This is a genomic window from Pseudomonas sp. Pseusp21 (assembly GCF_059492145.1).
The window spans coordinates 1940405-1995848 of record NZ_CP168520.1 but is presented as its reverse complement, the minus strand read 5'-3'; the positions used below and the strand labels follow the sequence as shown (position 1 = coordinate 1995848).

At 60.7% G+C, this 55444-nt stretch carries 59 protein-coding genes (1 of these 59 only partly in view); 51 read left to right on the top strand and 8 right to left on the bottom strand.

Annotation, left to right across the window (positions count from 1 at the left end):
• From murB to ACEN93_RS08910, 5 genes are all read left to right on the top strand, one after another.
• Positions 1-220, top strand: the end of a protein-coding gene (gene murB, locus ACEN93_RS08930) for a UDP-N-acetylmuramate dehydrogenase (RefSeq protein ID WP_495611318.1). It extends 800 nt beyond the left edge of the window; 220 of the gene's 1020 nt are visible here — the last part of the coding sequence; its start codon lies off the left edge, out of view; the stop codon is at positions 218-220.
• 247 nt (positions 221-467) lie between these two features.
• Positions 468-938, top strand: a complete 471-nt coding sequence (locus tag ACEN93_RS08925) for a (2Fe-2S)-binding protein (protein WP_039770687.1) — start codon at positions 468-470, stop codon at positions 936-938.
• Entirely contained in the window at positions 935-3256 is a 2322-nt protein-coding gene (locus ACEN93_RS08920; RefSeq protein ID WP_007950775.1) for a xanthine dehydrogenase family protein molybdopterin-binding subunit, read from the top strand. Before ACEN93_RS08925 ends, ACEN93_RS08920 begins: the two co-directional genes overlap by 4 nt.
• Positions 3256-4236: an XdhC family protein gene (locus ACEN93_RS08915; RefSeq protein WP_495611317.1), complete on the top strand. Its 981-nt coding sequence runs from the start codon at positions 3256-3258 to the stop codon at positions 4234-4236. The genes ACEN93_RS08920 and ACEN93_RS08915 overlap by 1 nt, the downstream gene beginning before the upstream one ends.
• On the top strand, positions 4233-4829 hold the full coding sequence (locus ACEN93_RS08910; protein ID WP_495611316.1) for a nucleotidyltransferase family protein: 597 nt from the start codon (positions 4233-4235) through the stop codon (positions 4827-4829). The genes ACEN93_RS08915 and ACEN93_RS08910 overlap by 4 nt, the downstream gene beginning before the upstream one ends.
• Positions 4830-4896: 67 nt before the next feature.
• Here ACEN93_RS08910 and rne read toward each other — a convergent pair whose 3' ends face one another.
• A complete protein-coding gene (gene rne / locus ACEN93_RS08905) occupies positions 4897-8127 on the bottom strand; it encodes a ribonuclease E (protein WP_495611315.1) in 3231 nt (1076 codons plus the stop codon).
• Between the two features lie 699 nt (positions 8128-8826).
• Between rne and rluC the strand changes: the two genes are divergently transcribed.
• Genes rluC through sppA form a run of 3 tightly spaced genes read left to right on the top strand, consistent with a single transcriptional unit; the run spans position 8827 to position 11452 of the window.
• Positions 8827-9789, top strand: a complete 963-nt coding sequence (gene rluC / locus ACEN93_RS08900) for a 23S rRNA pseudouridine(955/2504/2580) synthase RluC (protein WP_039770677.1) — start codon at positions 8827-8829, stop codon at positions 9787-9789.
• Positions 9776-10438, top strand: a complete 663-nt coding sequence (locus tag ACEN93_RS08895; RefSeq protein WP_085607333.1) for an HAD-IA family hydrolase — start codon at positions 9776-9778, stop codon at positions 10436-10438. Before rluC ends, ACEN93_RS08895 begins: the two co-directional genes overlap by 14 nt.
• 24 nt (positions 10439-10462) lie before the next feature.
• A complete protein-coding gene (sppA, locus tag ACEN93_RS08890; RefSeq protein WP_039770673.1) occupies positions 10463-11452 on the top strand; it encodes a signal peptide peptidase SppA in 990 nt (329 codons plus the stop codon).
• Between the two features lie 47 nt (positions 11453-11499).
• Here the strand turns inward: sppA and ACEN93_RS08885 are convergent, their stop codons facing one another.
• On the bottom strand, positions 11500-12078 hold the full coding sequence (locus ACEN93_RS08885; protein WP_074688108.1) for a Maf family protein: 579 nt from the start codon (positions 12076-12078) through the stop codon (positions 11500-11502).
• A 106-nt stretch (positions 12079-12184) separates the two neighbouring features.
• Between ACEN93_RS08885 and ACEN93_RS08880 the strand changes: the two genes are divergently transcribed.
• From ACEN93_RS08880 to ACEN93_RS08750, 27 genes are all read left to right on the top strand, one after another.
• Positions 12185-12712 (top strand): YceD family protein, encoded by a 528-nt coding sequence (locus ACEN93_RS08880; protein WP_003204262.1) that lies wholly within the window; start codon positions 12185-12187, stop codon positions 12710-12712.
• A 13-nt stretch (positions 12713-12725) separates the two neighbouring features.
• On the top strand, positions 12726-12908 hold the full coding sequence (gene rpmF, locus ACEN93_RS08875) for a 50S ribosomal protein L32 (RefSeq protein ID WP_003179396.1): 183 nt from the start codon (positions 12726-12728) through the stop codon (positions 12906-12908).
• A gap of 4 nt (positions 12909-12912) precedes the next feature.
• Complete coding sequence (gene plsX, locus ACEN93_RS08870) at positions 12913-13923, top strand: phosphate acyltransferase PlsX (RefSeq protein ID WP_074688106.1); 1011 nt, start codon at positions 12913-12915, stop codon at positions 13921-13923.
• Positions 13924-14048: 125 nt separating this feature from the next.
• A complete protein-coding gene (gene fabD, locus ACEN93_RS08865) occupies positions 14049-14987 on the top strand; it encodes an ACP S-malonyltransferase (protein WP_495611314.1) in 939 nt (312 codons plus the stop codon).
• Positions 14988-15003: 16 nt separating this feature from the next.
• A complete protein-coding gene (fabG, locus tag ACEN93_RS08860) occupies positions 15004-15747 on the top strand; it encodes a 3-oxoacyl-ACP reductase FabG (RefSeq protein ID WP_007950790.1) in 744 nt (247 codons plus the stop codon).
• Between the two features lie 196 nt (positions 15748-15943).
• A complete protein-coding gene (gene acpP, locus ACEN93_RS08855) occupies positions 15944-16180 on the top strand; it encodes an acyl carrier protein (RefSeq protein ID WP_003175607.1) in 237 nt (78 codons plus the stop codon).
• Positions 16181-16288: 108 nt separating this feature from the next.
• Positions 16289-17533, top strand: a complete 1245-nt coding sequence (fabF, locus tag ACEN93_RS08850) for a beta-ketoacyl-ACP synthase II (protein WP_007908259.1) — start codon at positions 16289-16291, stop codon at positions 17531-17533.
• Complete coding sequence (gene pabC / locus ACEN93_RS08845) at positions 17533-18348, top strand: aminodeoxychorismate lyase (RefSeq protein ID WP_495611313.1); 816 nt, start codon at positions 17533-17535, stop codon at positions 18346-18348. Before fabF ends, pabC begins: the two co-directional genes overlap by 1 nt.
• Positions 18349-18351: 3 nt before the next feature.
• Entirely contained in the window at positions 18352-19533 is a 1182-nt protein-coding gene (mltG, locus tag ACEN93_RS08840) for an endolytic transglycosylase MltG (protein WP_074688101.1), read from the top strand.
• 19 nt (positions 19534-19552) lie between these two features.
• Complete coding sequence (tmk, locus tag ACEN93_RS08835; protein WP_007950797.1) at positions 19553-20185, top strand: dTMP kinase; 633 nt, start codon at positions 19553-19555, stop codon at positions 20183-20185.
• Positions 20178-21161 (top strand): DNA polymerase III subunit delta', encoded by a 984-nt coding sequence (locus ACEN93_RS08830; RefSeq protein ID WP_039770660.1) that lies wholly within the window; start codon positions 20178-20180, stop codon positions 21159-21161. Before tmk ends, ACEN93_RS08830 begins: the two co-directional genes overlap by 8 nt.
• A gap of 42 nt (positions 21162-21203) precedes the next feature.
• Positions 21204-21560 carry a PilZ domain-containing protein gene (locus ACEN93_RS08825; RefSeq protein WP_039770657.1) on the top strand — a complete coding sequence of 119 codons (357 nt, stop codon included), beginning with the start codon at positions 21204-21206 and terminating at the stop codon, positions 21558-21560.
• A 15-nt stretch (positions 21561-21575) separates the two neighbouring features.
• Positions 21576-22361: a TatD family hydrolase gene (locus ACEN93_RS08820; protein WP_039770654.1), complete on the top strand. Its 786-nt coding sequence runs from the start codon at positions 21576-21578 to the stop codon at positions 22359-22361.
• Between the two features lie 341 nt (positions 22362-22702).
• The gene (locus tag ACEN93_RS08815) at positions 22703-23341 is read left to right on the top strand and encodes a TetR/AcrR family transcriptional regulator (protein ID WP_007950805.1); all 639 of its coding nucleotides are present in this window, start codon (positions 22703-22705) and stop codon (positions 23339-23341) included.
• A gap of 138 nt (positions 23342-23479) precedes the next feature.
• The gene (locus ACEN93_RS08810) at positions 23480-24448 is read left to right on the top strand and encodes a GTP 3',8-cyclase MoaA (protein ID WP_039770652.1); all 969 of its coding nucleotides are present in this window, start codon (positions 23480-23482) and stop codon (positions 24446-24448) included.
• Positions 24449-24569: 121 nt separating this feature from the next.
• A complete protein-coding gene (locus ACEN93_RS08805) occupies positions 24570-25175 on the top strand; it encodes a DUF4823 domain-containing protein (RefSeq protein WP_007950810.1) in 606 nt (201 codons plus the stop codon).
• 15 nt (positions 25176-25190) lie between these two features.
• Complete coding sequence (locus ACEN93_RS08800; protein WP_039770650.1) at positions 25191-25751, top strand: DUF1285 domain-containing protein; 561 nt, start codon at positions 25191-25193, stop codon at positions 25749-25751.
• A 102-nt stretch (positions 25752-25853) separates the two neighbouring features.
• Positions 25854-26570, top strand: coding sequence for a FadR/GntR family transcriptional regulator (locus ACEN93_RS08795; protein ID WP_007950814.1), 717 nt, complete (start codon positions 25854-25856; stop codon positions 26568-26570).
• Positions 26571-26595: 25 nt separating this feature from the next.
• Positions 26596-27471: an SMP-30/gluconolactonase/LRE family protein gene (locus ACEN93_RS08790; protein ID WP_039770647.1), complete on the top strand. Its 876-nt coding sequence runs from the start codon at positions 26596-26598 to the stop codon at positions 27469-27471.
• Positions 27472-27741: 270 nt separating this feature from the next.
• Positions 27742-28560 (top strand): SDR family oxidoreductase, encoded by an 819-nt coding sequence (locus ACEN93_RS08785; protein WP_085668027.1) that lies wholly within the window; start codon positions 27742-27744, stop codon positions 28558-28560.
• Between the two features lie 143 nt (positions 28561-28703).
• Complete coding sequence (locus tag ACEN93_RS08780; protein ID WP_074688098.1) at positions 28704-29708, top strand: substrate-binding domain-containing protein; 1005 nt, start codon at positions 28704-28706, stop codon at positions 29706-29708.
• A gap of 56 nt (positions 29709-29764) precedes the next feature.
• Complete coding sequence (araG, locus tag ACEN93_RS08775) at positions 29765-31309, top strand: L-arabinose ABC transporter ATP-binding protein AraG (RefSeq protein ID WP_108562965.1); 1545 nt, start codon at positions 29765-29767, stop codon at positions 31307-31309.
• 12 nt (positions 31310-31321) lie between these two features.
• Positions 31322-32290: an L-arabinose ABC transporter permease AraH gene (gene araH, locus ACEN93_RS08770; RefSeq protein WP_011335422.1), complete on the top strand. Its 969-nt coding sequence runs from the start codon at positions 31322-31324 to the stop codon at positions 32288-32290.
• Between the two features lie 283 nt (positions 32291-32573).
• Positions 32574-33287, top strand: a complete 714-nt coding sequence (locus tag ACEN93_RS08765) for a GntR family transcriptional regulator (protein WP_074688095.1) — start codon at positions 32574-32576, stop codon at positions 33285-33287.
• Complete coding sequence (locus tag ACEN93_RS08760) at positions 33284-34282, top strand: ADP-ribosylglycohydrolase family protein (RefSeq protein ID WP_074688093.1); 999 nt, start codon at positions 33284-33286, stop codon at positions 34280-34282. Before ACEN93_RS08765 ends, ACEN93_RS08760 begins: the two co-directional genes overlap by 4 nt.
• Positions 34283-34415: 133 nt before the next feature.
• Positions 34416-35882 carry a purine-cytosine permease family protein gene (locus tag ACEN93_RS08755; protein ID WP_074688091.1) on the top strand — a complete coding sequence of 489 codons (1467 nt, stop codon included), beginning with the start codon at positions 34416-34418 and terminating at the stop codon, positions 35880-35882.
• A complete protein-coding gene (locus tag ACEN93_RS08750) occupies positions 35875-36804 on the top strand; it encodes a PfkB family carbohydrate kinase (RefSeq protein ID WP_495611312.1) in 930 nt (309 codons plus the stop codon). Before ACEN93_RS08755 ends, ACEN93_RS08750 begins: the two co-directional genes overlap by 8 nt.
• A 60-nt stretch (positions 36805-36864) precedes the next feature.
• On the opposite strand, the gene ACEN93_RS08745 is transcribed toward ACEN93_RS08750, so the two are convergent.
• From ACEN93_RS08745 to ACEN93_RS08730, 4 genes are all read right to left on the bottom strand, one after another.
• The gene (locus ACEN93_RS08745) at positions 36865-37245 is read right to left on the bottom strand and encodes a Rho termination factor N-terminal domain-containing protein (RefSeq protein ID WP_495611311.1); all 381 of its coding nucleotides are present in this window, start codon (positions 37243-37245) and stop codon (positions 36865-36867) included.
• A gap of 87 nt (positions 37246-37332) precedes the next feature.
• On the bottom strand, positions 37333-37587 hold the full coding sequence (locus ACEN93_RS08740; protein ID WP_011335416.1) for a hypothetical protein: 255 nt from the start codon (positions 37585-37587) through the stop codon (positions 37333-37335).
• Positions 37588-37639: 52 nt separating this feature from the next.
• Positions 37640-37984, bottom strand: a complete 345-nt coding sequence (locus tag ACEN93_RS08735; RefSeq protein ID WP_039770633.1) for a hypothetical protein — start codon at positions 37982-37984, stop codon at positions 37640-37642.
• Between the two features lie 82 nt (positions 37985-38066).
• Positions 38067-38729, bottom strand: a complete 663-nt coding sequence (locus tag ACEN93_RS08730) for an HD domain-containing protein (RefSeq protein ID WP_495611310.1) — start codon at positions 38727-38729, stop codon at positions 38067-38069.
• Positions 38730-38846: 117 nt separating this feature from the next.
• On the opposite strand from ACEN93_RS08730, the gene ACEN93_RS08725 reads away from it, so the two are divergent.
• From ACEN93_RS08725 to ACEN93_RS08680, 10 genes are all read left to right on the top strand, one after another.
• Positions 38847-39326: a GNAT family N-acetyltransferase gene (locus ACEN93_RS08725; protein WP_041475599.1), complete on the top strand. Its 480-nt coding sequence runs from the start codon at positions 38847-38849 to the stop codon at positions 39324-39326.
• A gap of 159 nt (positions 39327-39485) precedes the next feature.
• Positions 39486-40148, top strand: coding sequence for a hypothetical protein (locus ACEN93_RS08720; protein WP_074688085.1), 663 nt, complete (start codon positions 39486-39488; stop codon positions 40146-40148).
• Positions 40145-40639: a PAAR domain-containing protein gene (locus tag ACEN93_RS08715; protein ID WP_074688083.1), complete on the top strand. Its 495-nt coding sequence runs from the start codon at positions 40145-40147 to the stop codon at positions 40637-40639. The genes ACEN93_RS08720 and ACEN93_RS08715 overlap by 4 nt, the downstream gene beginning before the upstream one ends.
• Positions 40640-40645: 6 nt before the next feature.
• The gene (locus ACEN93_RS08710) at positions 40646-41386 is read left to right on the top strand and encodes an alpha/beta hydrolase family protein (protein ID WP_074688081.1); all 741 of its coding nucleotides are present in this window, start codon (positions 40646-40648) and stop codon (positions 41384-41386) included.
• Positions 41379-41873 (top strand): hypothetical protein, encoded by a 495-nt coding sequence (locus ACEN93_RS08705; RefSeq protein WP_074688079.1) that lies wholly within the window; start codon positions 41379-41381, stop codon positions 41871-41873. The genes ACEN93_RS08710 and ACEN93_RS08705 overlap by 8 nt, the downstream gene beginning before the upstream one ends.
• A gap of 148 nt (positions 41874-42021) precedes the next feature.
• Positions 42022-43011 carry a 2-dehydro-3-deoxygalactonokinase gene (locus ACEN93_RS08700; RefSeq protein ID WP_495611309.1) on the top strand — a complete coding sequence of 330 codons (990 nt, stop codon included), beginning with the start codon at positions 42022-42024 and terminating at the stop codon, positions 43009-43011.
• A 19-nt stretch (positions 43012-43030) separates the two neighbouring features.
• A complete protein-coding gene (locus tag ACEN93_RS08695) occupies positions 43031-43651 on the top strand; it encodes a 2-dehydro-3-deoxy-6-phosphogalactonate aldolase (protein ID WP_039770628.1) in 621 nt (206 codons plus the stop codon).
• A 48-nt stretch (positions 43652-43699) separates the two neighbouring features.
• Positions 43700-44848 carry a galactonate dehydratase gene (gene dgoD, locus ACEN93_RS08690; RefSeq protein WP_007950849.1) on the top strand — a complete coding sequence of 383 codons (1149 nt, stop codon included), beginning with the start codon at positions 43700-43702 and terminating at the stop codon, positions 44846-44848.
• A gap of 175 nt (positions 44849-45023) precedes the next feature.
• On the top strand, positions 45024-46334 hold the full coding sequence (locus ACEN93_RS08685; protein WP_495611308.1) for an MFS transporter: 1311 nt from the start codon (positions 45024-45026) through the stop codon (positions 46332-46334).
• A 60-nt stretch (positions 46335-46394) separates the two neighbouring features.
• Positions 46395-47198 carry an IclR family transcriptional regulator gene (locus ACEN93_RS08680; protein ID WP_039770626.1) on the top strand — a complete coding sequence of 268 codons (804 nt, stop codon included), beginning with the start codon at positions 46395-46397 and terminating at the stop codon, positions 47196-47198.
• A gap of 4 nt (positions 47199-47202) precedes the next feature.
• On the opposite strand, the gene ACEN93_RS08675 is transcribed toward ACEN93_RS08680, so the two are convergent.
• Positions 47203-48255 (bottom strand): NAD(P)-dependent alcohol dehydrogenase, encoded by a 1053-nt coding sequence (locus tag ACEN93_RS08675; protein WP_039770621.1) that lies wholly within the window; start codon positions 48253-48255, stop codon positions 47203-47205.
• A 191-nt stretch (positions 48256-48446) separates the two neighbouring features.
• Between ACEN93_RS08675 and ACEN93_RS08670 the strand changes: the two genes are divergently transcribed.
• Positions 48447-49337 (top strand): AraC family transcriptional regulator, encoded by an 891-nt coding sequence (locus ACEN93_RS08670; protein WP_011335404.1) that lies wholly within the window; start codon positions 48447-48449, stop codon positions 49335-49337.
• A 66-nt stretch (positions 49338-49403) separates the two neighbouring features.
• Here the strand turns inward: ACEN93_RS08670 and ACEN93_RS08665 are convergent, their stop codons facing one another.
• Positions 49404-51068, bottom strand: a complete 1665-nt coding sequence (locus ACEN93_RS08665) for an electron transfer flavoprotein-ubiquinone oxidoreductase (RefSeq protein ID WP_039770620.1) — start codon at positions 51066-51068, stop codon at positions 49404-49406.
• 524 nt (positions 51069-51592) lie between these two features.
• Between ACEN93_RS08665 and ACEN93_RS08660 the strand changes: the two genes are divergently transcribed.
• From ACEN93_RS08660 to ACEN93_RS08640, 5 genes are all read left to right on the top strand, one after another.
• Complete coding sequence (locus tag ACEN93_RS08660) at positions 51593-52342, top strand: electron transfer flavoprotein subunit beta/FixA family protein (RefSeq protein ID WP_007950859.1); 750 nt, start codon at positions 51593-51595, stop codon at positions 52340-52342.
• Positions 52343-52344: 2 nt separating this feature from the next.
• Positions 52345-53274 carry an electron transfer flavoprotein subunit alpha/FixB family protein gene (locus ACEN93_RS08655; protein WP_007950863.1) on the top strand — a complete coding sequence of 310 codons (930 nt, stop codon included), beginning with the start codon at positions 52345-52347 and terminating at the stop codon, positions 53272-53274.
• Between the two features lie 81 nt (positions 53275-53355).
• A complete protein-coding gene (locus ACEN93_RS08650) occupies positions 53356-54192 on the top strand; it encodes a substrate-binding periplasmic protein (RefSeq protein ID WP_074688068.1) in 837 nt (278 codons plus the stop codon).
• A gap of 9 nt (positions 54193-54201) precedes the next feature.
• The gene (locus tag ACEN93_RS08645) at positions 54202-54558 is read left to right on the top strand and encodes a DUF4398 domain-containing protein (protein ID WP_170844868.1); all 357 of its coding nucleotides are present in this window, start codon (positions 54202-54204) and stop codon (positions 54556-54558) included.
• Entirely contained in the window at positions 54555-55367 is an 813-nt protein-coding gene (locus tag ACEN93_RS08640) for an OmpA family protein (protein ID WP_039770613.1), read from the top strand. The genes ACEN93_RS08645 and ACEN93_RS08640 overlap by 4 nt, the downstream gene beginning before the upstream one ends.
• Positions 55368-55444 lie beyond the last annotated feature (77 nt).

Genomic DNA, 55444 nt, shown 5'->3' with positions numbered 1-55444 from the left:
GGACGGGCAGATGAAACTGGCGGCCGGCTGGTTGATCGAGCGTGCCGGCTGGAAAGGTTTCCGTGAGGCCGATGCCGGCGTGCATAAATTGCAGGCGCTGGTGCTGGTCAACTACGGCACGGCGACCGGGCTGCAATTACTCGATCTGGCCCAGCGCATCCAGAAAGACATTTCAGAACGTTTCAATGTCGAGCTGGAAATGGAGCCCAACAGGTATTGAGGCTACGCTTTCAAGGCTGAACCCAAAGCCCTGCACTTATTTAAAAAGTGCAGGGCTTTTTTGTTAATCGCGGGTTAACGTAGCCAGCTAACGATACCAACCATTTGCTCCACCAAAGGCCCGGTGCAGACATTCCCGTCGGCACAAGAGAGCCTGATTAGCCTGAGCCGATCTGCGCGAACCACTACCGTCCCTGCGGTGGCAGATGGCTCGACCCCATAACCTCCAAGAATATGCGGGCGTGCCCATGATTACCCTGAAACTCAATGGTCAAGATCATCCACTCGATGTCACCGAGGACATGCCGCTGTTGTGGGCGATCCGCGACGTCGCCGGTTACAACGGCACCAAGTTCGGCTGCGGCATGGGCCTGTGCGGTGCATGCACCATTCATATCGACGGCGCGCCGGCGCGCAGTTGCATCACCCCGATCGGTTCGGTGGTCGGGCAGAACGTGACCACCATCGACAACCTGCATGCCGACCCGGTCGGTCAGATCGTCCAGCAAGCCTGGCTCGACACCGCTGTGGCCCAATGCGGTTACTGCCAGGGCGGCCAGATCATGTCCGCCACCGCGTTGCTCAAGACCAACCCGAACCCGAGCGACGAGCAGATCGAAGAAGCGATGGTCGGCAACATCTGCCGCTGCGGTACCTATAACCGGATCAAGACCGCGATCCGTCAGGCATCCACTCACCTGAAGGAGGCCAAGGCATGAGCCGTCTACCGAACGATTTCGCCCTGAGCAACCTGAGTCGCCGGGGCTTCCTCAAGGGCGTCGGCGCCACGGGTGCGCTGGTGCTGGCGGCGAGCTGGGGCTGGCAGGATGCGCTGGCCGAAGACAAGCCCAAGCAGTTCGGCGCCGATGGCATGCCCAACGGCTGGATCGACGATCCGAAGGTCTACGTCAGCATTGCCGCCGACGGCACGGTGACCGTGGTCTGTAACCGTTCGGAAATGGGCCAGGGCGTGCGCACCAGCCTGACCATGGTGGTCGCCGATGAACTGGAAGCCGACTGGGCGCACGTCAAGGTTCAGCAGGCGCCGGGTGATGAGGTGCGCTTCGGCAACCAGGACACCGACGGCTCGCGCAGCATGCGGCACTGGTACGAACCGATGCGCCGTTGCGGCGCCGCCGCCCGTACCATGCTGGAACAAGCCGCCGCTGCGCAGTGGAAGGTGCCGGTCGGCGAATGCCGCGCGCAACTGCATAAAGTCATTCACACACCGTCCGGGCGTGAGCTGGGTTACGGTGAGCTGGCCGCTGCGGCCAGTGCGCTGACGGTGCCGGCCCGTGACAGTCTGCGGCTCAAGCAACCGTCGGAATTCCGCTACATCGGCAAGGAAGGCACCAAAGCCATCGACGGTGCCGACATCGTCAATGGCCGCGCGGTGTACGGGGCCGACGTGCATTTCGACGGCATGCTGTTCGCGGTCATTGCGCGTCCGGCGGTGTACGGCGGCAAGGTCAAGTCGGTGGACGACAGCGCCGCGCTGAAAGTGCCGGGCGTGCTGAAAGTCATCCAGATCGAACCCCGGCCATTGCCTTCGGAATTCCAGCCGTTGGGTGGCGTGGCCGTGGTGGCCAGCAACACCTGGGCGGCATTGAAGGGCCGTGAAGCGCTGAAAATCGAGTGGGACGACGGCCCGAACGCCACTTATGACTCGGTCGCCTATCGCAAGGAGATCGAAGCCGCTTCGCTGAAGCCGGGCAAAGTGGTGCGCAATACCGGCGACATCGACAAAGCCATCGGCAGCGCCGCCAGCACGCTCGAAGCCTCTTATTACTTGCCGCATCTGGCCCAGGCACCGATGGAGCCGATGGTCGCCATCGCCCGTTACAAGGATGGCACTTGCGAAGCCTGGGCACCGAGCCAGGCGCCGCAGGTCACCCGCGAGCGGATCGCTGAACGCCTGGGGCTGCCGTTCGATAACGTCACTTTCAATGTCACGCTGCTGGGCGGTGGATTCGGGCGCAAGTCCAAACCGGACTTCGTCGTTGAGGCTGCTGTGCTCGCCAAGGAATTCCCCGGCAAAGCGGTGCGTGTGCAGTGGACCCGGGAAGACGACATCCACAATTCGTATTTCCACACCGTGTCCGCCGAATACCTCAAGGCCGGTGTGGGCAAGGACGGTTTGCCGTCCGCCTGGTTGCACCGCACGGTGGCGCCGAGCATCACCGCGCTGTTCGCACCGGGCATGAACCACGAAGCCGCCTTCGAGCTGGGCATGGGTTTCACCAACATGGCCTACGCGATTCCCAACGTGCGCCTGGAAAACCCTGAGGCCACGGTGCACACGCGGGTGGGCTGGTATCGCTCGGTGTCGAACATTCCCCATGGCTTCGCAATCCAGAGCTTCGTCGACGAACTGGCGCACAAAGCCAAGGAAGATCCGCTCAAGTACCAGATCAAGTTGCTCGGCCCGGATCGGCAGATCGACCCGCGTACGCTCAGTGAAGAGTGGAATTACGGCGAATCCCCCGAGCGTTATCCGATCGACACCGGGCGCATGCGCACCGTGCTCGAAACGGCAGCCAAGGCGGCGGGGTGGGGGCGTCAATTGCCCAAGGGTCGTGGCCTCGGATTGGCGGTGCATTACAGCTTCGTCACCTATGTGGCGGCGGTGATCGAAGTCGAGGTCAAGGATGACGGCACATTGATCGTGCACAAGGCCGATATCGCCGTGGATTGCGGCCCGCAGATCAACCCCGAGCGCATCCGTTCGCAGTTCGAAGGCGCCTGCGTGATGGGCCTGGGCAACGCCGTGTGGGGCGAAATCAGCTTCAAGGACGGCAAGGTGCAGCAGGACAACTTCCATATGTATGAAGTCGCGCGCATGTCGTTGGCGCCGAAGGAAGTCGCGGTGCATCTGGTAACGCCGCCGGGCGAGGTGCCGCTGGGTGGCGTCGGCGAACCGGGCGTGCCGCCGATTGCGCCGGCGCTGTGCAATGCGATCTTCGCCGCCACCGGCCAGCGCATTCGTAACCTGCCGGTGCGTTACCAGTTGCAGGGCTGGCAGAAGGCGCAAGCGTAATGGACAGCGCCGATCTGAATGTCCTGCGCAGCGTGCTCGAATGGCGCCGCGCCGGACAGCGGGTAATGTTGTTCAGCGTCGTGCAGACCTGGGGCACCGCGCCCCGGGCGCCCGGCGCAATGCTTGCGCTGCGCGAAGATGGCGTGGTGATCGGTTCGGTGTCCGGCGGTTGCGTCGAGGATGATCTGATCGCCCGGCTGCACGACGGACGGATTCCCGCCAACGGGCCGCCGGTGCAGTTGATCACCTACGGCGTGACGCAGGAAGAAGCGGCGCGCTTCGGCCTGCCTTGCGGCGGCACCCTGCGCCTGACCGAGGAGCGGGTCGGCGATCCGGCGTGGGTCGCCGAGTTGCTGGATCGCTGCGAGGCCCACGAAATCGTCGCGCGCGAGCTGAACATCGGCACTGGCGAGGTGGTGCTGCGACCGGCCGGCAAGACTGACACCTTGAGCTTCGACGGCCAGACCCTGCGCGCCATCTATGGCCCGCGCTGGCGCCTGCTGTTGATCGGCGCCGGGCAGTTGTCGCGGTATGTGGCCGAGATGGCGCGGCTGCTGGATTTCGAAGTGTTGATCTGTGATCCACGTACCGAGTTCGTCTATGGCTGGGAAGAGCAGCATGGACGTTTTGTCCCCGGCATGCCGGACGAAGCAGTGCTGAATATCCAGACCGATGAACGCACGGCGATTGTCGCGCTGACTCACGACCCACGGCTGGATGACATGGCGTTACTCACGGCGCTCGACTCCAAGGCGTTCTACGTCGGCGCACTCGGCTCACGGGTCAACAGCCGCAAGCGTCGGGAAAACCTGGCTGAGCTAGGCTTGTCGGAAGCGGCCATCGCCCGTTTGCACGGGCCGATCGGTTTGCATATCGGCAGCCATTCCCCGGCGGAAATCGCCCTGTCGCTGTTGGCGGAAATTGTCGCGATCAAGAATGGTGTCGAGCTCAAGCAGAAGAAGACAGTGGAGAGCGTATGAGCCGATCCATCGGAGTGATTGTGCTGGCGGCGGGCGAGGGCAGCCGCTTTCGCGAAGTGGCGGGTGCCGACAAGGACAAGCTGCTGGCTGATTGCACCGGGCGCGATGGCGCGCTGCGTTCGGTGATCGAGCAGGTGTTGGTGAACCTGCCGGCGAGTCTCGACCAGCGGGTGCTGGTGACGACCGAGGCGCGGCCGCAGGCGATGCGCATGGCGCAGGCTTACGGGTGTGACATTGTCTCGATCGAGTCCACGGGAATGGGCGACAGCATCGCGGCGGGTGTGGCGGCTTGCCCGGAAGCCGATGGCTGGCTGATTGTGCTGGGCGACATGCCGTTCATCCTGCCGTCGAGTATTGAGCGGGTCGTGGCGGCGATGGCCGAGGATGCGGTCAGCGTACCGACGTTGAACGGTGATTATGGGCATCCGGTCGGGTTTGGCCGCTCGTTCGCCGCAGGGCTGATGGCTTTGTCCGGTGACCGGGGCGCCAGACCGCTGTTTGCCCAAGGACGGGTGATTGAAGTCGCGGTGGATGACCCGGGTGTGGTGTGGGATATCGATGTACCGGATGCGCTGGTGTTCCCGCCATCCTGATAAAACCTTGAGATATAAAAAAGCCCCGCCTGGATCACCAGGCGGGGCTTTTTAGTGGCTTTTGGAATCAGACGAGGGGTTTAGGCTCGTGTTCTTTTTCCTGGGCCTCTTCGTGTTGCTCGACCGCTTCCTGAACGGAGCGTGGTGCTTCGGCAATCACGGCTTCAACGGCAACTTCCTCAGCGACCGGGGCAGGAGCCGCCTCGACCACGTCGGCAGCTGGAGCAGCAGCGGCGGCAGCGGCAGCCAGCTCGGCTTCCTTCTGCAGACGCTCTTCTTCACGCTTGCGACGACGCACTTCACGCGGGTCGTTCGGCGCGCGGCCGCTTGGGGTCAGGGCGCTGACCGGAGCAGCTTCAACCACTGGCGCTGGTGCTTCGGCTACTACTGGCGCTTCAACCACAGGGGCTTCAACGACCGGTGCCGGTTCAGCAACAACTACTGGCTCGGCAGCCTTGGCTTCTTCAACAACAGGCGCTTCAACCACTGGCGCTGGTGTTTCAGTGACAGCCGGCTCGGCGACCCAGTTGAACGCGGTCTGTTCTTCGCGAACTTCACGCACGGTTTCGGTCACGGTTTCAGCGACGGTTTCGACAACCGACTGTTCAGCGACGGCTGGCGCTTCAAAGGACACAGCTGGTTCGGCAGCGACTTCAACCTGAGGCTGAGCTTCGCGAGCCGGAGCTACTTCGACTTCCGGAGCAGCAGGTGCTACGACCGGAGTGGTGGCTTCAACAACCGGCGCTTCTACTGGAGCAGTTTCCAGTGTTGCAGCGGTAGCGCGTTCAGCTTGCTCGTGGGCCTGAGCTTCAGCTGGAGCGCTGATCACGGTGCTGGCAACAGCAGCGGTCACAGCCAGGCCAGCGGCCAGATCGGCAGTGCTTGGCGCTTGAGCGTTTTCGCCGGACTCTGACTCTTCCGAACCTTCGATCACGTTGCCGTTGGCATCACGCTGACGCTCGCGACGGTTGCTGCGACGACGCTGACCACGGGAGCGGCGGCGTGGACGATCGCCTTCGGCGTTCTCCGAACCGTCTTCCGGCAGTTGCTCTTCGTTGGTGGTGATCTCTTCTTCAGCGACGGCAGCAGCGGCCTGTTCGGCACGCGGTTGACGCTCTTCACGCGGAGGACGTGGCGCACGCTCTTCACGTGGCTGACGGGCCGGACGCTCTTCAGCGGTGGCGGCGGCAGCAACGGCCGGAGCGGCATCCAGCGGCTCGCGCAGTTCACGTACGCGTTCTTCACGCTCGCCACGCGGCTTGCGATCTTCGCGCGGAGCACGTGGTGCACGTTCTTCACGAGGGGCGCGTGGTGCGCGTTCTTCGCGGGCTACCGGTGCTTCGTCACGGGATTCGCGTGGCTCGCGGACTTCACGTGGTTCGCGCGGCTGACGCTCTTCACGCGGCTCACGTGGTGCGCGCTCTTCACGCGGTGCACGCTCTTCGCGCGGCTTGCGTTCTTCATCGCGGCGACCGTTACGGTTGCGGCTCTGCTGACGACCGTTGCGACGCTCTTCGTTGCGGGCCGGACGCTCGGTGGCTGGTTTTTCAACCACGACCGGAGCAACCGGCTCTTCCTTGGTGGCGAACAGGCTGACCAGCGACTTCACCAGGCCTTTGAACAGGCTTGGCTCTGGCGCAGCAACCGGAGCAGGTGCCGGGGCCGGAGCGGCGACTTCGGTCGGAACCGGAGCGTTGGCGCGGGCCGGAGCGGTCTTGACCGCGGCTTCCTGGCGAACCAGGGTGCGGGTCGCGGCGGCTGGCTGGACGTCTTCGACATCGGCGGCAGCGGCAGCGATTTCGTAGCTGGACTGGTTGGTTGCGGCTTCCGGGCTGTCGTCACGCAGGCGCTGAACTTCGAAGTGCGGGGTTTCGAGGTGATCGTTCGGCAGGATGACGATGCGGGCGCGAGTGCGCAGTTCGATCTTGGTGATCGAGTTGCGTTTTTCATTGAGAAGGAACGCGGCCACCGGGATTGGCACTTGAGCGCGAACTTCGGCGGTGCGGTCTTTCAGGGCTTCTTCTTCGATCAGACGCAGGATCGCCAGGGACAGCGATTCGACGTCACGGATGATGCCGGTGCCGCTGCAGCGCGGGCAGACGATGCCGCTGCTTTCGCCCAGCGAAGGACGCAGGCGCTGACGGGACATTTCCAGCAGGCCGAAGCGCGAGATGCGGCCGATCTGCACGCGGGCGCGGTCGGCTTCCAGGCATTCGCGGACTTTCTCTTCCACGGCGCGCTGGTTCTTGGCAGGGGTCATGTCGATGAAGTCGATGACGATCAGGCCGCCGATGTCGCGCAGGCGCAACTGACGGGCGATTTCTTCGGCGGCTTCAAGGTTGGTCTGCAGGGCGGTTTCTTCGATGTCGCTGCCTTTGGTGGCGCGCGCCGAGTTGATGTCGATGGACACCAGGGCTTCGGTCGGATCGATGACGATGGAGCCGCCGGATGGCAGTTCGACGACGCGCTGGAAAGCGGTCTCGATCTGGCTTTCGATCTGGAAACGGTTGAACAGCGGAACGCTGTCTTCGTACAGCTTGATCTTGCTGGCGTACTGCGGCATCACCTGGCGGATGAAGGTCAGGGCTTCGTCCTGGGCTTCAACGCTGTCGATCAGCACTTCGCCGATGTCCTGGCGCAGGTAGTCGCGGATGGCGCGGATGATCACGTTGCTTTCCTGGTAGATCAGGAACGGCGCGGAACGATCCAGCGAGGCTTCTTTGATGGCGGTCCAGAGTTGCAGCAGGTAATCGAGGTCCCACTGCATTTCTTCGCTGCTGCGGCCAAGGCCGGCAGTGCGCACGATCAGCCCCATGTCGGCCGGAGCGACCAGACCGTTCAGCGCTTCACGCAGTTCGTTGCGCTCTTCGCCTTCAATGCGACGGGAGATGCCGCCGGCACGCGGGTTGTTCGGCATCAGTACGAGGTAACGACCGGCCAGGCTGATGAAGGTGGTCAGGGCTGCGCCCTTGTTGCCACGTTCTTCTTTTTCGACCTGAACGATGACTTCCTGGCCTTCGCTCAGGACGTCCTTGATGTTGACGCGGCCTTCAGGGGCTTTCTTGAAGTATTCGCGGGAGATTTCTTTGAGGGGCAGGAAGCCGTGGCGCTCGGAGCCGAAATCGACAAAGGCAGCCTCAAGGCTTGGTTCGATGCGAGTGATGCGGCCTTTATAGATGTTGGCCTTCTTCTGCTCGCGTGCACCGGATTCGATGTCCAGGTCGTAGAGGCGCTGGCCATCTACCAGTGCAACACGCAACTCTTCGGGTTGAGTTGCGTTAATCAGCATTCTTTTCATGTAGTACCGTCGGTTTCCGGGCTGCCGGAAACGGCGTTCGGCACACACGACTTCTCACGGTCGGTGTCAGGTGCGTCGGGAGTGGTTGGCCATTCCCGTGTCCAGCGATGTCCGGCCAATTGGGCCGTTATCGCGACGTACGCGTCCTGCTTGCTGTGGCTACTTAAGCACTCAGTCAGGAGGAGGAATCAACCGGTGGCTGTGGACGAGATGAAGCGTCTTGATAAAACCTGTTGCTACACAGTCCAGCGGTTGTGCATCTCCACCCTACACGTATCCCTGATAATTCGGGTGCTGCCGCGCGCAGAATCCGCAGCGGGTTGGCATTTACCGTGAGCTCCGAAAGGGGAGGTCACGCATCATGGCTAATTCAGGCGGTGTTTCCGGAGTCTTCGCTCGGGGTCATCCGCGGCTGACTGCACTTTGTGAACTGGCCGTGAATATGGCTCGCGTGGCGAGTCAAAACTCTGCTTTGCGGCGTGATTCAGGCCTCATGTCACCTGCGCTTGTTACAGCTGCAAACTCCACCGTTACGTAGCAAAAGCCCCGTAGGACGGCCTCGCGTCCTGGTGAATTGCGTTGGTCAGGGCCGGTTTTTGACCGTGATTCCTCTGTCCAGGCCGCTTTTGGCGGCGTTCGCGACTATAGCAGCAATGATTAAGTGCTTCAATTCCATAAAAAATTGTTATTATCCGCGCCATGACGACTACTGCCCCTACGACTCCAGGCGTTCAACTGCTTGAGGTCTCGCCGGAATATGCCGGCCAACGAATCGACAATTTCCTCCTCGCCCGGCTCAAAGGCGTGCCCAAGACCTTGATTTACCGCATTTTGCGCAAGGGCGAAGTGCGCGTGAACAAAGGTCGGATCAAGCCCGAATACAAGCTGCAGGCCGGCGATATCGTGCGCGTGCCGCCAGTGCGCGTGCCTGAGCGTGACGAACCGGTGCCTTTGGCCCAAGGCCTGTTGCAGCGCCTGGAAGCCTCGATTGTCTACGAAGACAAAGCCCTGATCGTGATCAACAAGCCCGCCGGCATTGCGGTTCACGGTGGCAGCGGCCTGAATTACGGCGTTATCGAAGCCTTTCGTCAGTTGCGCCCCGATGCCAAGGAGCTCGAGCTGGTTCACCGTCTCGATCGCGACACTTCCGGCCTGCTGATGATCGCCAAGAAACGCAGCATGTTGCGTCACTTGCATGCCGCGTTGCGCGGTGACGGTGTCGACAAGCGCTACATGGCCCTGGTTCGCGGCAACTGGGCGACCTCGATCAAGCAAGTCCGTGCGGCGCTCGGCAAGAGCAATCTGCGCTCCGGTGAGCGCATGGTCGAAGTCGACGAGGAGGAGGGCAAGGAGTCTGTGACCGTATTCAAGGTCCTGCGTCGCTTTGGCGATTTTGCCACTTTGATCGAGGCCAAACCGATCACCGGTCGCACGCACCAAATCCGCGTCCACACGTTGCACGCCGGGCACTGCATTGCCGGCGACACCAAATACGGCGATGACGGTTTCAGTAAGGAAATCCGTGATCTGGGCGGCAAGCGCCTGTTCCTGCACGCCTACATGCTGACCGTGCCGCTGCCCGATGGCGGTGAACTCAAGTTACAGGCACCAGTCGATGAAATGTGGGCCAAGACTGTGGAGCGATTGAGTGCGCCCATCTGATTACAAGCTGCTGATTTTTGATTGGGACGGCACCCTCGCCGATTCCATTCATCGGATTGTCGAAGCGATGCACTCGGCGTCCGGGCGTTCAGGTTTCGAGTTGCGTGATGATTTTGCCGTTAAAGGCATCATCGGTCTGGGCTTGCCCGAGGCGATCCGCACCTTGTATCCGGAAATCAGCGATGCCGAGATGACCTTGTTTCGCGAGTATTACGCGGATCACTACATCGCTGCAGAAGCCGTGCCTTCGCCGTTGTTCGAAGGCGTAGTCGAGTCGATGGCGTCCTTTCGCGAGCAGGGCTATCACCTGGCTGTCGCGACCGGCAAAAATCGTCGCGGGCTGGATCGGGTGCTCAAGGCCAATGGCTGGGAAGATTATTTCGATATCACCCGCGCAGCCGATGAAACTGCAAGCAAGCCGCACCCTCTGATGCTGGAGCAGATCCTTGCGCATTGCGGTGTGCGTGCCGAGCAAGCGCTGATGGTCGGTGACTCGTCCTTTGATCTGTTGATGGCGCGCAATGCGGGGATGGATTCGGTGGCGGTCAGTTATGGCGCGCAATCGATCGAATCACTGCAACAGTTCGAGCCGCGACTGTCGATCGACCATTTTTCCGAATTGCACGCCTGGCTGGGGCAGCAGGCTTAATACGTTTTTGCTGGGGTGGATGGCATGACCGACGAATGGAAAGCACCGGCCAAGGCAACTGCCGACGACGGTGATGCGAAAAGCTGGAAGCTGCTGGAAAAGACCTTGCTTGCCGGCGTGCAGGAGCAGCGTCGTTCGCGGCGCTGGGGCATCTTCTTCAAGTTGCTGACCTTTGTTTATCTGTTTGTTGCACTGATCCTGTTCACGCCGTTGATGGACATGGAAAAAAGCGCCACCCGCAGTGGTAACTACACCGCACTGATCGACGTCACCGGCATGATTGCCGACAAGGAACCGGCCAGCGCCGACAATATCGTCGGCAGCCTGCGCGCGGCGTTTGAGGACAAGAAGGTCAAGGGCGTAATCCTGCGCATCAACAGTCCGGGCGGCAGTCCGGTGCAGTCGGGTTATGTGTATGACGAGATCAAGCGCCTGCGCGGCCTGCATCCCGACACCAAGCTGTACGCGGTGATTTCCGACCTGGGCGCTTCCGGTGCCTATTACATTGCCAGTGCGGCGGATCAGATTTATGCCGACAAGGCCAGTCTGGTGGGTTCCATTGGTGTGACGGCAGCCGGTTACGGCTTTGTCGGCACCATGGAAAAGCTCGGTGTCGAGCGCCGCACTTACACCTCCGGCGAGCACAAGGCGTTCCTTGATCCGTTCCAGCCGCAGAAGCCGGAAGAAACGGCGTTCTGGCAGAGTGTGCTGGATACCACGCACAAGCAGTTCATCAACAGCGTCAAGCAGGGGCGTGGTGATCGCCTGAAGGACAAGGAGCATCCGGAGCTGTTCTCCGGGCTGGTCTGGTCTGGCGAGCAGGCGCTGCCATTGGGGCTGATCGATGGTCTGGGCAATGCCAGCTCGGTGGCGCGTGACGTGATTGGCGAAAAGGAGTTGGTGGACTTCACCGTTCAGGAATCGCCGTTTGATCGCTTCTCGAAGAAGCTCGGTGCCAGCGTTGCCGAGAAACTGGCAATGTGGATGGGTTTTAACGGCCCGTCGTTGCGCTGATCGGTTGCTGCAAGGAAAAACCGGCCTGAGGGCCGGTTTTTTGTGGGTCAGGGAATTTGTACGCCTTCGATCAACAGCATGTCGATCAGGCGAATCAGTGGCAGGCCGATCAGGCTGGTGGCGTCCGGGCCTTCGGTGGATTGGAAGAGGCTTACACCCAAGCCTTCGGCCTTGAAGCTGCCGGCGCAGTCGTAGGGTTGTTCGGCGTGCAAATAGCGCTCGACGCGGGCCTGATCCAGTACGCGCATGTGCACCGTGAAAGGCACGCAGTCGACCTGGCAGTGGCCGGTCTGGCTGTTGAGCAGGGCCAGGCCGGTGAGGAAGGTCACGCTGGCGCCGCTGGCGGCCATCAGTTGTTCGCGGGCATTTTCGAAGGTGTGCGGCTTGCCGATGATGCGCTCGCCGAGTACCGCAACCTGATCGGAGCCGATGATCAGGTGAGCAGGGTGGCTGTCGGCCAAGGCTCGGGCTTTCTGTTCGGCGAGGCGCTTGACCAGCTCGATTGCCGACTCGTCCGGGCGATGGCTTTCATCGATATCCGGCGAGCTGCAGACGAACGGCAGGCGCAGGCGGCTGAGCAATTCCCGACGATAGGTCGAGCTTGAAGCGAGTAATAAAGGCAGCATTCGCATCTCCAGAGGCAGGCGGCAGATTCTAGCGGAGCCGCGCAAGTGACGGACAGGGCACAATTTCCTTTGACATGGGTGGGTGCATCCCTATAATGCTGCGCCTATGTTGAATGACCCGATTCCACCTCACGTTGACCCGCGCAAATTGGCTGACCGTGGCACCACCCTCCAAGGTGAACTGCTGCTGGCCGATTTGAAGAGACTCTGCGACCCGCTTTCCGACGATGTCGGTACGGTGCAGGCCAAATTCGTTTTTGAACGAGATGAACGTAAATCTGTGGTGATCCACAGCTTTATCGACACCGAAGTCAAAATGGTTTGCCAGCGTTGTCTTGAGCTGGTCACCCTGCCGATCCACAGCGAATGCAGTTACGCCGTGGTGAAGGAGGGTGCGAATACCCAGTCGTTACCGAAAGGTTATGACGTGCTGGAACTGGGCGAAGATCCATTGGATCTGCAGTCACTGATCGAGGAGGAGCTTTTGCTCGCCTTGCCCATTGTGCCTGCTCATCATCCGGAAGAATGCCAGCAGCCGGCGGGAGCAGATGAGCCCGAACCGAGCGAGGACGAGGTAACGCGGTCCAACCCGTTCAGTGTATTGGCGCAGTTAAAGCGTGACCCAAACGTTTAGGAGTTAATCAATTATGGCTGTTCAGCAGAACAAAAAATCCCGCTCTGCCCGTGACATGCGCCGTTCGCACGACGCTCTCGAGGCTAGCACCCTGTCTGTAGAAAAAACCACTGGTGAAGTTCACCTGCGTCACCACGTATCGCCAGAAGGCGTATACCGTGGCCGTAAAGTGATCGACAAGGGCGCTGACGAGTAATCACTTGTCCGCTCAAGTCATCGCGATTGACGCAATGGGCGGGGACTTCGGTCCCCGCAGCATTGTTCAGGCCAGCCTCGCTTGCCTTTCTGCTACACCCTCGCTGCACCTGACCCTCGTCGGTCAACCCTCCCTTCTTGAAGAACTGATCACCGGCCAATCGGCTGCCGATCGTGCGCGCCTGACAATTGTTCCGGCGTCCGAAGTCATCACCATGGACGAAAAACCTGCCCAGGCCCTGCGTGGCAAGCCGGACTCGTCGATGCGTGTCGCCCTTGAGTTGCTGCGTGATGGTAAGGTCCAGGCCTGTGTCAGTGCCGGCAATACCGGGGCACTGATGGCCCTGTCGCGATTCGTGCTCAAGACCCTGCCGGGGATTGATCGTCCGGCCATGGTCGCCGCGATCCCCACTCAGAAAGGCTACTGCCAGTTGCTTGATCTCGGCGCCAACGTCGATTGCAGTGCCGAGCATCTGTTGCAGTTTGCTGTAATGGGGTCCGTGGCGGCGCAGACGCTGGGCATTGCCCGTCCGCGCGTTGCGCTGTTGAATATCGGCACTGAAGACATCAAGGGTAATCAGCAGGTCAAGCTGGCTGCGACGTTATTGCAGGCTGCGCGGGGTATCAATTACATCGGTTTCATCGAAGGTGACGGCTTGTATCGCGGCGAGGCGGATGTGGTGGTGTGCGACGGTTTTGTCGGCAATATCCTGCTCAAGTCCAGCGAAGGCCTGGCGACGATGATCGCTGCGCGCATCGAGGCCTTGTTCAAAAAAAACCTCGCTTCCCGTGCTGTTGGTGCTCTGGCGCTGCCATTGATGAAGCGTCTACAGGCTGATCTGGCGCCGGCGCGACATAACGGCGCAAGCTTCCTCGGTTTGCAGGGCATTGTTGTGAAAAGTCACGGTTCGGCCGGGGTTCAGGGGTTTCAGAGTGCGATTCAGCGAGCGCTGATTGAGATTCAGGAGAATCTTCCCGAGCGCCTGCACGGCCGTCTGGAGGATTTGTTGTCTTAGGCGTTTTCGTCGGACAATGCTTAAATGTGACCGCCCGGTTCAAAGGGCCATCCAACTGTCAGTTTCTTGCGTCCCTCTAGCGGGATGCCATTTTTCCGACGACAAGATCATTAGGGGCTTGTTACATGTCTGCTTCCCTCGCATTCGTCTTTCCAGGACAGGGTTCGCAGTCCCTCGGCATGCTGGCCGAGCTGGGCGCGCAACATCCGCTGATCCTTGAAACTTTCAAAGAAGCATCTGATGCTCTGGGCTACGACCTGTGGGCGCTGACCCAGCAGGGCCCGGAAGAGCTGCTCAATCAAACCGACAAAACCCAACCGGCCATTCTGACCGCTTCGATCGCCCTGTGGCGTCTGTGGCTGGCTGAAGGTGGCGCGCGTCCGGCCTTTGTTGCCGGTCACAGCCTGGGTGAATACAGCGCGCTGGTCGCTGCTGGCAGCTTGAGCCTGGCCGACGCGGTAAAGCTCGTCGAGCGCCGTGGCCAATTGATGCAGGAAGCCGTACCGGCCGGGCAGGGCGGCATGGCTGCCATCCTCGGTCTGGAAGATGCTGACGTTCTCGCTGCCTGTGCCGAAGCGGCGCAAGGCGAAGTGGTCAGCGCGGTGAACTTCAACTCCCCGGGCCAGGTAGTGATCGCCGGTGCCAAGGCGGCAGTTGAACGCGCCATCGAGGGTTGCAAGGCCCGTGGCGCCAAGCGCGCCATGCCGCTGCCGGTCAGCGTGCCGTCGCACTGTGAACTGATGCGCCCGGCTGCCGAGCGCTTCGCCGAGTCCATCGCTGCCATCGACTGGCAGGCGCCGCAGATCCCTGTGGTACAGAACGTCAGCGCCCAGGTGCCGGCGGATCTGGAAACCCTCAAGCGTGATCTGCTGGAGCAACTCTACAAGCCGGTTCGCTGGGTTGAATCGGTCCAGACCCTGGCCGCCAAAGGCGCGACCAACCTGGTCGAATGTGGCCCTGGCAAAGTGCTGGCCGGTCTGAACAAACGTTGCGCCGAAGGCGTTTCGACTTCCAATCTCAATACCCCAGACGTTTTCGCTGCTGCTCGCGCAGCGGCTGTCTGAATCAGGAGAAGCTTGCATGAGTCTGCAAGGTAAAGTTGCACTGGTCACCGGCGCAAGCCGTGGCATCGGCCAGGCTATCGCACTGGAACTGGGTCGTCAGGGCGCCATCGTTGTTGGCACCGCGACTTCCGCTTCGGGCGCCGAGCGTATTGCTGCGACCCTGAAGGAAAACGGCATTCAGGGCGCAGGTTTCGAACTGAACGTCACCAGCGACGAATCGGTCACCAAGGTGCTGGCGAGCATCCAGGAGCAGTTCGGTGCTCCGGTGGCGATTCTGGTCAACAATGCCGGCATCACCCGCGATAACCTGATGATGCGCATGAAAGACGACGAGTGGTACGACGTGATCGATACCAACCTGAACAGTCTGTATCGCCTGTCCAAGGGCGTTCTGCGCGGCATGACCAAGGCGCGTTGGGGCCGAATTATCAGTATTGGCTCGGTGGTGGGTGCCATGGGCAACGCTGGCCAAGTAAACTATGCAGCCGCCAAGGCCGGTCTGGAAGGTTTCAGCCGTGCCATGGCGCGTGAAGTCGGTTCGCGTTCGATTACGGTCAACTCGGTAACCCCAGGGTTCATCGACACCGATATGACGCGCGAGCTGCCTGAAGCACAGCGTGAAGCCTTGCAGACGCAGATTCCGCTGGGCCGTCTGGGACAAGCTCAAGAGATCGCGTCCGTGGTCGCTTTTCTTGCATCCGACGGTGCGGCATACGTGACCGGGGCTACAATCCCGGTTAACGGCGGGATGTACATGTAATTCAAATGTGACGGATTGCTTCAAAAAAATGTCATACGAGCTGTCTAAAATCCGTTATAAAGCTGCAATCTATTTATAGGCAGAGGGCCGCAGGGTTTGAGGAGTGAAGCTTTCAGTTGAAAAGCTGAAAAGTCTTTCTATACACTTACCCACTGGCCAGCTGCCTGAATTTGTCCATTAGGAGTGAAAACAAGGTATGAGCACCATCGAAGAGCGCGTCAAGAAAATCGTTGCCGAGCAACTGGGTGTTAAAGAAGAAGAAGTGGTCAACACCGCTTCCTTCGTAGAAGACCTGGGTGCCGACTCCCTTGACACCGTTGAGCTGGTGATGGCTCTGGAAGAGGAATTCGAGACCGAAATCCCTGACGAAGAAGCTGAGAAGATCACTACTGTACAAGCTGCAATCGACTACGTTACCAGCCACCAGGCGTAATAGTTTGTAATCGTTGCTTGCTGTCATGGAAAAACCGCACTGCCATCATGGCGTGCGGTTTTTTCTTTAGGCCTGATGCAAAGTCGTCATTTGAAAAAGGAGAGTGCTGTGTCGCGTAGACGCGTCGTAGTCACCGGTATGGGTATGTTGTCGCCACTGGGCACGGATGTGCCGAGCAGTTGGCAGGGCATTCTGGCTGGCCGCAGTGGCATTGGTCTGATCGAACACACCGACCTTTCTGCCTATTCCACCCGCTTTGGCGGCTCGGTAAAGGGCTTCAATGTCGAGGAATACCTGTCGGTCAAGGAAGCGCGCAAGCTCGACCTGTTCATTCAGTATGGTCTGGCGGCCGGCTTTCAAGCCGTACGCAATGCCGGTCTGGAAGTCACCGATGCCAACCGTGAACGCATAGGCGTGGCCATGGGTTCGGGTATCGGCGGTCTGACCAACATCGAAGAAACCAGCCGCACCCTGCACGAGACCGGCCCGCGCCGGATTTCTCCGTTCTTTGTGCCTGGCTCGATCATCAATATGATTTCCGGTTTCCTGTCCATCCATTTGGGTGCACAGGGGCCTAACTACGCCATCGCCACGGCGTGTACCACCGGTACGCACTGCATCGGCATGGCGGCGCGCAACATCATGTACGACGAAGCCGACGTGATGATTGCCGGCGGTGCCGAGATGGCCGCGTGCGGTCTGGGCATGGGCGGCTTTGGTGCTTCCCGTGCGCTGTCGACCCGCAACGACGAGCCGACCCGCGCCAGCCGTCCGTGGGACAAGGGCCGTGACGGCTTCGTGCTGTCCGACGGTGCCGGCGCCCTGGTGCTCGAAGAACTCGAGCACGCCAAGGCCCGTGGCGCAACCATCTACGCCGAGCTGATCGGCTTCGGCACCAGTGGCGACGCCTTCCACATGACTTCGCCACCCGCCGACGGCGCCGGTGCTGCACGCTGCATCACCAACGCGCTGCGCGATGCGAAGATCAACGTCGATCAAGTGCAATACATCAACGCCCACGGCACTTCGACCCCGGCCGGCGACCTCGCTGAAGCCAACGCGATCAAGTCGGTGTTCGGTGATCACGCCTACAAGCTGGCTGTCAGCTCCACCAAGTCCATGACCGGTCACCTGCTGGGTGCGGCGGGCGCGGTCGAGGCGATCTTCAGCGTGCTGGCGATCAACAGCCAGGTGGCGCCGCCAACCATCAACCTCGATGAGCCGGACGAAGGCTGCGACCTCGATTTCGTGCCGCATACCGCGCGCAACATGGACATCGATGTCGTGCTGTCCAACTCGTTCGGATTTGGCGGCACCAACGGCACGTTGGCGTTCCGTCGGTTCGCCGGCTGATGGACTGCTGGGTCGACGGTCTGCCGGCTGACGCTCTGTCGCTGAAAGATCGCGGCCTGGCTTACGGCGACGGTCTGTTCGAGACCATCGCCGTGCGAGGCGGCCAGCCGTTGCTGCTGGATCGGCATCTGACGCGTCTGGCCGACGGCTGTATGCGTCTGGCCATTGCGACGGACGTCGAGCTGATTCGCCATGAGCTGCAATCCTATGCTGCCGCGATGGGCGAGGGCGTGCTCAAGCTCATCCTCACCCGTGGCGACGGATTGCGCGGTTATGCGCCGGATCCTTCGGCGCAGGGCCGACGCATTCTGCAAGGCAATCCTCCCGCCGCTTATCCAGCGGCCCACGCCGAGCAGGGCGTTCGCCTGTTTCCGTGCAGCACGCGTTTGTCCAAACAACCGTTGCTCGCCGGGCTCAAACACCTCAATCGACTGGAACAGGTCATTGCCCGCGCCGAATGGCGGGACAGTGAGCACGCCGAAGGTTTGATGCTCGACCAGGCCGGTCGGGTGATCGAAGGTGTGTTCAGCAATCTGTTCCTGGTACGTGACGGTGTGCTGATTACGGCGGACCTGAAACGCTGCGGTGTGGCCGGCGTGATGCGCGCAGAAATATTGTTTCAGGCCGAGTCCCTGGGCATTCCCGTGCAAATCACCGACATCCCCCTCGAACAGCTGCAATGGGCTGATGAAGTCTTTGTCTGCAACAGCTTGTATGGCGTCTGGCCGGTACGCGCCTGTGCTGCTCTGAGCTGGCCGGTTGGCCCGCTCACCCGTAAACTGCAAACCATTGCCCGCGCGCTACTGGATGCCTGATTCGTGAGACGTAAACTTTTGCTGCTGCTGGAAACCGGACTGGTTCTGGCAGGGCTGCTGTTGGGCGCCAGCGCCTGGAAGATTCATTCGGCACTGGAACAGCCCCTGAACATTACGCAGGAAGAACTGCTGGATGTGCCCAAGGGATCCACCCCGACCCGCACTTTTCTTGGACTCGAAGCCGATGGCGTCATCAAGGACGCGTTCTGGCTGCGGGTCTATTGGCGGTTCAATCTCGCTGGCACGCCGATTCATACGGGCGAGTACCGTATGCAACCGGGCATGACCGTCAACGGCCTGATCGACCTGTGGAAGCGTGGCGATGTGGTTCAGTACAGCCTGACGCTGGTCGAAGGCTGGAATTTCCATCAAGTGCGCGCCGCGCTGGCCAAGGATGAAAAGATCGAACAGACTCTCAATGGTCTGAGTGACAGCGAGGTCATGGCCAAAATCGGTCACAAGGGTCTGTTCCCTGAAGGCCGCTTCTTCCCCGACACCTACCGCTTCGTGCGCGGTGTGACTGATACCGAACTGCTGAAAAAGGCCTTCGACCGCCTCGACGAAGTGCTGGCCAAGGAGTGGGAAAAGCGCTCCGCCGAGGTGCCTTACACCGAGCCCTATCAGGCGCTGATCATGGCGTCGCTGGTGGAAAAGGAAACGGGCGTGCCTCAGGAACGTGGCCAGATTGCTGGCGTCTTCGTACGTCGCATGGCGCTGGGCATGCAGTTGCAGACCGATCCGACGGTGATCTACGGCCTGGGCGACCGCTACAACGGCAAGCTGACCCGTGCTCATCTCAAGGAAGCCACGCCGTACAACACCTACATGATTCCCGGCCTGCCGCCGACGCCGATCGCCATGGTCGGACGTGAAGCCATTCACGCGGCTCTCAATCCGGTGGATGGCACCAGCCTCTACTTCGTTGCCCGTGGCGATGGCAGCCACGTGTTCTCCGATGATCTGGACGCGCACAACAACGCGGTGCGCGAGTACCAGCTCAAGCGGCGCGCGGATTACCGCTCGAGCCCGGCGCCTGCAACAGCGCCCGAGGCCGCTCCGGAAGCCGAGGAGGCGATACCTGCCGCCTCACCCGATACTGCACCGGAATCGTTGCCGCAGCCGCCCGCTCAAGCGCCTGCACCGACGCCGGAACCGGAAGCCTCCGCTCCCCAAAACACGCAATGACTTTGATTAAGGACTGCCTGTGACTGGCTTGTTTATTACCCTGGAAGGCCCGGAAGGCGCCGGCAAAAGCACCAACCGCGAATACCTCGCCGAGCGCCTGCGCGCCGCCGGTATCGAAGTGGTGCTGACCCGCGAGCCCGGCGGTACGCCGCTGGCCGAGCGCATTCGTGAGGTGTTGCTGGCCCCGGTCGACGAAGTGATGAACCCGGACACCGAGCTGTTGCTGGTGTTCGCCGCCCGTGCCCAGCATCTGGCTGAAGTCATTCGCCCGGCGCTGGCCCGTGGTGCGGTGGTGCTGTGTGACCGTTTCACCGATTCGACTTACGCCTATCAGGGCGGTGGTCGCGGCTTGTCGCTGGAGCGCATCGCGGCGCTGGAGACTTTCGTGCAGGGCGACCTGCGTCCCGACCTGACGCTGATTTTCGATCTGCCGGTGGAAATCGGCCTCGCTCGCGCCAGCGCTCGGGGTCGTCTGGATCGTTTCGAGCTGGAAGGCCGTGAGTTTTTTGAGGCCGTGCGCAGTGCATTCCTCAAGCGCGCGGAAGCCGATCCGGCGCGCTACGTGCGGATCGATGCCGGTCAGCCGTTGGCCAAGGTTCAACAATCGCTGGATACCCTGATTCCGAACTTGCTGGAGCTGAGCCGTGGCTGAGGCCTATCCGTGGCAGGACAGCCTCTGGCAGCAACTGGCCGGGCGCACTCAGCACGCTCACGCGTATCTGCTGCACGGGCCGGCCGGGATCGGCAAGCGCGCGCTGGCCGAGCGACTGATGGCCAGCCTGCTGTGCCAGCGTCCGACGCCTGAAGCCTGCGGCGAGTGCAAATCCTGTCTGCTGCTCAAGGCCGGCAGCCACCCGGACAATTACATTCTCGAACCGGAAGAAGCGGACAAGGCGATCAAGGTCGATCAGGTGCGCGATCTGGTCAGTTTCGTGGTGCAGACCGCGCAACTGGGCGGGCGCAAGGTGGTGCTGATCGAGCCGGTGGAGTCGATGAACATCAACGCCGCCAACGCCTTGCTCAAGAGCCTTGAAGAGCCGTCCGGCGATACCGTGCTGTTATTGGTCAGCCACCAGCCGAGCCGGTTGTTGCCGACCATCAAGAGCCGCTGCGTGCAGCAGGCCTGCCCGCTGCCGAGCGAATCCATGAGTCTGCAGTGGCTGGCTCAGGCACTGCCGGAATGTTCCGAAGACGAACGGGTCGAACTGTTGACCCTGGCCGCCGGCTCGCCGTTGGCCGCCGTCACGTTGCAGGGGCAGGGCGTACGTGAACAGCGCGCGCAGGTGGTGGAAGGCGTGAAGAAGCTGCTCAAGCAGCAGCAATCGCCGACGCAACTGGCCGAGGAGTGGAAAAACATTCCGATGCTGCGTCTGTTCGACTGGTTCTGCGACTGGTCGAGCCTGATCCTGCGCTATCAGTTGACCCAGGATGAATCGGGTCTCGGCCTGACCGACATGCGCAAGGTCGTGCAGTATCTGGCGCAGAAAAGTGCCCAGGCTAAAGTGCTGGATATTCAGGACTGGATTCTCGCCCAGCGCCAGAAAGTCCTGAGCAAGGCCAACCTCAATGCGGCGTTGCTGCTGGAAGCGTTGTTGGTGCAATGGGCGAGCTTGCCTGGTCAAAGATAAGAATGTGTACCTAGACTCTGAGCATCAGCAGTGGAGGTCAACATGAATGAACCTGTCAGCCCGGGGCCGCGCAACGGCATCTTGTCCCTGACCATCAAGGACAAGTCGGTCCTCTACGCCGCCTACATGCCGTTCATCAAGAACGGCGGCCTGTTCATCCCGACCAACAAGAACTACAAGTTGGGCGACGAGGTGTTCATGCTGCTGAACCTGATGGACGAGGCGGAGAAGATTCCGGTGGCCGGCAAAGTCGCCTGGATCACCCCCAAAGGCGCGCAGGGCAACCGCGCGGCCGGCGTCGGCGTGCAATTCAACGATGGCGACAACACAGCCCGCAGTCGCATCGAAACTCATCTGGCCGGAGCCCTGAAATCCGACCGTCCCACTCATACGATGTAAGTTGCAGTCCTTTTTATGCTCGTAGATTCCCATTGTCACCTTGATCGCCTCGACCTCGCCGCTCACGACGGTTCCCTGGATGCCGCGCTGGATGCGGCCCGCGAACGCGGCGTCGGGCATTTCCTGTGCATCGGCGTCAGCGCCGACAACGCGGCCGACGTCAAAGCCCTGGCCGAGCGTTACGACGATGTCGATTGTTCGGTCGGCGTTCATCCGCTGGATGTGCAGCCGGGCGCGGCGCCGGCGCTGGACTGGCTGCTGCATGAGCTCAATCACCCGAAAGTGGTGGCGATCGGTGAAACCGGTCTGGACTATCACTACGAGCCGGAAGCCGCCGAGTTACAGCAGGAATCGTTCCGTCTGCACCTGCAAGCCGCGCAGCAGACCGGCAAACCGGTGATCATCCACACCCGTGGCGCCCGTGCCGACACGCTCGAGTTGTTGCGCGAAGCCGCGTTGCCCCAGGCCGGTGTGCTGCATTGCTTCACCGAAGACTGGGACATGGCCAAGGCAGCGCTGGACATGGGTTATTACATTTCCCTGTCGGGCATCGTCACCTTCCGCAATGCCGATGCGTTGCGCGATGTAGCGAGCAAGGTTCCGGTCGATCGCCTGCTGGTGGAAACCGATTCACCGTACCTGGCGCCGATCCCGTATCGCGGCAAGCCGAACCTGCCGCAATACGTGCGGGAAGTGGCAGAGTTTCTGGCGATGCTGCGCGGCGAGAACTACGAGCGTTTTGCCGAGCAGACTACCGAGAACTTCAAGCGACTGTTTCCAATGGCGAATGTAAAAGCCTGAATCGCAGGCAAAAAAAACCCGGGTTCTGGGGGGTGAATCCGGGTTAAGACCATTAGGAGTAAAACAAAGGCACGCGGTCCCTTGGTACCTTTACCGGCGCGACACTTGGGGGAGATGTCGCCCGACAGTTCAAGTATTGATCAGTCTGGCGCCGAGTCCAGTTGGCTGGCCGGGGTTTTTAAACAAATTTGGAATACGTTCGCTTCGGTTATGTTCTCATTCCCCTCGAAACGTTCGTGAAATGAACAAGAAACACAGATATGGTCGGATGATCCGTGCATTTTTGCGCAAGTTAGGCATAATACGCGGCTTCGAATTTTGACCCCTACAGACCTTTTCTTATGCACAAAGAACCTCGTAAGGTCCGTGAGTTTCGTCGCCGCGAGCAAGAAATTCTCGATACCGCGCTCAAGCTGTTCCTCGAACAAGGTGAAGACAGTGTCACCGTCGAGATGATTGCTGATGCCGTGGGTATCGGCAAAGGCACGATCTACAAGCACTTCAAGTCCAAGGCCGAAATCTATCTGCGCCTGATGCTCGATTACGAGCGCGACTTGAACGAGCTGTTGCACTCGGCCGATGTCGACAAGGACAAGGAAGCGCTGTCCCGTGCCTACTTTGAATTCCGCATGCGCGACCCGCAGCGCTATCGCCTGTTCGATCGCCTGGAAGAGAAGGTGGTCAAGGGCAATCAGGTGCCCGAGATGGTCGAGGAGTTGCACAAGATCCGTGCCTCGAACTTCGAACGCCTGACGCTGCTCATCAAGGGCCGCATCAGCGAAGGCAAGCTCGAAGACGTGCCGCCGTACTTCCACTACTGCGCATCCTGGGCGCTGGTGCACGGCGCGGTGGCGCTGTATCACTCGCCGTTCTGGAGCAATGTGCTGGAAGATCAGGAAGGTTTCTTCCAGTTCCTGATGGATATCGGCGTGCGTATGGGCAACAAGCGCAAGCGCGACCCTGAAACGCCAAGCAGCTGAATCATTCAGTTGCCTTATGCGCCGTGTTTTTAGCTACATGGCGCAGTACCGCAGGAATATACTCAGGCATAGGGCTTGCTAAAACTTGAATTGTGAGTCAAGTTTTAGCCGCTCGATTTTCCATCGCCGGAGTGCTTCATGATCGTTGACCGTCAAGGCAGGCGTTTTCGCAATTTGCGGATCAGTCTGACTTCAGCCTGCAATTACGCCTGTACCTACTGCGTGCCCAACGGCAAGCGGCTGGTGGCTGCGCAGGATGAACTGTCGGCCGAGGCCATGGCACGTGGCGTGGCCTATCTGATCGAAGCCGCGGGCATCGAGCGTCTGCGCATCACCGGCGGCGAGCCGCTGGTCAGCCCCAAACTCGAATCTTTCATGAGCGCCGTCGGCAGGATGGGCCTGGAAGACATCAGCCTGACCACCAACGGCCAGCTCCTGGCGAAAAAACTTCCGCTGCTGGTCGATGCCGGCCTGCGGCGCATCAACGTTTCCCTCGATACCCTGGACGCCGGCGCGTTCCGCAGCATCGCCCGTGGCGGCGATCTGGCCACCGTGCTGGACGGCATGGATCAGGCGGCAGCGGCGGGGATGAAGATCAAGGTCAACATGGTGCCGTTACGCGGGCAGAACCTCGACCAGGTGCTGCCGCTGCTCGATTACTGCCTTGAACGCGGCTTTGAGCTGCGCTTCATCGAGCTGATGCGCATGGGCCACCTGGCCACTGATTCCAACGCCTTTCTGCAGCAGTTCGTCAGTCTGCAACAGCTGCTGAGCCTGATCGGCGAACATTACGAGTACGCGCAAACCGACGCTCCGGTGGATGCCACGGCAGTTCGCTATGCGATTCCCGGTCTGGGCAATTTCGGCGTGATCGCCAACGAAAGCGTGCCGTTCTGCCGAACCTGTTCGCGCCTGCGCCTGTCGTCCACCGGATGGCTGCATGGCTGCCTGTCGTCGAGCAACCGCCACTACGTCGGAGACCTGCTCGACAAACCACGTCATGAGGCGCTGCCGGCGTTGCAGCGACTGCTGGTCAAGGCGCTGGGCGACAAGCAGGAGGTCGCGTTCTCCGGCGGCGCGACCGTCATGAAGATCATCGGCGGCTAAGCATCCCGCCACAAAAAGTCCTGTTTCAAAGCGGATACCTGCACATTTCCAAGGACTGGCGCAAAAGCTGCATCCTACGGCCATTCGCCGGTTTTCCGTCACCGGCTTCTGGAGGATTAGGATGCGTAGCCTGGTTTTGCTGCTGGCCGTTTTGGCGCTGGGCGGCTGTATGACTGTCAGTGACATGGCCGAAGGGACTCGCTACCAGATGAGCGACGCGGGCTTGCTGGATCATAGCGACAGCCGTCGCGTAAACAATTTCCGCATTCAGCCGGATTCGTTCATCTACATCGCGCAAGGCTCGTTCGCGCCGCCGGGTGGTTCTTACCCGCGTCCCAACGTCGTCGCCGAAGAGGCCTTCAAGGGTTTCGTCGAATATTTCCCGATGGTCCGCCGCGCACGCGCGCCGGAAGGCCTCGACCAGGCAATGGGCGAAGCGCGCGACGCCGGTGCCCACTACCTGCTGTACACCCGTTTCGCCAAGGCCGACGACCGCATCGGCAACTCCGATGAATGGCTGGATCAGGAAGCTGTGGATCGTCTCGGTATCGACGGTGGCGTGATTCAGATCATGTTGATCGAGACCAGCACCCAGTATTTGATTGATACTGCACGGATCAAGAGTCGTGGCGGTTTACTGACGTTCCACGACAACAAGCCCGAAGACCTGATCGGCCCACCGCTTGCGCAGTACGCGCGCAGCCTGCTGGGCGTCGGGGACCAGTAATTCAAGGAGTACGCCATGAGTGGCCCGCAAAAAGCCAATGACCTGCTGGGGCAAATCCCCAAAACCAAAGGCTTGCCGCCGGTGCACTTGTGGAACCCGGATTTCTGCGGCGACATCGACATGCGCATCGCCCGCGACGGCACCTGGTACTACTTGGGTACGCCGATCGGGCGCAAGCCGATGGTCAAGCTGTTCTCCACCATCATCCGCCGCGATGGCGATGACTATTTCCTGATTACCCCGGTTGAGAAGGTCGGGATCAAAGTGGATGACGCGCCATTCGTGGCGATTGCCGTCGAGGTGGAAGGCGAGGGTGAAACGCAAGTGCTGCGCTTTACCACCAACGTCGATGAAACAACGGAAGCCGGCCTGGAGCATCCGATCCGGGTCGAGATCGATCCAGCGACGCAGGAACCTGCGCCTTACGTGCATGTACGCACCAATCTCGAAGCGCTGATCCATCGCAATGTTTTCTACCAATTGGTCGAGATGGCAGTCAGCCGTGAAATCGATGGTCAGCGCTGGCTGGGCGTCTGGAGCGGCGGCGAGTTCTTCCGCATCGGCCTCGAACCTTAAAAAAACCGCAGTCTGTGAAAGCAGGCTGCGGTTTTTTGTCGTTGACTCTCAATCATATGATGATTAGCGTAGGCACCCACAGCGAATGGCTTCGGGGTGTCCATGTCGAGCAGTTTTCACGCATCAACGGTTGACTGGCTGGGCGCCTGGATTGCTGCCGGCCAGGTGAAACCGGGGCAGGCGATCAAGGTCGAGGCCGATCTGGGCGAGCAGCTCGGGGTCAGCCGCACCGTGATCCGCGAAGCCATCAAGACCCTGGTCGCCAAAGGCATGCTCGAAGTCGGGCCGAAAGTCGGCACGCGGGTGCTGCCGATCAAGCGCTGGAACCTGTTCGATCCGCAAGTCGTGGGCTGGCTGTCGCGCAGCGGCCTGCCGGAAAACTTCGTCGATGACCTGCTCGACCTGCGCCGCACCATCGAACCGATGGCGGTGCGCTGGGCCTGCGAGCGGGCGACCGTTGAACAGGTGCAAGCCGTGCAGCAGGCCTACAACGCGCTGGAACGGGCGGTCGACAGCGGCATCGATTACAACCGCGCCGACCAGTTCTTCCACGAATGCATTCTCGCCGCCAGCCACAATCAATTCATCGAGCAAATGGTGCCGGCCCTCGGTGCGCTGCTCGCCGTGTCCTTCGAAGTCTCGGCGGCTGATCCCGACGAATTGCGCCGCACACTGCCCATTCACAAAGACATGGCCGACGCCATTGCCGCCCGGGATGCCGCGCGCGGGGTGTGGGCCTGCATGACCCTGATCGACAATGCCGACCTGGCCATCAAGCGGTTTTACCCGCAGGTGATGGCCGACAAGAAAGCCAGCTGACAAAAACAACAAGACAGGAGGTTGCATGACGTGGACTGCGGTGACAGAACATCGGGCGCAACTGGGTGAAGGCCCGTTCTGGGACGCGCCAACCCAGGCGCTGTACTGGGTGGACATCGCCGGCAGGCAGGCGCTGCGGCTGATCGGGCAGAACGTGCAGATCTGGCAGATGCCGGAGCACGTCTCGGCGTTCATTCCCTGCGCCAGCGGCGACGCGCTGGTGACCCTGAGCAGCGGCGTCTACCGGCTCGATCTGGATTCCCCCGGACTTGAGCCGCGACTGACGCTGTTCTGCGTCGCCGACCCGCAACCGGGCAACCGCGCCAACGAGGCACGTTGCGACGGCCAGGGCCGCTTGTGGCTCGGCACCATGCAAAACAACATCGGCGAGCAGGGCGAGGATCTGCCGATCACCCGTCGTTCCGGCGGTCTGTTCCGGATTGATCCGGATAAGAGGGTCACGCCATTGCTGCGCGGCCTGGGCATTCCCAACACGCTGCTCTGGAGCGACGACGGCACCACGCTGCTGTTCGGCGACAGCCTCGACAGCACCTTGTACCGCTATTTTATTCACACCGACGGCAACCTCGACACCGCCCAGCCCTGGTACAGCGCCGATCAGAACGGCGGCCCGGACGGTTCGGCGATGGACGCCGAAGGCTGCGTGTGGAACGCCCGCTGGGACGGCAGCTGCCTGCTGCGCCTGACGCCGGATGGCCAGATTGACCGCAAGATCGACCTGCCGATCAGTCGTCCGACCAGTTGCGTATTCGGCGGCGCCGACCTGAAAACCCTGTACATCACCAGCGCCAAAAGTCCGCTGAATCATCCGCTGGACGGCGCCGTACTGTCACTGCAAGTGGATGTCGCCGGAAAGCTCTGTACGCGATTCGCCAGTTAAATCCCAAAATATGGGATGCAAAATTATATATTGAGATTATTTGGCGGTCGGGTTTATAGTCGGCTCCAGCAGTAACACGCACTCACACTTAAAAAGAACAAAACAGGTGAAGTGATGCAGCGAATTTTCATCGCACTCCACAGCGGAGTCAGCGCTTCGGGCCGTTTCGGTACCGCGGCGTGCGCGCGCCTGTTTTGTTCCATAAGCCTTCCAGACCGGACATCGTCAGATGCCCGGTTTTTTTATGCTTTCGAACAGGAGTCCTGATTCATGGCTGAACCTCTGTCCCTGCCACCGGTGCCCGAGCCACCAAAAGGCGAGCGTCTGAAAAACAAGGTTGTGTTGCTGACCGGCGCCGCCCAAGGCATCGGCGAAGCAATCGTCGCGACCTTCGCCTCGCAGCAGGCCAAACTGGTGATCAGCGATATCCAGGCCGAAAAGGTCGAGAAAGTCGCCGCCCACTGGCGCGAGCAGGGCGCCGATGTACAAGCGATCAAGGCCGATGTATCGCGTCAGCAGGATCTGCATGCCATGGCCAAACTGGCCATCGAGCTGCACGGTCGCATCGATGTGCTGGTGAATTGCGCCGGGGTCAACGTATTCCGTGATCCGCTGGAAATGACCGAAGAAGACTGGAAACGCTGCTTCGCCATCGACCTCGACGGCGCCTGGTATGGCTGCAAGGCCGTGCTGCCGCAGATGATCGAACAGGGTGTCGGCAGCATCATCAACATCGCCTCGACCCATTCGACGAACATCATTCCCGGCTGCTTCCCGTACCCGGTGGCCAAGCATGGCCTGCTCGGCCTGACCCGCGCGCTGGGCATCGAGTACGCGCCGAAGGGTATTCGGGTCAACGCGATTGCGCCGGGCTACATCGAAACCCAGCTCAACGTCGATTACTGGAACGGCTTCGCCGACCCACACGCCGAACGCCAGCGCGCCTTCGATCTGCACCCACCGAAACGCATCGGCCAACCGATTGAAGTGGCGATGACTGCTGTATTCCTGGCCAGTGATGAAGCGCCGTTCATCAACGCCTCGTGCATCACCATCGATGGTGGTCGCTCGGTGATGTACCACGACTGAAAATCAGGATTTCAGGTGGAAAGGTCCGCCTGAAATTCAATCATCATACGATATGACTATTGTCGTCATGATTCGCAGGAAACGCTTCGACCGCTTTAACGTTTTTCAAATAACGCTCAAGAAAAATAACAAGGAGTCTGCTTATGAAACGTCGTTTCGGGATTCGTACCCTGTGCAGTACCGCGCTGGCGGTTACTGCGTTCAGCCTGAGCAGTTCGCTGCTGGCCGCCGAAGCCGTGAAGATCGGTTTTCTGGTCAAACAAGCCGAAGAGCCATGGTTCCAGACTGAATGGGCCTTCGCCGAGAAAGCTGCCAAGGACAAAGGCTTCGAACTGATCAAGATCGCCGTGCCGGACGGCGAGAAAACCCTTTCTGCCATCGATAGCCTCGCGGCCAACGGCGCCAAGGGCTTCGTCATCTGCCCGCCGGACGTATCGCTCGGCCCGGCGATCATGGCCAAGGCCAAGCTCAATGACCTGAAAGTGATCGCCGTCGACGACCGCTTCGTCGATGCCAATGGCAAATTCATGGAAGACGTGCCGTACCTCGGCATGGCTGCCTTCGAAGTCGGCCAGAAGCAGGGCGCCGCCATGGCCGCCGAGGCGAAAAAGCGTAACTGGGACTGGAAAGACACCTACGCGGTGGTCAACACCTACAACGAACTCGACACCGGCAAGAAGCGCACCGACGGCTCGATGAAGGCGCTGGAAGATGCGGGCATGCCGAAAGATCACATTCTGACTGCCGCTCTGAAAACCCTCGACGTACCGGGCAGCATGGACGCCACCAACTCGGCGCTGGTCAAGCTGCCGGGCGCGGCGAAGAACCTGATCATCGGCGGCATGAACGACAACACCGTGCTCGGCGGCGTGCGCGCCACCGAAGCCGCCGGGTTTGCCGCGACCAACGTGATCGGTATCGGCATCAACGGCACCGACGCCATCGGCGAACTGAAAAAGCCCAACAGTGGCTTCTACGGTTCGATGCTGCCGAGCCCGCACATCGAAGGCTACAAGACCGCCGAGATGATGTACGAGTGGGTCACCACCGGCAAGGAACCGCCGAAGTACACCGCGATGGACGACGTCACCCTGATCACCCGCGACAACTTCAAGCAGGAGCTGGAGAAGATCGGCCTGTGGAACTGACGGCAGCGGCGGCCCGGGCAGCCGGGCCGCTTGAACGGTGTGATGAGGTGGCTTAAATGCACGCGCAAGTACAGACACAAGAACACAGCGCCAGCGGCAGCCTGCGTTTCAACGGGATCGGCAAGACCTTCCCGGGCGTGAAGGCGCTGGACGGCATCAGTTTCGTCGCTCACCCCGGACAGGTTCACGCCTTGATGGGCGAGAACGGCGCCGGCAAATCGACCCTGCTGAAAATCCTCGGCGGCGCCTACATTCCGAGCAGCGGCGAGCTGCAGATCGGCGAGCGGACGATGGCGTTCAAGTCCACCGCCGACAGCATCGGCAGCGGCGTGGCGGTGATTCACCAGGAGTTGCATCTGGTGCCGGAAATGACCGTGGCCGAGAACCTGTTCCTCGGTCACCTGCCGGCCAGCTTCGGCCTGATCAATCGCGGCGCGCTGCGCCAGCAGGCATTGGCATGCCTCAAAGGCCTGGCCGATGAAATCGACCCGCAGACCAAGGTCGGACGCCTGTCCCTCGGTCAGCGGCAACTGGTGGAAATCGCCAAGGCGCTGTCCCGTGGCGCCCATGTGATTGCTTTTGACGAACCGACCAGCAGCCTCTCGGCGCGGGAAATCGACCGCTTGATGGCGATCATCGGTCGGCTGCGCGACGAGGGCAAAGTGGTGCTCTACGTCTCCCACCGCATGGAAGAAGTGTTCCGCATCTGCGACGCGGTGACGGTGTTCAAGGATGGTCGCTACGTGCGCACCTTCGACGACATGAGCCAGCTGACCCACGATCAACTGGTGACCTGCATGGTCGGGCGCGACATTCAGGACATCTACGATTATCGCGGTCGCCCGCGCGGTGCCGTGGCGCTGAGAGTCGATGGCTTGCTCGGCCCGGGCCTGCGTGAGCCGATCAGTTTCGATGCGCACAAAGGCGAGATTCTGGGCCTGTTCGGACTGGTCGGGGCCGGGCGCACCGAGCTGTTCCGGCTGCTCAGCGGTCTGGAGCGCAACACCGCCGGACGCCTGGAATTGCGCGGCCATGAACTGAAACTGCGTTCGCCCCGCGATGCGATTGCTGCCGGGATTCTGTTGTGCCCGGAAGACCGCAAGAAGGAAGGCATCATCCCGCTCGCCAGCGTCGCCGAGAACATCAACATCAGTGCGCGCGGTGCGCATTCCGGGCTCGGCTGCCTGCTGCGCGGGATCTGGGAAAAGGGCAACGCCGAGAAACAGATCAAGGCCCTGAAAGTGAAAACGCCCCATGCCGGGCAACAGATCAAGTTCCTGTCCGGCGGCAATCAGCAGAAAGCCATTCTCGGTCGCTGGCTGTCGATGCCGATGAAAGTGCTGCTGCTCGACGAGCCGACCCGGGGCATCGACATCGGTGCCAAGGCCGAGATCTACCAGATCATCCATAACCTGGCCGCCGACGGTATTTCGGTGATCGTGGTGTCCAGCGATCTGATGGAAGTGATGGGCATTTCCGACCGCATTCTGGTGCTGTGCGAGGGCGCCCTGCGTGGCGAAGTCAGCCGCGACCAGGCCAACGAATCCAACCTGCTGCAACTGGCTTTGCCGCGCCACCGCGCTGACGGCGTGGCGAACTGAGAGGTGACTATGATGACAACCCAAAACGAAACCCTGCCGACCGAGCGCAAACCTCTGGATATGCGGCGCTTCCTCGATGACTGGGTGATGCTGCTGGCGGCGGTGGGCATTTTTGTCGCCTGCACCCTGCTGATCGACAACTTCCTTTCGCCGCTGAACATGCGTGGCCTGGGTCTGGCGATCTCCACTACCGGGATCGCAGCGTGCACCATGTTGTATTGCCTGGCGTCGGGGCATTTCGACTTGTCGGTGGGTTCGGTGATTGCCTGCGCCGGGGTGGTTGCGGCGGTGGTCATGCGCGACACCAACAGCGTGTTTCTCGGTGTCAGCGCGGCGCTGGTGATGGGCCTGATCGTCGGCTTGATCAACGGCATCGTGATCGCCAAGTTGCGGGTCAACGCGTTGATCACGACGCTGGCGACCATGCAGATCGTCCGTGGCCTGGCTTACATCTTTGCCAACGGCAAAGCGGTGGGCGTCTCGCAGGAGTCGTTTTTCGTCTTTGGTAATGGTCAGTTGTTCGGCGTACCGGTGCCGATCCTGATCACCATCGTCTGCTTCCTGTTTTTCGGCTGGCTGCTGAATTACACGACCTACGGGCGCAACACCATGGCCATCGGCGGCAACCAGGAAGCGGCGCTGCTGGCGGGGGTGAATGTTGACCGGACGAAGATCATCATCTTCGCGGTGCACGGGGTTATTGGTGCGTTGGCGGGGGTGATTCTGGCTTCGCGGATGACTTCAGGGCAGCCGATGATCGGGCAGGGGTTTGAGCTGACGGTGATTTCGGCTTGCGTACTGGGCGGGGTGTCGCTGAGTGGCGGGATCGGGATGATCCGGCATGTGATTGCCGGGGTTTTGATTCTGGCGATTATCGAGAATGCGATGAATCTGAAGAATATCGACACGTTTTATCAGTATGTGATTCGTGGGTCGATTTTGTTGTTGGCTGTTGTCATTGACCGTCTGAAACAGCGCTGAGATCAAAAGCTCCCTCACCCCCCGCCCTCTCCCGGAGGGAGAGGGAGCTGACCGAGGTGTCTTGCGCTCTACATTGACCTGAAGAATTCAGTCGATTATGGATTCAGCGAGCGGGCTCAGGTCGGCGTATCTCCCAAATATCCCCCATTCAGTTCCCTCTCCCTCCGGGAGAGGGCTAGGCGGGCGGCGTTCCGATGAGGGCGCTCTTGATCTTCCCGCCTTCCGTCACCCCACCCAAAATTTCCCTTGCCCGTCTCAACCCGTTTCGGTTATCACTTTGTACATGATTAGACAGGTACGATTTGACAAGAAACAACGGGTGGTCGACGAGCTCGTCCGACGCATCGAAAGCGGCCTCATGGAGGACGGCTTTCTGTTGCCCGGCGAGCATCAGTTGGCTCAGGAATTCAACGTCAGCCGTGGCACGTTGCGCGAAGCGCTGGCCGAACTGAAACGGCGCAAATACATCGCTACGCAAAGCGGAGTCGGTTCCATCGTCACGTTTGACGGGGTAGTGCTCGACCAGCGCAGCGGCTGGGCCCAGGCCCTGGCTGACAGCGGGGCGATGATCAATACCGACGTGCTGCGTCTGGAGGCCGTGACCCGTGCGGATCTGCTTGCACGTTTCGGCTCCGATCAATTCATTCTTCTCGAACGTCGCCGCCGTTCCAACGATGGCACGGCGGTGTCCCTTGAACGCTCTCTGATGCCCGCCAGCGGAGGCCTGGAAAGCCTGCCGCGGGTCGGCCTGATCGACAACTCCCTGACCATCACCCTGGCCGCCTACGGTTACATCGGCGAGCGCGGCGATCAGTGGATCGGTGCCGAACCGCTCAAAGCCTTGGACGCCGAACTGCTCGGCCGTCCGGAGGGCACGGTGTTCCTCAAGGCATTGCGCACCACCTACGACCGGCAAAACCGTTTCATGGAACAGGTCGAAAGCCTGCTCGACCCGGTGCATTTCCGTCTGCACCTGCAATTTGGAGAATCGAAATGACCGCCCTCGACCGTGCCTTGGGCGCGTTTTATGGCCTGGCCCTGGGCGACGCGCTGGGCATGCCGACCCAATCCCTGAATCGCGAAACCATCAAGCAGCGCTTCGGCCAGATCACCGATCTGCAAGACGCCGGCCCCTTGCAGCCGATTGCCGCGAACATGCCCAAGGGCTCGATCACCGATGACACCGAACAGGCGATTCTGGTCGGCGAGTTACTGGTCGCAGGCAAGGGCCGGATCGAACCGGCGGTGCTCGCGCAACGGCTGATCGAATGGGAAGCCGAGATGCAGGCCAAGGGTTCGCAGGACTTGCTCGGCCCGTCGACCAAGCGTGCGATTGAAATGATTCTCGCCGGCCACTCGCCGGAAGAGGCCGGGCGCTACGGCACCACCAACGGCGCCGCGATGCGCATCACCCCGGTGGGCATCGCGGCGGATGTCGCCGACCCCGGGCGCTTCATTGCGGCGGTGGTGCAGGCCTGTCAGGTCACTCACAACACCACGCTGGGGATTTCCAGCGCGGCGGCGGTGGCGGCGGTGGTCTCGGCCGGCATCAACGGTCTGGATCTGGGTGAGGCGCTGAACCTCGGCCAGCAAATCGCCCAGCAAGCGGAGTCTCACGGGCACTGGGTGGCCGGCGGGCGCATCGCCTCGCGGATCAGTTGGGCGCGCAGCATCAGTGTCGAGAGCGACCCGGTGTTGCTCGCGGATCTGCTGTACGACGTGATCGGCACCTCGGTGGCCTCGCAGGAGTCGGTAGTGGTGTCATTCGCCCTCGCGCAGCAAGTCGCGGTCGGTGAAATGACGCCGTTCGATGCGCTGTGCATGGCCGCGAGCCTGGGTGGCGACACCGACACCATCGCCGCGATTCTCGGCGCCATGCTCGGGGCCTGCCTGGGCCTGCAGAGCTGGCCGGCGCCGATGATCGAGACGGTGAAGGCCGTCAATGGTCTGGAGCTGGAACCGTTGGTGACAGGGCTGTTGGCCTTGCGCTGATTGGACTGACGCCATCGCAAACCCTGAATATTCACCCGCAATGGATCGCGCAGACAGGCCCAGGAAGGGCGGGATGTCTTTTCGTTCTGCGTCATTGCCACAATCACAATAAAGGCAAACAGGAGCATTTCTCATGAGTTCATCGACCGCCGGACAAAGCGCCGGGCAACTGGAAACCCGGGGCATCGAACCGGTGCCGGAAGGTGAGTGCAACGGCCATCCGCTGCAACTGTTCTGGGTCTGGTTTGCTGCCAACATTTCCATCCTCGGCCTGCCGCTGGGCGCCACGCTGGTTGCGTTTCGCGGCCTGGCGATCTGGCAGGCAATCATCGTCGCCATTCTCGGCGCTGCCGGTTCGTTCGCGGTGGTGGGGATCATCTCGATTGCTGGCCGTCGCGGTCGTGCGCCGAGTCTGACTTTGTCGCGGGCAATCTTCGGTGTACGCGGCAATATCGGCCCGACGCTGGTGTCGCTGATGTCGCGCCTGGGCTGGGAAACCGTCAACACCACCACGGCGGCGTTTGTGCTGCTGTCGTTGTGCTCGATCCTGTTCGGCTCGCCGGTGGAAGCCAAAAGCGCGCCGGTGCTGACCCTGATCTTCATCGCGATTTTCGTGCTGCTGACCTTGTCGGTATCCGGCCTCGGCCACGCCACGTTGCTGGTGATCCAGAAGTGGGCCACCTACGTGTTCGGCGCGCTGAACATTCTGGTCGGCGGCTTCCTCTGCGCGACCATCGACTGGAGCGCGGTGTTCAACGCCACGCCGGCGCCGATCAGCGCGATGATCATCGGCATCGGCACCATGGCCGCCGGCACCGGGATCGGCTGGGCGAATGCCGGCGCCGACATGTCGCGCTATCAGCATCGCAGCGTCAAAGCCGTGCGTCTGGTGGCTTCGGCGGCGTTCGGCGCGGGAATTCCGCTGGTGCTGCTGATCACCCTCGGCGGCCTGCTCTCGGTGGGCAACAACGACCTGGCATCGGCGACTGATCCGATCGTGGCGATCCGCGACATGCTGCCGACCTGGATGGCCGTGCCGTACCTGATCACTGCATTCGGTGGCCTGCTGCTGTCGAACAACCTGTCGGTGTACTCCGCCGGTCTGACCACGCTGACCCTCGGCCTGAAGGTCAAGCGCGTATACGCGGTGGTGGTCGACATCGTGGCGATCTTCGCCGGTTCGATCTACTTCATGCTGATCGCCGACAGTTTCTACGGCCCGTTCATTACCTTCATTTCCCTGCTGGCAGTGCCGATCACTGCGTGGGTCGGGATCTTCGTGGTCGACCTGATTCACCGTCACTACTACAGCCCGAAAGACCTGCTCGACGTCAGCCCGAGCAGCGCCTACTGGTACAGCGGCGGCATCGAGTGGCGCGCATTCGGCGCGTGGGCGATCGCCATCGTGCTGGGCTTCAGTTTCACCACCATCGGCACCACGGCTGAAAATGTCTGGTTCAAGGGTTTCCTGTCCGACTCCTGGCTGGGCCACAACGGCCTCGGTTGGATCGTGACGTTCGTGGTCGCCGGCGGCATTTACTTTGTACTCGGCGGGGCAAGAGATCGCCGCGCTGCGCAATCCGAGAATGCTCATGCCTAAGATGTTGCACACCGGCCAGGTCATCATCGACCTGGTCATGGCCGTGGAGGCGCTGCCGCAAATCGGCGGTGACGTGCTGGCGCAGTCCGCCAGTTTCGAAGCCGGCGGCGGCTTCAATGTGATGGCTGCCGCCGCGCGCAACGGCTTGCCGGTGGTCTATCTGGGTCGCCACGGTAATGGACGTTTCGGCGATCTGGCGCGGCAGGCGATGAATGCCGAAGGCATCCGCATCGGCCTCGATCAACCTGCAGAGCGTGACACCGGGATCTGCGTGGCGCTGACCGATGCGTCGGCGGAACGCAGCTTCATTTCCTACATCGGCGCCGAAGGTGAAGTCACGGCGGCGGAACTGAACAGCGTTGCCGCCGAGGCGGGGGACTACGTCTACGTCAGCGGCTACAGCCTGCTGCACAGCGGCAAGGCCCAGGCGTTGCTGGACTGGACGCTGGCGCTGCCGAAGACAATCAATGTGGTGTTCGATCCGGGCCCGCTGGTGGAATCGCCGGACTCACCGATGATGCAGGCGTTGCTGCCGCGCATCGATGTGTGGACCAGCAACAGCGTCGAGGCGCTGCGTTTCACGGGCGCGGCTGACATCGAAACCGCGTTGGACCGCTTGGCCGTGCACCTGCCACAGAAAGTGCTGATGGTCGTGCGCGACGGTCCGCAGGGTTGCTGGATTCATCAGCGCGGTGAACGTCAGCATGTGCCGGGTTTCAAGGTGCAGGCAGTGGACAGCAACGGCGCGGGCGATGCGCATGCCGGCGTATTCGTCGCCGGGCTGGCGCAAGGACTGGCCGCTCACGAAGCCGCAAGGCGCGCCAACGCTGCGGCTGCGTTAGCGGTCACTCGCTGGGGCCCGGCGACCGCTCCTGGCACTGCGGAGGTTGATGTGCTGATCAGCAAAAAATGCACTGACTGAACGATCGCAATCGCTGGCTTGCCAGCGATAAGGCCTTCAGCCGTTACATCCAGTCTGGACCTAGCCGGCTCTGCGCAACGCCGCAATCAACTCATCTTTACGCATCGACGAACGCCCGGGGATTTTCCGCTCCCGGGCCTCCTTGCGCAGGCTGTCGACCGTCTGTACTTCGCGTGAAGCCTTGCTGTCGCGCGAATGTCCATCACGACTCACAGCCGCGCGCCGCGCTGATTCCTTGCGATCCTCGGCCTTGGTACTGGCCGGTTTCCGACGCCCGGAACCTCCGGCCTTCTCGCCGCCGCCGGACTGTTTGTTCACAGTCGCCCAGGCGCGGGCTTCAGCTTCGTCCTTGGACATCCCTTTGTTCTGATAGCTGTCTTCGATGTGTTCGGCTTTGCGCTTCTGTTCTTCAGTGTATTTGGCTTTGCTTCCACGAGGCATGGCGAGTCTCCTGGTGGTTGGATGAATCTCTGCATGTCTGGCGCAGGCGGCGCATTCAACCACTGCCTGCGCCAGTGACCGCAAGCGTCAGGTATCGAGCTTACGGGCCGCTTCCACACCCGCAGCGCTGAGCTTGATCGGCAGATTCAGCGAATGCTCTCCGGCTTCATTGCAAGTGATGTGTCCGTGGTGAATCAGTCCACGCTCCTGCAGGGCGGCGAGGGCACTGGCCACGACTTTCTCGCCGCGATAATTGTCCAGCACCTCTTTGCCGAGGCCGCTCGGGTGGGCATGCAACAGGCGGGTGAGGACTTCTTTTTCCAGGTTTTTATCTACGTTCATGGTTACCTCTTCAGGGAAGTGGATAAGACACGTTGCGTGGATGAAGCACGGATCACTGTCCTGCGCCTTCAGAGCCCGAACCACCCGTGGTGGTTTTCGAGCCGACGCCGGGACCGGCGTTGTCGGGGGCGGCCGGAGCGTCGGGGGTGTTCATGCCGCCCTGGCGTCCGGGATCGCTGCCCTGGGTGCGAGGATCGGTTCCCGTGGCGGGTGGCTGATTGATCAGCGGTACACCCGAACCGTCGGTATTCATACCGGGGGCACTGTTGATGGCGGGAGCTCTTGGCTGGGTAACCGGATCGGTCGGCCCGGTACCGGCAGCGGTAGTCGAGGCGGCGAATACCGCCGGGCTGAGGAGGGTAGCGAATACGAGCGCAGTCAACCTTGACGAGATCATAGAGTGTCTCCAGTGATTGAAATCCTTACCTCCTTTTGGTCTGTCCTCGTGAAAGATTGGTGCCTGATGATCGACGAACGGTTCAGAAGGGCTGAGTGCTTTCGAGGCCGATCTCTTCCTTGAATTGCTCCATGAAACCTTTCAGGCGTTGATGACGGAGCTGTGCCAGACGTTGGCCGGCAACGGTCTGGAATCCGTCGGCGAGGTGCAGCAGTTTGGTCTGGAAATGGTCGAGGCAGAATCGCTTGTCGTCGTAGTCCCTTTCCCGGGCCTCGGGATCTTGCGGGTCGTACAGCGCGCTGCCCATGCGTCCGGCGGTGTAAAAGGTGCGGGCGACGCCGAGCATGCCGAGGGAGTCGAGACGGTCGGCGTCCTGCACCAGTTGCGCTTCGAGGGTGAGCGGGGCGATGTTGGCGGAAAAGCTGTGGGCCTCGATGGCGTGGGTGACAGCGTCGATTTTGGCTTCGGGCCAATGCATGTTCGCCAGCACCTTCGAGGCTTTTTCCGCGGCCAGACGCGATGCCTGTGAGCGCAGCGGCGAGTTCTTTTCCACCGCCACACAATCGTGCAGCAGCACGGCCGCGAGCAGCACTTCAAGGTCGCCGCCTTCGTCGGCCTGCAAGGTGCGCGCGTTGTGCCAGACCCGTTGCAGATGCGACAGATCATGAGCGCCGTCTTCCGACGGTTCCAGTGCGTGGGGCAGCAGTTCGGCGGCGAGTGAGGCCAGTGGTTCGAATGCGTTCATGAAAATCCTTCAGACCAGTCAGAAATCCCTGTGGGAGGGTAGTGTTTGCTTTGCCATGTGACGAGCGCCGCGCGCCGCCTTAGTATGGCGTTTTCCTTTTTCCGACAAGGCCCGTCCATGACGATCGAAATCCGCCCGGCGACCCCCAGCGATGCACCGCAAATCCTCGCGTTCATCACCGAATTGGCAGACTTCGAAAAGGCCCGTCACGAAGTCATCGCCAGCGTCGCCGACATCGAGCGCAGCCTGTTCAGCGAAGGCGCCACGGCCCATGGCCTGATTTGCCTGCGCGACGGCTTGCCAATCGGTTTTGCGGTGTTCTTCTTCAGCTATTCGACCTGGCTGGGCAGCAACTGCCTGTACCTCGAAGACCTCTACATCACCCCGGAACAACGGGGCGGTGGCGCCGGCAAAACCCTGCTGCGCCACCTCGCGAAAATCGCCTGCGCCAACGACTGCGGCCGCTTCGAATGGAGCGTGCTGGACTGGAACACCCCGGCCATCGAATTCTACAAATCCCTCGGCGCCCAGCCGCAGGAAGAGTGGGTGCGTTACCGCATGGATGGCAAGGTGTTGCGCGAGTTTGCCGAGGGCTGAACAAATAGTGGCAATCTGATTGCTGATTCGATTGTCCAAACCGCTCTGGTCCGGCATTCTACGCGCCATTTTTGCGCGCTCACGGACGACACCTGCAATGCCTCTGGCACTCTTTCTCCACGCCCGTGGAGCCTTCGCTGCGTCAACGAGTGACCGGCGATGAGCGGACTACGGGCGTCGATCCGCCTGTATGGCCTGATCAAAAACCTCGGCTCAAGCGACAACCCGAACCGCCAACCGGTGGACATCCTCTGCACCGTCAACCGCTTGGGGGGCACAGCCATCCGTGCGTTTGTCTCGCGCCTCGATGCCGAGCTGATGACACGCAGTGCGGGCTACGAAAACTACCGGGTGATACCGCTGCGCACGTTCGATCCGAACGGATTCATCGATGCCCATCAAGGCTGGCTGACCCTGCACGTATGCTGCGGTTTTGTCGCGCCTGCGGGGCAATCGATTTTCCACCAAGGCGTGCTGTCGCCGATGGGCTGGTATGTCTACTCGGAAACCGGCCGCTGGACAGCCGAGCGCTATCTGGATTTCGGCCCGCAAATGGCCGAGCTGCTGCAAACCACCTACGACCAGCATCGACTGACCGGCTACAACACCTGGCTCAACCAACTCGATGACGCCACAACTGCCGAGTTGAACTGGTTTGCCGACGAAGCCTGGCAACAACTGCAAACCCTCACCCCCCCGAACAGCCGCGAGCATTGTCACGCGCTGTTTGATTCGGTCGACAACCGCTGGCGTTTCGCCGCGACCGACGTCGACCTCTATCAGCCTCATCCGAAACCTCTGAAGCAAGGAGCTTTGAATTGAGTGGTAAACCCGCTGCACGCGTCACCGACCCAACCGCCTGCCCACTGCCGGGCCACGGCAACAACCCGATCGTCTCTGGTTCGCCGGACGTGTTCTTCGACGGACTCCCCGCTGCGCGCATGACCGATAAATCGGCGTGCGGCAGCCCGATTACCGGCGGTGTTTCCGCCACGGTCTTCATCAACGGCCTGAATGCGGCGATGCTCGACAGCACCGGTGGACATGGCAATGTCGTGGTCGGTGGGTCGGGGACGGTGATTATTGGCCAGAGCGGGGGAGGGGCTGCGTTTAGTGGGTTGCTGCCGATGCCGGTGCATTTCAATGATCGGATGCAGGTGATTAACGAAATTACTGGTGAGCCTATGCCAAATCACCCTTACGCGATTCAACGCGCTGATGGGAGCGTGGAGCACGGCGTAACCAATGACGCGGGCTTCACCCATACGGTGAGTTCGCATTTGCCTGAGTCGATCAAGCTGTTCGTGGAGTAGGAATATATGACCGCTGAAAATCCTGCTCTGAAAGGGTGTAAAAGACTGGTCGTGACCCACGATCTGACCTGCAAAACGGACGGAACAGTCAAGCAGGCCACGATCACTCCCAAAAAGATTGTTCTGTTTTTTGTGGGTGGTGCGGGTGATAAAGAAAGTTATTACGGCACAGGCCCCAATAATAACGTTGCTGACGTCATGAAAGTGTTTTTCAGGGATATGGAGGCTGAGGGTATTTGTTCTGATAATTATGACGCCCACCATATTGGTTATAACTATTTTATTAGTGATGATGATCTGAAAAAGAATGTGTTGGAGAAAATTACTGATGTGACCACGCCTGTATATATCATTGGGCATAGCTTGGGCGGATGGAATGGTGCGCACCTGTCAGCTGTATTGACTGATAAGGGGTATCGAATTCCGTGTCTGGTTACACTCGATCCGGTTGGCGAAGGAAAAATCGTGTGGGGGGTTTCTAACATCTACCGTCAAGAGCCGAAGCCGAAGGCGGAATATTGGGTTAACGTCAGAGCCGATGCCAAAGACTGGAATTTTTCCGATCTCGTAGCCGATTTTGGAGAGCAATGGGATATGAAAAATGGGCCCAATATGAACGGTCGAGTGAATGTGAATCACGCCGATGCCTGGGTTATCTACACATCAGCCCTGCAAAGTGGGATATCGGCCAGAGACGCTTTGATGCAGGTTGTTGTTACTCATTTTAAAGGACGGAAATGTGCGTAATATAATTTTATGCATGGCTTTCTTGCTTTGCACTTCCTGTGCGATGAATCATGATAAGCCCATTGCTCATTTACAATACGTTGGTGTTGAACGTTATTTGGATAGGGGCATTTATCAGGTGCGTTTCTCGTCCGATGTTGATGTTGTCAATCTTTTCAAATCAAGAATAAGCCAGACGCTGCTGTGCTCTTTTGAGGGCGATTTTGATTTTTCGGCACCTCACTCTGCGGGTAGATATGGAGAGGGTTTTATCGAGCCTGAAATTTCAAGTGCCGGGCCGGTATTCAGAGCGGATGTTTTATTTTTCGAAAGAAAAAACGATACCAGTGAAAAAATCATTGCGGGTGAGGCATTGAGGTCTTTATTAGTGGGCCGAGAGTCTATTGTCTGTAAGGTCAGAATTAATTCCTACTCCTATAAAATATATTTGTCGGAGGACATGAAGGTTCCAACGGCAGATCTATTAAGAGAGATCGATAAATTTTAAACGGGCTGCGATTGCTGCTCAGCGAGCTGTCCGATTTTTTAGGAATTCGAATCCCAAAATATGGGATGCAAAATTACATATTGAGATTTCCAGCCTGAGAGGTCTATAGTCCAGCTCACTCACTGCCAATAACAAAACAGGTGAAGCGATGCTGGCGCAATTGATCGCGCTCGATTGGGGGACGACCTCACTACGTGCTTACAAACTCGCGGCGGGCGGGCAGGTGCTGGCGCAGCGTTCGCTGTCGTTCGGGATCATGCAGTTGCCGAAGACGCCACGGGTCATCAACGGTCGCGAATGCGCCGAGGGTTTTGAACTGGCGTTCGACGAGGCGTGCGGCGACTGGCTCGACGTGCAACCCGGCTTGCCGGTGATTGCCTGCGGCATGGTTGGCAGCGCCCAGGGCTGGCGCGAAGCGTCCTACCGCGATACGCCGGCCAACGTCGCCGATCTCGGAAAATCCCTGCAAACCGTACGCAGTCTTCGCGGTGTCGATGTGCACATCGTGCCGGGTGTGATTCAGCGCTCGACGCTGCCGAACGTGATGCGCGGCGAGGAAACCCAAGTCCTCGGCGTCCTGCAGAATCTGCCGGTCGAGGCGGGCAATGATCTGCTGATCGGCCTGCCCGGCAGTCATTCGAAATGGGTGGAAGTGGCCGATGGCTGCATCACCCGCTTCGACACCTTCATGACCGGCGAAGTGTTCGCCGTGCTCAGCGAGCACAGCATTCTCGGCCGTACCCAACAGCACAGCGCGACGTTCGACGCCGATGCCTTCGAGCGCGGCGTGCAGGTGGCGTTATCGGCGGAGGGCGAGATCGGCGTGCTGTCGACCCTGTTCAGCGCCCGGAGCCTGGGCCTGACCGGTGAACTCGGCGCCACCGCGCAACCGGACTATCTGTCCGGCCTGCTGATCGGCCACGAGCTGACAGCATTGGCCGCCGTGCAACGACGCCGGCGCAACAGCAAACATCTTCCTTCGATCATCCTCATCGGCAACGCGCAGTTGTGCGCCCGTTACAGCCGGGCCCTCGACGCCTGCGGTTTCGCCCGGGTGACCCTGGCCGAGCAAGCCACCGAGCGTGGTCTGTGGCAACTGGCGCTCGCCGCCGGACTGATCGATTCCTCATCCCGTTAACCCTGACTGGAGGCCTGACATGCTCAAGCAAGCACTGGCGCAAAACGGTCTGATCGCGATCCTGCGCGGCCTGCATCCGCAGGAAGCCGCATCTGTCGGAGAAGTCCTGTACGCGGCCGGATTTCGCGTCATCGAAGTACCGCTCAATTCCCCCGCGCCGTACGAAAGCATTCGTATCCTGCGTAAGACCTTGCCTGCCGATTGCCTGATCGGTGCCGGCACGGTGCTGACCCCGGAACAGGTCGAACGGGTGAAAGAGGCCGGCGGCCAGGTGATCGTCATGCCCCACAGCGATGCCAAGGTGCTGCGGGCCGCGAAAGCGGCGGGGCTGTACCTGTCGCCGGGCGTCGCCACGCCGACCGAAGCCTTTGCGGCGCTGGAGGAGGGGGCGGACATTCTCAAGCTGTTCCCGGCCGAACAGATGGGCCCGGCAGTGGTGAAAGCCTGGCTGGCGGTGTTGCCGGTCGGGACGATTCTGGCCCCGGTCGGCGGCATTACCCCGGAGAACATGCAGGCATTCATCGACGCTGGCGTCAAAGGCTTCGGCCTCGGGTCTGGGCTGTTCAAGCCGGGCATGACGACTGAGCAAGTGGCGGCCAATGCCAAGGCCTACGTGGCGGCCTGGAAAGCCCTTCGCTAAGACTTTTCCGGCGCTGCGTGCGCTGCATCTAACAAGAGAGACAAGCAGATGAAAATCACCAAACTCACCACCTTCATCGTCCCGCCGCGCTGGTGCTTCCTGAAAGTCGAAACCGACGAGGGCGTGACCGGTTGGGGCGAGCCCGTGGTCGAGGGCCGGGCCCACACGGTTGCTGCAGCGGTCGAGGAATTGTCCGACTACCTGATCGGCAAAGACCCACGCAATATCGAAGACATCTGGACCGTGCTGTACCGCGGCGGCTTCTACCGGGGCGGCGCGATCCACATGAGCGCACTGGCCGGCATCGATCAGGCGCTGTGGGATATCAAGGGTAAGGCGCTGGGCGTGTCGGTCAGCGACCTGCTCGGTGGTCAGGTGCGGGACAAGATCCGCGTGTATTCGTGGATCGGCGGCGACCGTCCGGCGGACACGGCGCGGGCCGCGAAAGAGGCGGTGGGCCGTGGTTTTACAGCGGTGAAAATGAACGGCACCGAGGAGCTGCAATTTCTCGATACCTTCGAAAAAGTCGATCTGGCGCTGGCCAACGTTGCCGCCGTGCGCGATGCGGTAGGGCCGAACGTCGGCATCGGTGTCGACTTCCATGGCCGGGTGCACAAACCGATGGCCAAGGTCCTGATGAAGGAACTCGACCCGTACAAACTGATGTTCATCGAAGAGCCGGTGCTCAGCGAAAACTATGAAGCGCTGAAGGAACTGGCTCCGCTGACCAGCACCCCGATTGCCCTCGGCGAGCGGCTGTTTTCGCGGTGGGACTTTAAACGTGTGTTGAGCGAAGGTTACGTCGACATCATCCAGCCGGATGCGTCCCACGCCGGTGGCATCACCGAGACTCGCAAAATCGCCAACATGGCCGAAGCCTACGACGTGGCGCTGGCACTGCACTGCCCGCTGGGGCCGATTGCACTGGCGGCGTGTCTGCAACTGGACGCCGCTTGTTACAACGCGTTTATCCAGGAGCAGAGCCTGGGCATCCATTACAACGAGAGCAATGACCTGCTCGACTATGTGAAGGATCCACGGGTGTTCGATTACGACAAAGGCTTCGTGAAGATCCCCAACGGCCCGGGCCTGGGGATCGAGATCAACGAGGAATACGTGATCGAACGCGCGGCGGTCGGCCACCGCTGGCGCAACCCGATCTGGCGTCATGCCGATGGCAGTTTTGCCGAGTGGTGAGTCGCTGATTTCCTTCTAAGCGATCGTTCCCACGCTCCGCGTGGGAATGCCTCAATGGACGCTCTGCGTCCGCTCTTGGGACGCAGAGCGTCCCGGGCTGCGTTCCCACGCGGAGCGTGGGAACGATCTCGCCAACAACCCTCGACCTCAATAAACATAAGAAGAGGCGCTCCCCATGCAACCGCAAACCCTCACCGGGCAAGCGACGTTAGTCACGCCCAGCCGCAAGCGATTTTTCATCATGGTGTTGCTGTTCATCACCGTGGTCATCAACTACCTCGACCGCAGCAACCTGTCGATTGCCGCCCCTGCACTGACGACGGATCTGGGCATCGATCCGGTGCACGTCGGGCTGATCTTCTCGGCGTTCGGCTGGACCTACGCCGCCATGCAGATCCCCGGCGGCTGGCTGGTGGACCGGGTGCCGCCGCGCATCCTTTATAGCGTCGCACTGTTGCTGTGGTCGCTGGCCACGGTGATGCTCGGTTTCGCCGCCAGTTTCATCGCGCTGTTCGTGCTGCGCATGGCGGTCGGTGCGCTGGAAGCGCCGGCGTACCCGATCAACAGCCGCGTGGTGACGACCTGGTTCCCCGAGCGTGAGCGGGCCACGGCCATCGGGTTCTACACCTCCGGGCAGTTTGTCGGGCTGGCGTTCCTGACCCCGGTGCTGGCGTGGCTGCAACATGAATTCGGCTGGCACATGGTATTTGTCGCGACCGGCGCGGTGGGCATCATCTGGGCGGCGATCTGGTACGCGGTGTATCGCGAACCGCGTGATTTCAAAGGCGCCAACGAAGCGGAAATCGACCTGATCCGCGAGGGCGGCGGGTTGGTGGACATCGCCGCCGAAACCGCCGAGGTGAAGGCGAAATTCAGCTGGACCGATCTCGGCATTGTCCTCAGCAAACGCAAGCTGTGGGGGATCTACCTCGGCCAGTTCTGCCTGAACTCGACGCTGTGGTTTTTCCTGACGTGGTTCCCGACCTACCTGGTGAAATACCGCGGCATGGACTTCATCAAGTCCGGTCTGCTGGCGTCGCTGCCGTTTCTCGCCGCGTTCATCGGCGTGCTGTGTTCCGGGTTCTTTTCCGACTTCCTGATCCGTCGCGGCTGCACCGTCGGGTTTGCGCGCAAGTTGCCAATCATTGGCGGGTTGCTGATTTCCACCTCGATCATCGGTGCCAACTTCGTCGAATCGACACCATTGGTGATTGCCTTCCTGGCGCTGGCGTTTTTCGGCAACGGATTGGCGTCGATTACCTGGTCGCTGGTCTCGACACTGGCGCCGGCGCGATTGCTGGGTTTGACCGGCGGGGTGTTCAACTTCATCGGCAACCTGTCGGCGATTGCCACGCCGATTGTCATCGGCTTCCTCGCCAGCGGTGATTCGTTCGCCCCGGCGATCACCTACATCGCGGTTCTGGCATTGATCGGTGCTTTGTCCTACGTGCTGCTGGTAGGCAAGGTCGAGCGCATCAAGTTGTAGTCGGCTATGTCGGGCGACCATAATGCCGCCCGTTCCCTCGCTCAACGCTAAAGGCTGGATATGCAGGAAGACGCCCCAAAAACCGCCAAGGACGCCGCGCCGACCGGCACCCAGACCCTGCTTCGCGGGTTGGGTGTGGTGCAGGCCGTCGCCAGTGGCGCCCGTGATCTCAAAGAGATTGCCCGCCTGATCGGTACCACGCGCAGCACCACCCATCGTCTGGCCAGTTGTCTGGTGGATGAGCGCTACCTGCGCGTCGTGCCGCAAGTCGGTTATCTGCTGGGGCCGAAGTTGATCGAACTGGGTTTTCAGGCGCGTGAAGAATTGCCGCTGGTGACCCTGGCCGGGCCGTATCTGGACGAGTTGTCGGCGCTGACCGGCGACACCGTTCACCTGGGGATTCGCGAAGGCGACGAGGTGCTGTACCTGTTGAAGAATCCGGGGCGCAACGGTCCGGAAATGCGTTCGCGGGTCGGCCATCGCATGCCGTTGGCGCGGACCGGGATCGGCAAAGCCTTGATGCTGGATGACGCGCCGCAGGACTGGCAGCGCCTGTACGACATCAGCCTGCCGGCGGGTGGGAAAAGTCAGTTCTGGCCGCAGCATCCCCAGCAGTCGTGGGAGCAGATGGAGCAGCGGATGACCGAGTACGTGGCCGGCGGCTACGCGTTCGATCTGGAAGACAACGAACCGTCGATCCGCTGCGTGGCGGCGCCGATCCGCGACGCGAGCAAGCGCATCGTCGCAGCGATCAGCATCGCCAGCACCGTGCCGTACATGCCGCTGGAAAAAATGGCCGAGCTGATTCCCCTGATCAAAGGGGTCACGGCCCGGCTCTCGGCAGAACTTGGCTTGAAGGTCTGAGGAATCAGAGCTTCAGAGTCGCCATGTCGATGACGAAGCGATACTTCACATCACCGGCGATCATGCGGGCGTAGGCTTCGTTGATCTGGCGGATGTCGAGCATTTCGATGTCGCAGCTGATGTTGTGCTCAGCGCAGAAATCCAGGACTTCCTGGGTTTCGGCAACGCCACCGATCAACGAGCCGGCCAGTACCCGGCGACCCAATACCAACTTGGCGGCGTGGACCGGCGGATCGATCGGTTCGATCAGCCCCACCAGTATGTGCACACCGTCGAAGCGCAGGGTGTCGAGGTACGGATTCAGATCGTGCTGCACCGGAATCGTGTCGAGCAGGAAGTCGAAACGACCGGCAGCGGCTTTCATCTGCTCTTCGTCGGTGGAGACGATCACGTGATCGGCGCCCTGACGACGACCTTCCTCGGCCTTGCTTGCCGAACGGGTGAACAGCGTCACTTCGGCGCCCATGGCCTTGGCGAACTTGATGCCCATGTGGCCGAGGCCGCCCATGCCGAGAATCCCGACCTTGTCGCCGGCCTTCACGCCGTAGTGCTTGAGCGGCGAGTAGGTGGTGATGCCGGCGCAGAGAATCGGTGCAGCGGCCGCCAGGTTCAGCTTCTCGGGAATGCGCACCACGAAGTGTTCGCTGACCACGATGCTGTCCGAATAACCGCCCATGGTGTTTGTTCCATCGACCCGGTCCGGGGTGGCATAGGTCATGGTCGGGCCTTCGAGGCAGTATTGCTCGAGGTTCGACTGGCAGGCTTCGCAGGTGCGGCAGGAGTCGACCATGCAACCGACGCCAACCAGATCGCCTACCTTGTGTTTAGTGACATTCGCACCAACGGCGGTGACTTTTCCGACGATCTCGTGGCCGGGCATCAACGGGTAAACGGCGATGCCCCATTCGTTGCGCGCCTGGTGGATGTCGGAGTGGCAGACGCCGCAGTACAGGATTTCGATGGCGACGTCGTCGGCCCGAGGGCTGCGGCGTTCGAACTTCATCGGGGCGAGGGGCGTGGTGGCCGTTTGAGCGGCATAGCCGATGGCGGTGTACATGTGAAACCTCGCAAAAGCAGTGACAAGTGAGGCGGCGCATTCTGGGCGCCGTACGCTTGTCCGGCCATGGCGATTCCTCCGGGTGTCATGCCTAATCCTCCGGCATGCGGGGTTGATCGGTCGCATTGGCAAAAGGATCTGCGATGATGCTTTTATCCCTTTTTCCGTGATTTTTTCTGAAGAGCCACCCGATGCAATTGACCCGTCACCTTGATGCCAACGCTACCCTGGTTTCGCTGATCGAACCGCTGGCGCTGCGCGATGGTTACAGCCAGACCGGGCTGCCGGGCGTGCAGGTGTTGCGCGCCAGTTGCGACGTCGCCCGTGGCCCGCACATTTATGAGCCGAGCCTGATGATCATCGCCCAGGGCAGCAAACTGGCGTATCTGGGGCCGCGCACCATGGAGTACGGCGCCGGGCATTACCTGATCCAGGCCTTGCCGGTGCCGTTCGAGTGCGAGACCTATGCGTTGCCGGACGCGCCGTTGCTCGGCGTATCGGTGGCGATCGACCGGGTGCTGCTCGGCGAACTGGTGCTGGCCATGGGGCTGGCGCCGGGGCGGCATATTCCGGCGCAGACCCCAGAGTCGATGACGTCGGTGGTGCTCGACGATGACATGCGTGGTTGTGTCGAACGCTTGCTACGTTGTCTGCACGATCCGCTGGAATGCCAGATTCTCGGCCCGGCGCGGGTGCGGGAGTTGTTGTTCGTCGCGTTGCGCGGACCTCAGGCTGATGTGCTGCGCGCGCTGGTCGAGCAGCAGGGGCAGTTCGCGCGGGTCGCGGCTTCGATCAGTCATCTGCATGCGCATTACACCGAACCGTTGAACGTCGAGACGCTGGCCAGTTGCGCGAACATGAGCGTGTCGACCTTTCATGAGCATTTCAAACGCAGCACGTTGCTGTCGCCGGTGCAGTATCTGAAGCGTTTGCGTTTGTTGAAGGCGCAGACGTTGTTGATCGCCGAAGGACTGGGAGTGGCGCAGGTGGCGCATCGGGTGGGGTATCAGAGCACGTCGCAGTTCAGCCGCGAGTACAAACGTTATTTCGAACGCAGTCCGGGGGATGAGCGCGCGGCTTGATCCTGTACAAATCGCGGGCAACAAAAAGGCCCCCATAAAGGGAGCCTTGATGTTCAGCGGATCGACTTACATGTTCGGGTAGGTCGGACCGCCGGCGCCTTCCGGCGCAACCCAAGTGATGTTCTGCGAAGGGTCCTTGATGTCACAGGTCTTGCAGTGCACGCAGTTCTGGGCGTTGATCTGGAAGCGCTTCTCGCCGTCTTCCTTGGTGATCACTTCATATACACCGGCCGGGCAATAGCGCTGTGCAGGTTCGTCGTACAGCGGCAGGTTCTTGCTCAGCGGGATGGTCGGGTCGGTCAGTTTCAGGTGGCACGGTTGTTCTTCTTCATGGTTGGTACCGGAGATGAACACCGAGCTCAGCTTGTCGAAGCTGATCTTGCCGTCGGGTTTCGGGTAGTCGATCTTCTTGCAGTCGGCCGCGAGCTTGAGGCAGGCGTAGTCCGGCTTGGTGTCGTGCAGGGTGAACGGCAGTTTGCCGCCGAAGATGTTCTGGTCCAGCCAGTTGAAACCGCCGCCGACGATGGCGCCGAACTTGTGGATCGCCGGGCCGAAGTTGCGGCTGGCGAACAGCTCCTCGTAGAGCCAGCTCTTCTTGAAGGCGTCGACGTAGGTGGTCAGTTCTTCGGTGCCGTCCTTTTCTGCGAACAGCGCGTCAGCCACGGATTCAGCGGCGAGCATGCCGGACTTCATCGCGGTGTGGCTGCCCTTGATCTTGGCGAAGTTCAGGGTGCCAAGGTCACAACCGATCAACGCGCCGCCCTTGAAGACCATTTTCGGCAGCGAGTTCAGGCCGCCTTTGCAGATCGCGCGCGCGCCGTAGCTGATGCGCTTGCCGCCTTCCAGATATTGCTTGAGCACCGGGTGATGCTTGAGGCGCTGGAATTCGTCGAACGGCGACAGGTAGGTGTTGCTGTAGGAAAGATCGACGATCAGACCGACCACCACCTGGTTGTTTTCCAGGTGATAGAGGAAGGAGCCGCCGGTGTTCTCGGTGCCCATGATGTCCATCGGCCAACCGGCGGTGTGGACCACCAGGCCTGGCTGGTGTTTGGCCGGGTCGATTTCCCAGATTTCCTTCAGGCCGATGCCGTAGTGCTGGGCGTCGGCTTCGCTGTCCAGGTTATAGCGCTTGATCAGTTGCTTGCCGATATGGCCACGGCAACCTTCGGCGAACAGCGTGTATTTGCCACGCAGTTCCATGCCCGGAGTGTACAGGCCTTCTTTCGGATGACCTTCGCGGTCGACACCGAGGTCGCCGGTGATGATCCCGCGTACCACGCCGTTTTCATCGATCAGCGCTTCCTGAGCGGCGAAGCCCGGGTAGATTTCCACGCCCAGGTTCTCGGCCTGCTGAGCGAGCCAGCGGCACAGGTTGCCGAGGGAAATAATGTAGTTGCCTTCGTTGTGCATGGTCTTGGGCACAAAGAAATCAGGGATTTTTTGCGCGCTTTCGGCGTTTTTCAGCACGAAGATGTCATCGCGGGTGACGGGCGTGTTCAGCGGGGCGCCGAGTTCTTTCCAGTCCGGGAACAGTTCGTTCAGGGCCCGTGGTTCGAATACGGCACCGGACAGGATGTGTGCGCCGACTTCGGAGCCTTTTTCGACCACGCAGACGCTGATTTCCTTACCGGCTTCGGCGGCCTTCTGCTTCAGACGGCAGGCGGCGGACAGGCCAGCGGGGCCGGCACCGACGATGACCACGTCGAATTCCATGTATTCGCGTTCCACAGGCTATCTCCTACTCAAGGCTCAACAGTTTTTTTCTAATTTGGAGGTTCGGTGTCGTATCCGTTATTGCCTTTACGTTAACGTCAAGGGTAATAATGGGCAAACCACCTTTCTCTCTAGGCGGCGCATTATATCTACACCACTCTGAGCGTCCAATACAAACGTTTGTTTGAATCGGCTCCAGCCCAGAGAAATCAAAGAAGCGCGGCTTATGACAGGGCATTTTGGCGTATTGACCAGAATGGGCGTTCCGGTCAAGATACGGGCGGTTTTGCGCTCGCCGTAGGCTGAATGGTGGTTTCAAGAGCACCTCTAAAGACAGGGCGTAGGCGGTAACCGGTGATGCGCAGCGCAGGTTCGGCGCGCAGTTTACACACCGCGAAGCGGCATGACTCGTCGGTCACGACTGACGAACGGTCATCCCGCTCAGCCGGCGTTTTTAGAGGTGCCCTTGTGCCCGATGAGCATCAACCGCCAGGTTCGCCTAGGCGACTTTCTTTTCACCGGAGAGTAACGAGGAATCCATGAAGGTTCTTGTAGCTGTCAAACGCGTTGTGGATTACAACGTCAAGGTTCGCGTCAAGGCGGACAATTCCGGCGTAGACCTCGCCAACGTCAAGATGTCGATGAACCCGTTCTGCGAAATCGCAGTGGAAGAAGCCGTACGCCTGAAAGAAAAAGGCGTTGCGACTGAAATCGTCGTCGTCTCCATCGGCCCGTCCACCGCTCAGGAACAGCTGCGTACCGCACTGGCTCTGGGTGCCGACCGCGCCATCCTCGTCGAATCCGCTGAAGACCTGACTTCCCTGGCCGTGGCCAAGCTGCTCAAGGCCGTGGTCGACAAGGAACAGCCTCAGCTGGTGATCCTGGGCAAACAGGCCATCGACAGCGACAACAACCAGACCGGCCAGATGCTCGCTGCACTGAGCGGCTACGGTCAGGGCACTTTCGCCTCGAAAGTCGAAGTCTCCGGCGACAGCGTTGCCGTGACCCGCGAAATCGACGGCGGCGCGCAGACCGTTTCGCTGAAACTGCCGGCGATCGTCACCACCGACCTGCGTTTGAACGAGCCGCGCTACGCGTCCCTGCCAAACATCATGAAAGCCAAGAAGAAGCCTCTCGAGACGCTGACTCCGGACGCTTTGGGCGTTTCCACCGCCTCCACCAACAAGACCCTGAAAGTCGAAGCGCCGGCTGCACGCAGCGCGGGCATCAAGGTCAAGTCGGTGGCTGAACTGGTCGAGAAACTGAAAAACGAAGCGAAGGTAATCTGATCATGACTATCTTGGTAATCGCCGAACACGACAACAAGGTGCTGGCTCCGGCCACCCTGAACACCGTGGCTGCCGCTGCCAAAATCGGCGGCGACATCCACGTTCTGGTTGCCGGCCAGGGCGCTGGCGCCGTGGCTGAAGCCGCTGCGAAAATCGCGGGCGTGAGCAAAGTCCTGAATGCTGATAATGCCGCTTACGCGCATCAGTTGCCGGAAAACGTTGCTCCTCTGGTGGCCGAACTGGGAGCTGGCTACAGCCACATCCTGGCTGCCGCTACTTCCAACGGCAAAAACATCCTGCCGCGCGTTGCTGCCCAGCTGGACGTTGACCAGATCTCCGAGATCATCTCGGTAGAAAGCGCTGACACCTTCAAGCGCCCGATCTACGCCGGTAACGCCATCGCTACCGTGCAATCGACCGCTGCGATCAAAGTGATCACCGTGCGTGCCACCGGTTTCGACCCGGTCGCCGCTGAAGGTGGATCGGCTGCCGTTGAATCGGTTGCCGCTGCTCACAACGCCGGCACTTCCAGCTTCGTCAGCGAAGAGCTGGCCAAGTCCGATCGTCCTGAGCTGACCGCTGCCAAGATCGTCGTTTCCGGCGGCCGCGGCATGCAGAACGGCGACAACTTCAAACACCTGTACGCCCTGGCCGACAAGCTGGGCGCTGCCGTCGGTGCTTCCCGCGCCGCGGTCGACGCAGGTTTCGTACCGAACGACATGCAGGTCGGTCAGACCGGCAAGATCGTTGCGCCACAGCTGTACATCGCGGTCGGTATCTCCGGCGCGATCCAGCACCTGGCCGGCATGAAAGACTCCAAAGTGATCGTTGCGATCAATAAGGACGAAGAAGCGCCGATCTTCCAGGTGGCCGATTACGGCCTGGTGGCGGATCTGTTCGAAGCCGTACCCGAGCTGGAGAAGCTGGTCTAATCCGGCTGCTTCACTTATAAAGAGCCCGACCTTTTGGTCGGGCTTTTTTTTTGTCCGGGATTTGAGTGGGAGCGTTTCGCCATGGATCTGCATCGTCGGTTGAGCTGCTCGTGGTTGCTGGGGCTGGCATTGTTGCCGGGCTTGTCAGTGGCGGCGGGCAAGTGCGAGCGGCTGGTTGTCACCGGCAGCCCGGATGCGCCGCCATACCTCTGGCAGGATCCGCAGAACCCCAAACAACTGATGGGTGCCAGTGCCGATCTGCTGAAGCAAGTGGCCCAGGAGCTGGGGATCAAAGTCGATCTGCTGTACGCCGGCAAGCGTTCCCAGGCCCTCGACGAAGTGCGCAGCGGACGTATGGACATGCTGGCCGACGCGCCGCTGACCTTCAATGAGCTGGAAAACCTCGACTACATTCACCCGCCGTTGCTGGAAAACGATTACCTGGTGTGGACACGCAAGGGCTCGACGCTGGTTTACAGCGAAGCCAAGGACCTGCACGGGCATACCGGAGGCTTGTCGGAAAAGTCTCGAATGACCCCGGCATTCGGCACTTTCGCCGAGCAGCAATTGACCCTGACCCGTACGGCAAACCTGACACAGGCGTTTCAGAAACTTCTGCTGGGCGAGGTGGAATATGTACTCGCCGGTCGCTACTCAGGCATGGCGGCCGCGCAGGCACTGGGCATGGCCAATGATCTGCTGGCTTTTGAACAACCCATCGACCGCCCCGGTCTGTTCCTGGCGGTTTCGCACAACTCGGCCTGCAACGATCCGTGGTTGCGCGGACAGCTGGCCAAAAAGATGACAGAATTGCCCGCGTCCGGCCTGACGGAAGCCGCGCTGCAACGCAACATCGAGCGCTGGAAGGCGCAGCAGCAACAGCCGCCGCAACCACCTGTCAGCGCCCCAAAACAGTAGGGATTCTTAGTGAGTAATCGACTTCTTTTCGCGGCCATGGCCGTTCTGGTCCTGGCCGGTTGCGCCAGCGATCCGGCACCCAACGAACAAATGCGCCTGACCGAGCAGGCCCTTGAGCAAGCCAAAGCCGTGGGCGCCACCGCCGAAGACGTGCCGGAAATGAAACTGGCCGAGGACAAGTTCAACCGGGCCAAAGGCAGCATGGCGGGTGAGTCTTACAAGAATGCGCGGATGCGCTTCGAACAGGCCGAACTCGACGCGCGCCTGGCGGAAGCCAAAGTCCTGACTCAGAAGAGCGAAGAACAAGTGAACGTGCTCAACACCCGCATCGTCCGACTGCGCAAGCAACTGGGGGATGCCCAATGAGCCTGAAGTCCAAAGCCCTGGGCACTTTGATCCTCGCCGGTTGCGCCAGCCTTTACGGCTGCGCCGGTCAGCACAGCGAATCGGCATTGCAGCAGGCCAGCGCCGACTTCCAGAAGGTCAAGGAAGATTCCAACGTGCTGCGTATCGCGCCGAAAGACGTGATCCGCGCCGGTGAATCCCTGGCCCGTGCCGATCGTCTGTCGACGTACTGGGGCAGCGGCTCGGACGTGGTGCATTACGCCTACCTGAGTCAGCGCTACAGCGAAATCGCCCGTGAGCACACCAACCAGGTCCTCAACGAAGAGCGGGCAGCGAAACTGGAACTTGAACGCCAGCGCCTGCAACTGGCCCTGCGCGAGTCCAAGCTGCTGAGTGTGCAACAGCAGGGCAAATGGCTGGAAGAACAGATCGTTGCACTGGCCACTACCCAAACCGACCGTGGTCTGGTGATGACCCTGGGTGACGTGCTGTTCGACACCGGTGAGGCCGAACTGAAAAACTCGGCGAACCGCGTGGTACTGAAGATCGTACAGTTTCTGCAACTGAACCCGAAACGCGTCGTGCGCATCGAGGGCTACACCGACAGCACCGGCGGCAAGCAGGAAAACCTCAAGTTGTCCCGCGATCGCGCGCAGTCGGTGGCCGACGTGTTGACGGACCTGGGCATCGACGAAAAACGCATTCAGGTCGAAGGTTACGGCGACGAATACCCGGTGGACGCCAATGCTTCCGAACGTGGGCGTGCGCAGAACCGTCGAGTGGAAATCGTGTTCTCCGACGAAAAAGGCCAGCTCGGCGCCGCCCGCTGAGGGTGGCGTTACTGGAAAGCCCGGGCTGTCAGGCAGCACCGGGCTTTTTTACGTCTGTCGATTACCTCACAAAGCAG

Bases quoted from the DNA above. Each gene is read 5' to 3' on its own strand.
- ACEN93_RS08925 (WP_039770687.1), top strand. From the start codon at position 468: ATGATTACCCTGAAACTCAATGGTCAAGATCATCCACTCGATGTCACC.
- ACEN93_RS08920 (WP_007950775.1), top strand. From the start codon at position 935: ATGAGCCGTCTACCGAACGATTTCGCCCTGAGCAACCTGAGTCGCCGG.
- ACEN93_RS08915 (WP_495611317.1), top strand. From the start codon at position 3,256: ATGGACAGCGCCGATCTGAATGTCCTGCGCAGCGTGCTCGAATGGCGC.
- ACEN93_RS08910 (WP_495611316.1), top strand. From the start codon at position 4,233: ATGAGCCGATCCATCGGAGTGATTGTGCTGGCGGCGGGCGAGGGCAGC.
- rne (WP_495611315.1), bottom strand. From the start codon at position 8,127: ATGAAAAGAATGCTGATTAACGCAACTCAACCCGAAGAGTTGCGTGTT.
- rluC (WP_039770677.1), top strand. From the start codon at position 8,827: ATGACGACTACTGCCCCTACGACTCCAGGCGTTCAACTGCTTGAGGTC.
- sppA (WP_039770673.1), top strand. From the start codon at position 10,463: ATGACCGACGAATGGAAAGCACCGGCCAAGGCAACTGCCGACGACGGT.
- ACEN93_RS08885 (WP_074688108.1), bottom strand. From the start codon at position 12,078: ATGCTGCCTTTATTACTCGCTTCAAGCTCGACCTATCGTCGGGAATTG.
- ACEN93_RS08880 (WP_003204262.1), top strand. From the start codon at position 12,185: ATGTTGAATGACCCGATTCCACCTCACGTTGACCCGCGCAAATTGGCT.
- rpmF (WP_003179396.1), top strand. From the start codon at position 12,726: ATGGCTGTTCAGCAGAACAAAAAATCCCGCTCTGCCCGTGACATGCGC.
- fabD (WP_495611314.1), top strand. From the start codon at position 14,049: ATGTCTGCTTCCCTCGCATTCGTCTTTCCAGGACAGGGTTCGCAGTCC.
- fabG (WP_007950790.1), top strand. From the start codon at position 15,004: ATGAGTCTGCAAGGTAAAGTTGCACTGGTCACCGGCGCAAGCCGTGGC.
- acpP (WP_003175607.1), top strand. From the start codon at position 15,944: ATGAGCACCATCGAAGAGCGCGTCAAGAAAATCGTTGCCGAGCAACTG.
- pabC (WP_495611313.1), top strand. From the start codon at position 17,533: ATGGACTGCTGGGTCGACGGTCTGCCGGCTGACGCTCTGTCGCTGAAA.
- ACEN93_RS08825 (WP_039770657.1), top strand. From the start codon at position 21,204: ATGAATGAACCTGTCAGCCCGGGGCCGCGCAACGGCATCTTGTCCCTG.
- ACEN93_RS08820 (WP_039770654.1), top strand. From the start codon at position 21,576: ATGCTCGTAGATTCCCATTGTCACCTTGATCGCCTCGACCTCGCCGCT.
- ACEN93_RS08815 (WP_007950805.1), top strand. From the start codon at position 22,703: ATGCACAAAGAACCTCGTAAGGTCCGTGAGTTTCGTCGCCGCGAGCAA.
- ACEN93_RS08810 (WP_039770652.1), top strand. From the start codon at position 23,480: ATGATCGTTGACCGTCAAGGCAGGCGTTTTCGCAATTTGCGGATCAGT.
- ACEN93_RS08805 (WP_007950810.1), top strand. From the start codon at position 24,570: ATGCGTAGCCTGGTTTTGCTGCTGGCCGTTTTGGCGCTGGGCGGCTGT.
- ACEN93_RS08800 (WP_039770650.1), top strand. From the start codon at position 25,191: ATGAGTGGCCCGCAAAAAGCCAATGACCTGCTGGGGCAAATCCCCAAA.
- ACEN93_RS08795 (WP_007950814.1), top strand. From the start codon at position 25,854: ATGTCGAGCAGTTTTCACGCATCAACGGTTGACTGGCTGGGCGCCTGG.
- ACEN93_RS08790 (WP_039770647.1), top strand. From the start codon at position 26,596: ATGACGTGGACTGCGGTGACAGAACATCGGGCGCAACTGGGTGAAGGC.
- ACEN93_RS08785 (WP_085668027.1), top strand. From the start codon at position 27,742: ATGGCTGAACCTCTGTCCCTGCCACCGGTGCCCGAGCCACCAAAAGGC.
- ACEN93_RS08780 (WP_074688098.1), top strand. From the start codon at position 28,704: ATGAAACGTCGTTTCGGGATTCGTACCCTGTGCAGTACCGCGCTGGCG.
- araG (WP_108562965.1), top strand. From the start codon at position 29,765: ATGCACGCGCAAGTACAGACACAAGAACACAGCGCCAGCGGCAGCCTG.
- araH (WP_011335422.1), top strand. From the start codon at position 31,322: ATGACAACCCAAAACGAAACCCTGCCGACCGAGCGCAAACCTCTGGAT.
- ACEN93_RS08765 (WP_074688095.1), top strand. From the start codon at position 32,574: ATGATTAGACAGGTACGATTTGACAAGAAACAACGGGTGGTCGACGAG.
- ACEN93_RS08760 (WP_074688093.1), top strand. From the start codon at position 33,284: ATGACCGCCCTCGACCGTGCCTTGGGCGCGTTTTATGGCCTGGCCCTG.
- ACEN93_RS08755 (WP_074688091.1), top strand. From the start codon at position 34,416: ATGAGTTCATCGACCGCCGGACAAAGCGCCGGGCAACTGGAAACCCGG.
- ACEN93_RS08750 (WP_495611312.1), top strand. From the start codon at position 35,875: ATGCCTAAGATGTTGCACACCGGCCAGGTCATCATCGACCTGGTCATG.
- ACEN93_RS08745 (WP_495611311.1), bottom strand. From the start codon at position 37,245: ATGCCTCGTGGAAGCAAAGCCAAATACACTGAAGAACAGAAGCGCAAA.
- ACEN93_RS08740 (WP_011335416.1), bottom strand. From the start codon at position 37,587: ATGAACGTAGATAAAAACCTGGAAAAAGAAGTCCTCACCCGCCTGTTG.
- ACEN93_RS08735 (WP_039770633.1), bottom strand. From the start codon at position 37,984: ATGATCTCGTCAAGGTTGACTGCGCTCGTATTCGCTACCCTCCTCAGC.
- ACEN93_RS08730 (WP_495611310.1), bottom strand. From the start codon at position 38,729: ATGAACGCATTCGAACCACTGGCCTCACTCGCCGCCGAACTGCTGCCC.
- ACEN93_RS08725 (WP_041475599.1), top strand. From the start codon at position 38,847: ATGACGATCGAAATCCGCCCGGCGACCCCCAGCGATGCACCGCAAATC.
- ACEN93_RS08720 (WP_074688085.1), top strand. From the start codon at position 39,486: ATGAGCGGACTACGGGCGTCGATCCGCCTGTATGGCCTGATCAAAAAC.
- ACEN93_RS08710 (WP_074688081.1), top strand. From the start codon at position 40,646: ATGACCGCTGAAAATCCTGCTCTGAAAGGGTGTAAAAGACTGGTCGTG.
- ACEN93_RS08700 (WP_495611309.1), top strand. From the start codon at position 42,022: ATGCTGGCGCAATTGATCGCGCTCGATTGGGGGACGACCTCACTACGT.
- ACEN93_RS08695 (WP_039770628.1), top strand. From the start codon at position 43,031: ATGCTCAAGCAAGCACTGGCGCAAAACGGTCTGATCGCGATCCTGCGC.
- dgoD (WP_007950849.1), top strand. From the start codon at position 43,700: ATGAAAATCACCAAACTCACCACCTTCATCGTCCCGCCGCGCTGGTGC.
- ACEN93_RS08685 (WP_495611308.1), top strand. From the start codon at position 45,024: ATGCAACCGCAAACCCTCACCGGGCAAGCGACGTTAGTCACGCCCAGC.
- ACEN93_RS08680 (WP_039770626.1), top strand. From the start codon at position 46,395: ATGCAGGAAGACGCCCCAAAAACCGCCAAGGACGCCGCGCCGACCGGC.
- ACEN93_RS08675 (WP_039770621.1), bottom strand. From the start codon at position 48,255: ATGTACACCGCCATCGGCTATGCCGCTCAAACGGCCACCACGCCCCTC.
- ACEN93_RS08670 (WP_011335404.1), top strand. From the start codon at position 48,447: ATGCAATTGACCCGTCACCTTGATGCCAACGCTACCCTGGTTTCGCTG.
- ACEN93_RS08660 (WP_007950859.1), top strand. From the start codon at position 51,593: ATGAAGGTTCTTGTAGCTGTCAAACGCGTTGTGGATTACAACGTCAAG.
- ACEN93_RS08655 (WP_007950863.1), top strand. From the start codon at position 52,345: ATGACTATCTTGGTAATCGCCGAACACGACAACAAGGTGCTGGCTCCG.
- ACEN93_RS08650 (WP_074688068.1), top strand. From the start codon at position 53,356: ATGGATCTGCATCGTCGGTTGAGCTGCTCGTGGTTGCTGGGGCTGGCA.
- ACEN93_RS08640 (WP_039770613.1), top strand. From the start codon at position 54,555: ATGAGCCTGAAGTCCAAAGCCCTGGGCACTTTGATCCTCGCCGGTTGC.